We start from the raw sequence: 57,206 nt of genomic DNA, 5'->3' as shown, positions 1-57,206 counted from the left end.
CAATGGCCGCGGCACCGTCAGCGGCAACCGATTTGGCATCGGGCGAGGTACGGACCCAGGACGACATCGGCCGGGCCAGGCCCTCGATATCGGAGGTCAGCGGCGCGTTGTAGCCGATGTGGTAGACGGCATGCTGGCCGACGATGTTGACGATGCCGGAATTGGCCTTCTTGGCGTTGTGCAGATTGGCAAGGCCGTTGGCGAGGCCGGGGCCGAGATGCAGCAGCGTCGAAGCAGGCAGGCCCTTCATGCGGAAATAGCCGTCGGCCGCGCCGGTCACCACGCCTTCGAACAGGCCGAGCACGCAGCGCATGCCGGGGACGCGGTCGAGCGCTGCGACAAAATGCATCTCGGAGGTGCCCGGGTTGGTGAAGCAGACATCCACCCCACCCTTGACCATCGTCCGCACCAGGCTTTCCGCACCGTTCATCAGAGGCTCCCGCAACCGGCCATGTCCAGATATCCGTTCGATCAATCATTGTTCGCGCGTTCCGTCAAAGCAATAGGCGGCATCGCTGCCCTGCCCCGCGCGACGATGCGCCGGTTTGGCTAACGCTTTTCGGCAACCTGGCATGGTTGCCGATTTGATAACGCCGATCGCAGAGGATGATGGCCCTCACGGGCCCGTGGCTTGCGAAATGCCTGCAAATATGGCCAGTGACTTCAGTTGATTCGATTTTTTGCTGGGGGAGACAATGATCCGGTTTTTTGCCGCGCCGATTGCCGCAATGGCGCTGTTGCTGGCGGGCGCGACCGACGCATCCGCGGCGGGGATGATAGACTTCACGGGCACGAGCGCCACCGGCTATCTCGGCCACAGCGCAAGCCCAGTCCCCCGCACCACGGTCATGTACAACGGCAACTACGCCCCCGGTACGATCGTGGTGAACACCAGCGAGCGGCGGCTGTATCTGGTGCTCCAGAACGGCCAGGCGCTGCGCTACGGCATCGGCGTCGGCCGCGACGGCTTCCGCTGGGGCGGGGTGCACAGGATCACCGCCAAGAAGGAATGGCCAGACTGGACGCCGCCCTCGCAGATGCTGGCGCGCCGGCCCGACCTGCCACGCCACATGAAGGGCGGCGTCGACAATCCGCTCGGCGCGCGCGCGATGTATCTGGGCTCGACCCTGTACCGCATCCACGGCTCCAATGAGCCGGAGACGATCGGCCAGGCGGTCTCCTCGGGCTGCTTCCGCATGACCAATGACGACGTCACCGACCTCTATGGCCGCGTCGCGGTCGGCACCACGGTGGTGGTGCTGAAATAACTAGACCAGACGCAAACTCCCGTAAGGCGGGCAAAGTCGGAGGATCGCGCGAACGCGCGGTCCGCCGGCGTGCCCACGGCTTTGAGATGGTGGGCACGGCGCTTTCGCGCCTTTGCCCACTCTACGGCACCGTGTTTGAAAGTGGCAGGAACCCGCTGGGCGCGTGAATTTGCGGACTTGTGCGCGCGACGTGAATACGGCAGCGTCGCATAACGATGAGCGCAATCAATCCGCCCTCGACTGCCCTTCGCTTCGCCCTGCTGGCGCTTGCCGCGCTCACATTGGTGCCTGACACCGCTACCATGGCTGCCGCGGGCGAATTGCCCGCGATCTCCTCGCGCCAGCGCGCCGAGAAAAAGAGTTTTACCGACAGCGAGATCGTCGAGGGCTTCTTAAAGACCGCGTTCGGCGCCGAATATCACCTCGCCGGCCGCGTCGACCGCATCCGCAAATTCGACGGCCCGGTGCGCGTGTACGCCGAGAGCGAGCGCACCGACCGCAAGGCGCAACTCGCAAAGGTCGTTGCCGACATCGGCAAGCGCGTGCAGCATCTCGACATCGCCATGACCGACACCAACGAAGCGGCGAATGTGCGCGTGAAGCTCGTGCGCGACCGCGATCTCTACCGCACCCTCACCGCCTTCTACGGCGCCGAGAAGGCGCGCGAGATCCGCACCTCGCTCGACCCGCAATGCCTGTCCGGCTTCCGCAAGAACGACAATTTCGAGATCGAGCATTCCGACGTCATCCTCACCGTCGACAACGGTGACTTCGTCTTTCTCGACTGCGCCTATGAGGAGCTGCTGCAATCGCTCGGGCCCATCAACGACACCACGAGCGTGCCGTGGACCATGTTCAACGACAACGTCTCGATGGGCTATTTCGACGTCTACGACCAGTACATCCTCAATCTGCTGTACGATCCCCGCATCAAGGCGGGCATGACCGTGGCTGAGGTGAAGGCGGTGCTGCCCGCCGTGCTCGCTGACGTGCGCGCGTGGGTGAAGCGCGTGAATGATTTGAAGGAGTGAGAGGCAGGAGGCGAGGATAAGCACAGGCCGTAGGGTGGGTTAGTTAGCCCTGCAGATGCGCAAAGCGCATCTGCAGGGCGTAACCCACCTCTTTGGCTTCCGCATCGACAGAAGTGGTGGGTTACACCTTGCGGATTGCGCTTCGCGCATCCGCAAGGCTAACCCACCCTACGGACCAACCCTATTGCACCAGATCGGCCACGGTCGTCGCGGCCTTCAGGCCCGTGCCGGTGAGGACTGCCACCGTGGTCTCGTTCGCCTTGATGGCGCCGGTGGCGGAGAGCTTGTCGAGCGCCGCCGCGGCGCTGGCGCTGGTCGGCTCGGCGAACAGGCCCTGGCGGGCGAGACGGCGCAGCGCAGCGACGATCTCCTCCTCGGTGAGCGCAATCGTGCCGCCGCCGCTCTCGCGCAGGGCGCCGATGATCTCGCACAGGCGCAAGGGATTCTTGATCGCGGTGCCTTCGGCGATGGTCTTGCTGACCTCGCGTGCGACGGGCGTGTCGACAACGGCCTTGAAGCTGGCATCGATCGGCGAGCAATTGAGTGGCTGCGCCGCGAACAGCCGCGGCAGCTTTGCGATCTGTCCGGCCTTCTTGAGCTCGCGGAAGCCGAAGGCGCAGCCCAGGAGACTGCTGCCGGCGCCGACGGGAACGATGACGTTGTCGGGCGCGCGGAAACCGAGGTCCTCCCAGATCTCATAGGCGAGCGACTTGGTGCCTTCGAGAAAGAACGGCTGCCAATTGTGGCTGGCATAGAAGGTCTGGCTCGACTGGCGGATGGCCTCTGCTTCCGACTCCTCGCGTGGTCCCTCGACGAGCTGCACCGCAGCGCCATAGGCGCGCACCTGCGCGATCTTGGCCGGCGACGTCGAGGCCGGCGCCAGAATCTTCACGCGCATGCCGCCGGCCGCACCCAGCCCCGCCATCGACGAGCCGCCATTGCCGGAGGAATCCTCCAGCACGGCGTCGACCCCGATCTGGCGCAGGAAGGACAGCATCACGGCGGAGCCGCGGTCCTTGAAGCTGCCGGTGGGGTTGAACCATTCGAGCTTGAACAACGGGCGCAACTCGCCCCAGTCCTGCTGGACCAGCGGCGTGCAGCCCTCGCCGAGCGAGATCGGGTTCTTGATCTCGACCGGCAGCGCCGCCCGGTAGCGCCAGAGCGAGCGCGTGCGGCCCTCGATGTCCTCGCGCGAAATCCCCGCCCCCGGCGTCACCAGCAGCGGCGTGCGCTCGTCCGAGCACCAGCGCGGCTGGTCGAGCGGGTAGAGCTTTTCGTTGCGGGGGTCGATGTAGCTGGCGGGCATGGAAGTCTCCGGGGCAGAGCCGATCCGCTCGATATGTCCGAATAATCAGGTTTTATCCAGTCACCTGTTTGGGGGCGGAGGCGGGCCCGCCCCTTCAAAAATTCGAACAATTACATAGATATAAGTAGCGTCCTGGCGTCGTTCACCTATCAGGGCGACGGCGGAAACGGGCCTTTGGGCCACCCCGCACGATTAACTTGTCTGTCGTGCCTCGCCGCTACAATATGTTGGATTGAGCTTGCGTCGCTGGTGCTCTGCACCGGCAACGCGACTGAGCCAGGCCCGTCCGAGCGGCGGGCCGTTGGCTTTTTGGGAGTTTGGTCATGAGCCGCGCGAACCGTACCGACCACATCCGCCTGACCTCGCATCCGGAGCCGGGCAAGAAGTCCGCCTTTCCGATCCACTGGGGCGCGACTGATGCGCGCGCCCGCGGACCGATCATCGGCACGGTGTCACGCGCAGGCGATCGCAACGTGATCGGCAGCCATGGCGGGTCCTATGCAATGTACCGCGCGCTCGCGGTGTCCGCCGGCGCGCTCGATCCGATCCGGCGGCCCGACCTCACCAACACGTTTCCGGCGGCGACCATCGGGCCGTTCGAGCAGTGGCGTGATCCCACGAAAATCGTCGCGCTCGATCCCTGGGGGCACCTCGTCGCCGAGAATTTCGGCAAAGACATTGCGGAGGGTGTCGACATCCGGCCGAGCATCGCGGTGACGCGGGCGCGGCTCGACTTGCCGGAGATCCGCGAGGCGCTCGCGGCAAAGCGGCTGCGCGCCGACGGCGAGGTCGTGCACGCCAATGGCAGCGTCTCGGTGGTGAAGATCGCGATCGATCCCGTGTGGTACCTGCCGGGCCTGGCGGCGCGCTTCGGCACCGCCGAGACCGAGCTGCGGCGCACGCTGTTCGAGCAGACCGCCGGCATGTTCCCGGAGCTGGTGACCCGGCCGGACATGAAGGTGTTCCTGCCGCCGATCGGCGGCACCACCGTCTACATGTTCGGCGATGTGACAAAACTGCCTGATCATCGCACCAAGATCACCTGCCGCGTGCATGACGAGTGCAACGGCTCCGACGTGTTCGGCTCCGACATCTGCACCTGCCGGCCCTATCTGATCCACGGCATCGAGGAATCCGCGCGCGGCGCGCAGGAGGGTGGGCTCGGGCTCGTCGTCTACAACCGCAAGGAAGGCCGCGCGCTCGGCGAGGTCACCAAATTCCTGGTCTACAACGCGCGCAAGCGCCAGGAGGACGGCGATGCCGCCGCGGCCTATTTCGAGCGCACCGAATGCGTCGCGGGCGTGCAGGACGCGCGCTTCCAGCAGTTGATGCCGGATACGATCCACTGGCTCGGCCTGAAGCGGATCGACCGTTTCCTGTCGATGAGCGACATGAAATACGACGCGCTGACCTCGCAAGGCATCGACATCGTCGAGCGCGTGCCGATCCCGCCGGAGCTGATTCCGGCCGACGCCTATGTCGAGATCGCCGCCAAGAAGGCGGCCGGCTATTACTCGACCGACATCGCGCCCGAGAAGGACGTGGATGGCGTGGTCGGCCGCTCGCTGGAAAAATACTGATCGCGCGATGGCGGAGGCTTTGGAACGACAGGCGCGCGCGCTGCTCACCGCAGCGGCGGTGCGCGCGCGGGCCGGGCAGATGCTCGAGCTCGGCCTTGCCGGCGGCTTGAACCACTTCACTGTAGATCTCGACCGCATGGATGGTGTCGCGGAGGCCGTGCTCGCGGTCACGCGAAAAGCCTATCCGGCGCTCGACATTCCCTTCCATGCACGCTGGCGGCATTTTGTGCTTAGCGGCGTCGACCGCTGGGCGCGGCTGGCCGACGCTGTCTCGTGGCCGGATCATGCGGCACGTGCGCGCGCCGAATTCGACCTCGCCATCGTCAGCGTGCTGCTCGATGCCGGTGCGGGCGCGGCGTGGCGCTATCGCGACGCGGTGACAGGAGACAGCATCGGGCGGTCCGAGGGGCTCGCGATCGCGAGCCTCGACATGTTCGCGAATGGACTTTTTTCGCGCGATGCCGCCTCGCCCTTGAGGGCCGATGCCGACGTGCTCGCGGAGCTCCCCCTCGCCGCGCTTACGGCCGCGTTTCAGGTGAGCACCGCCAATCCGCTGCTCGGTCCCGAAGGGCGAACCGACCTGCTGCAGCGCCTGGGCAGGCGGGTGGCCGAGCGCGCGGACGTCTTTGGTCTGCACGACACGCCGCGGCCGGGCGGGCTGTTCGATCACATCGCGGCGCAGGCTTTAAGCGGCGCTATTCCCGCACCCGACATACTGTCCGCGGTGCTGAACCAGCTCGGGCCGATCTGGCCATCGCGGCTGGAGCTCGCCGGCGTCCCGCTCGGCGATTGCTGGCGCCATCCGGCGCTCAAGGCGGATGATGCGACCGCAGGCCTGGTGCCGCTGCACAAGCTGTCGCAATGGCTGAGCTATTCGCTGATCGAGCCGCTGCAGCGCGCGGGATTCAATGTCATCGACATCGACGGGCTGACCGGACTTGCCGAATACCGCAATGGCGGCCTGTTCGTCGATCACGAGGTGCTGCGCCTGCGCGATCCCGCCGACGCCGAGCGCGCGCATGCGGTGGATTCGCTGCTCGTCGTGGAATGGCGCGCGCTGACGGTTGCGCTGCTCGACCGGTTAGCTGAACTGGTTCGCGCAAAACTCGGCCGCACGCGCGAAACATTGCCGCTCGCCAGCATCCTCGAAGGCGGCACCTGGGCCGCCGGCCGCAGCATTGCCTTTTCACGCCGGCCCGACGGCTCGCCGCCGCTCAAGGTGATCAGCGACGGCACGGTTTTCTGAACCCTCATTGTCGCTCACGCATCCGCTTGATGAATTTCAGGAGCAACCAATCATGGAAGGCGTCACGATCGTCGATCATCCGCTGGTGCAGCACAAGCTGACCTTGGTGCGGGACAAGTCCATCTCGACCAAATCGTTCAGGGAGCTGATCAAGGAGATCGGCATGCTCCTGTGCTACGAGGTGACGCGCGATTTGCCGCTCACTGACACCGTCATCGAGACGCCGCTGGCGACGATGCACTCGGCCAAGATCGCCGGCAAGAAGCTGGTGTTCGTGCCGATGCTGCGCGCCGGCACCACCTTCGTCGACGGCATGATGGATCTGGTGCCGACCGCGCGCGTCGCCCATATCGGCCTCTATCGCGAGCCGCACAGCTTTGCCGCGGTCGAATATTTCTTCAAATCGCCGTCCGATCTCAGCGAGCGCCTCGCCATCGTGGTGACGCCGGTGGTCGCGACCGCCAACACGGCGGTCGCCGCCATCGACCGGCTGAAGGAGCGCGGCGCCAGGGATATCCGCCTCGCTTGCCTGATCGCAGCGCCGGAAGGGCTGGAGCGGCTGCGCGGCTTTCATCCGGACGTGCCGATCTGGACCGCGGCGGTGGACGAGGGCCTCGACGAGAACGGCTTCATCCTGCCGGGCCTTGGCGACGCCGGCGACCGTGCCTACGGGACGAGGTGACGCTGCGGCCCTAGATCTTCCCGCTGCCGCAAACGCCCTTCAGCGCCTTCCATTCCTTGTCCGTCAATAGCGGCGGGCCGCTGGCGGGGCGATCTTCCCTGGTCATCCGTGCGAGCCGGTCCTCGGTCAGGGGGTGGCTGGCGAGGATCGTCGTGAGCGTCGAGCCGCCTTCCTTGCCGGTGATGCGGAACATCAGCTCAAAAGCGGGTTTTGGCGAGCGGCCGAGCTTGTGCATGACCTCGATCGCGAACGTATCGGCGGCGGTCTCGGCCTCGCGCGAATAGGAGGCCTCGACCAGGGTGCGCGAGGCGAAGATCACCGCGCTCGAGCCGGTGACGTCGCCGAACAACAGGCCGATCAGGAACGAGGTGCCGCCGTTGTAGATCAACCCGCGCATATTGTCGTGATGCTTGAGATGGCCGAGCTCGTGGGCGAGGATACCGGCGAGCTCGTCGGGGCTTTCGGCCTTGTCGAGCAGGCCCTTGAGCACGAACACCTTGCCGCCCGGCAATGCGAAGGCATTCGGCACCGAGGTCGGCAGCACACCGGCCGTCATGGAATCATCGTCGAGACCTGCGGCATCGCGCAAGCGGTTGACGAGTTTTGTGAACGCGGCCTTGCCTGCGGGATCTTCGCACGTATTGCGGCCGAAGATGGTTTTCATCTGCACTTCGGCGGCATCGCCGATGCGCCGCTCGACGGGCTTCGGCACCAGCGGCGCGAGACGGTCGGCGGCGAGTGGCACGCCGAACAGCACGACGCAGACGATGGAGACGGCGGCCGCCACCGACCAGCCAACGATTTTGGCAACGCCACGCCGCGAGGTCTGATGCTCATCGAGGCGCAAGCATCGCGCGGTCAGATCCGCTGCGAGGACAGCGTCGCGGATTTCGAGCCGCGCCAGGGACGGCGCGGACGTACAGGCGAGCCGCAGGACGCCACCCGGGCTGTCGGCGCGACGGATGTCGGCATAGGCCCAGCGCACGGGCGCTCCGCCCTCCTCGACGATCTCGAGCACATCACCCAGCATCAGCTTCACCTGACGCCTGCGGCTCGACACGCCGTCGAAGAAGATGGTCGGCTTGACGGACTGCGCAGACGCCTCGGTGGACAACTCACTCACAGCTCAAAATCCCGCGACATCGAGTCCGTCGGCAAAACCTTCGCCGAGCGCGCTGGCAAGCTGGCCGCTGCCACGCACATCCGCGGCGGCCGCAATGTTGTGCACCTTGACGGTCTCCAGCACCTTGGCCCAGAGATCGCGCTGGAGATAGACCCGCATCACGATGTTGATCGCGAGCGCCAGGGCGAAATAGCCAATCACCATCACCACCACCATCGGGATGCTCTTGGCGGCATTGTCGGAGCCGAACACCCGATCGGCCGGAACGCCGCTCAGCGCAACGACGAGCAAGGCGCTGCCGCCGAGATAGGCGGAGAAAGCCATCGACAGCAACGTCCACCAGCCGATCACCTTCCAATACAGCCCGTAGAAAGCATCATGAGGCAGGTTCGAGGACAGGCTGACGCCGCCGATGCGGATGCCGTCGAGCCACCAGCGCCACTCGCGCGCCTTGAACTCGGCATAGAAGAACGGCGCGAGCGGGAAGATCAACAGCGCGATCGGGCTGAGCAGCCACAGCCACCAGCCGCGCTTGAAGAAGGTCCAGCCGTCGCCTTCGAAATCACCGCGGAGGTCGCCGTAATGGGTATGCTGCATCTTGTAGCGTTCGAGCGCGGCCTCGCGCCACGGCAGCGCCAGGCCGAGCGTCAGGAACACCAGCAGGCCCCACGCCATCGCTCGGAACGCATAGGCCCAGCCGGAGCCGTCCATCCAGAACCGCACGCCGCGCCAGACCGTACGCGTCAGCCGATAGCGCCGCGCGCGAAAAATCGCGAACTGGCCGAAGGCGTAGAAGCCGATGAACAGAGGCACCGAGGCAAAGCCCTGCCAGCGCTCGAACTCGATGCCGATCAGGAAGTAGGCGAGATAGATCGGCACCAGGATCGCGAGCGCGAACAGGAAGCCGACCAGCAGCTCCTTGGCCCGGCCGGTATATTCGGCGGCATCGCCATCGACCGCGGTGTTCGCCCATAGATGACGGCGAATGTCGGTAACCAGCCAGAACCGGTAGAAGCCGAAGGTGACGAGCTCCAGCATGGCACCCTTGGTGACCAATTTGCGGAATTCGGAGCGGTTTCCGGTGAAGTCGACCCCTGTGGACGGCAGCGGCGGCGGAAGGGGCTGAGAGCCGATCGGGGTCCATTGCATGTCGTTCACGGCGGCAACCTCGGGATGCTGGTCTATTGCGATCAAACTATAGGTCAGAGATTGGTCGATCCCCAAGATGGCCGGGTTCGATTTACCTCGATTCCAGTCGGTTTCTGGCATGATTTCGCGACAAACGGTGTGCGGGGGATCACGTTGATGGAGGTCTCGCCCCTCTCGCAAAGGTTGGACGTGACAAAACTCTCCCTTGCTCCGGCGCAGACAACCAGCTGTAATTGCAAATCAAATACCGCAGCGCAGAATTCAACGACGCGCGGTTCGTGCCAGGGAGAACGGTCATGCATGGGACCATCGAGAGCGCGGCCAAGCTCGACGCACTTCGCGAGCGCGCGTCGAAATTGCCGCTTGAGCAGTTCGATCCGGGCGATCCGGAACTGTTCAGGACCGATACGTTCTGGCCCTATTTCGATCGCCTCCGCCGCGAAGATCCCGTGCACTATTGCAAGGACTCGATGTTCGGGCCGTACTGGTCGGTGACGCGCTACAACGACATCATGGAGATCGAGACCAACCATTCGGTGTTCTCCTCGGCCTCCGCGCTCGGCGGCATCACCATCCGCGACATCGACCCGGACCTGCGCCGCGAGAGTTTCATCTCGATGGACCCGCCGCGCCATGCCGCGCAGCGCAAGACCGTGGCGCCGATGTTCACGCCGACGCATCTGGACAATCTCGCGCTCAACATCCGCAAGCGCTCGGCCGAGTGCCTGGACAACCTGCCGCGCGGCGAGGTGTTCGACTGGGTCGACCGCGTCTCGATCGAGCTGACCACGCAGATGCTGGCGGTGCTGTTCGACTTCCCGTGGGAGGACCGCCGCAAGCTGACGCGCTGGTCCGACATTGCCACTACGATCCCCGGCCCTGACGGCCTCGTCGCCACCGAGGACGAGCGCCAGGCCGAACTGACCGAATGCGCGGCCTATTTCGCGCGCCTCTGGAAAGAACGCATCGCGCAGCCGCCGAAGAGCGACCTGCTCTCGATGATGGCGCATGGCGCCGCGACGCGCGACATGGATGCCAAGAACTTCCTCGGCAATCTCATCCTCTTGATCGTCGGCGGCAACGACACCACGCGCAACACCATGTCGGGCTCGCTGCTCGCGCTGAGCCAGCATCCGGAGCAATATCGCAAGCTGCGCGAAAACCCCGCTCTGCTCGACAGTTTCGTCCCCGAAGTGATCCGCTGGCAGACGCCGCTGGCGCATATGCGCCGCACCGCGCTCTCCGATTTCGAGTTCCGCGGCAAGCAGATCAAGAAAGGTGACAAGGTCGTGATGTGGTACGTCTCGGGCAACCGCGACGAGGAGGCGATCGAGAGGCCCTACGACTTCATCATCGACCGCGCCCGCCCGCGCACGCATCTGTCCTTCGGCTTCGGCATTCATCGTTGCGTTGGCCTCAGGCTTGCCGAACTCCAGCTCAAGATTATCTGGGAAGAGATCCTTAAGCGGTTCGACCATATCGATGTGGTCGGCGAGCCGAAGCGGGTCTATTCGAGTTTTGTGAAGGGACTTGAAGAGCTGCCTGTGAAGATCGCGGCGTAGATTGGCAGCAAGATGATTTCGCGCTGCGCCCGCAAGCAAGCTGCGCTCCCTCTCCCGCTTGCGGGAGAGGGTCGGGGAGAGGGTATCTCGGCAATGGGACTATCCCCAAGAGGAGAAAACCCTCACCCGGCGCACGGGACGATGCTTCGCATCGCCCGGGACGCGCCGACCTCTCCCGCAAGCGGGAGAGGTTAAGAAAACCAACTGGAGCCACGACGATGAACCTCCAAGCGCCGGTTAAAGTGGACAAGGCCGAACGCATGCGGAAGGCGCGCGAGGAGGCCTATGCGACGCCGTTGTCGCAATTCCACCCCGGCGCGCCCAGGCTGTTCCAGGACGACACGCTGTGGCCGTGGTTCGAGCGGCTGCGCAAGGAAGAGCCGGTGCACTACTGCACCAACGCGCCGATCGAGCCCTATTGGTCGGTGGTGAAATACAACGACATCATGCATGTCGACACCCATCACGGCATCTTTTCCTCGGACTCGACGCTCGGCGGCATCTCGATCCGCGACGTGCCGCCCGGCTACGACTATCCGAGCTTCATCGCGATGGACCAGCCCAAACATTCGTCGCAGCGCAAGACGGTGTCGCCGATGTTCACCCCGACCCATCTGGACGAGCTGGCGAAGCTGATCCGGCAGCGCTCGCAGAGCGTGCTCGACAATCTGCCGCGCAACGAGACCTTCAATTTCGTCGAGCGCGTCTCGATCGAGCTGACGACGCAGATGCTGGCGACCCTATTCGACTTCCCCTGGGAGGAGCGGCGCAAGCTGACGCGCTGGTCCGACGTCTCCACCGCGCTGCCCAAGAGCGGCATCGTCGCCTCCGCCGAAGAGCGCCGCCGCGAGATGGACGAGTGCTACGCCTACATGTCCAAGCTGTGGAACGAGCGCGTCAACTCGGCGCCGCGCAACGATCTGCTGTCGCTGATGGCACACAACGACGCCACACGCCATATGGACCCCGACAATCTCATGGGCAACATCATCCTGCTCATCGTCGGCGGCAACGACACCACGCGCAACACCATGACCGGCTCGGTGCTGGCGCTGAACGAGAACCCCGAGCAGTACGACAAGCTCCGCGCCAACCCGGCGCTGATCGATTCCATGGTGCCCGAGGTGATCCGCTGGCAGACGCCGCTGGCCCATATGCGGCGCACCGCGCTCCAAGATACCGAGATCGGCGGCAAGCAGATCAGGAAGGGCGACCGCGTGGTGATGTGGTACGTCTCCGGCAACCGCGACGAGGAGATGTTCGAGCGGCCGAACGATTTCATCATCGACCGCCCGCGCCCGCGCACGCATCTATCGTTCGGCTTCGGTATCCACCGCTGCGTCGGTATGCGTCTTGCCGAGCTGCAGCTCAAGATCGTCTGGGAGGAGATGCTGAAGCGCTTCGACCGCATCGAGGTGGTCGGCGAGCCCAAGCGGATCTATTCCAGCTTCATCAAGGGCTATGAGACGCTGCCGGTGCGGATTCCGACCTGAGCTCCATCCTCCGTCATTGCGAGGAGCTCTTGCGACGAAGCAATCCAGACTATCACCGCTGAGGGATTCCTGGATTGCTTCGCTGCGCTCGCAATGACGAGCTCTTGGAGATACTTGCGCGTCAGACGCGCAGCCCCCTGGCCCAGCTATAAAATTTCGGCATGACAGCTCGCACCAGATGCGAAGACACGGCGTCGCGCGCCTGTTCTACCACGGCATCTAACTCAATCTGATGTCCCACACGCCGTCCTTGCGGCAGGCGGCGACTTCCTCGCGCAGCAGCGCGGTGACGGCGAGTGAGGCCGTCGAAACCGGACGATCGATCGGAGAAGCGAAAATGAGCTCGCGCGTCATCGGCTTCGAGACGGCCGTGGTTTCCAGCCGCCCGTCGGCGACCTCGCCATGGACCGACGAGGGCGGCAGCAGCGCGAAGCCGAGGCCCTCCTCGACCAGGCTTGTCAGCACGCGAAACGAATCCGCCTCGAGCTGGACGTTGAGCTTGATCTTGCGCTGGGCGGCCGCGTGCTCGATCAGCGCGCGGAGGCCGTGGGAATGAGACGGCAACACCAGCCGTTGCCGCAACAGCCAGCCGATGTCGACGCTCTTCTTGCGTGCGAGGCCGCAGCCGCGCGGGCCGACCGCGACGATGTTGTCGCGTCCCAAGCTCGCCACGTTGAGATGCAGATCGGCGGAACGGCCATAGAGGATGGCGAGATCCATCTCGCCGCGATGCAGCCATTCGACCAGGTGGCCGCTATAGCTCTCGACGATGCGCAGCGAGATGCCGGGAAATTTTTCGACGCAGCGCCGCGCAAAGCGCGCCGACAACACGCAGCTCACGGTTGGAACAAGGCCGAGCACGACCTGACCCGACGGCGGCCCTTTGGCCGACTGGATGTCGTCGCGGATCTGATCGATCTGCCGCACGATGCCGGAGGTGCGCGCCAGCAGCAGCCGGCCGGCTTCGGTCAGCACCATGCCGCGGCCGTTGCGGGTGAAGAGTTCGGTGCGCAGCTCGTGTTCCAAGAGCTTGATCTGGCGGCTCAGCGCCGGCTGCGCCACCCGCAACGTGTCGGATGCCTTGGAGAGGCTGCCGAGCTCCGCCACGCAACTGAAAGTCCTAAGCTGCCGGAAATCCATGCTTGCCAATCCTGGAAGGCTACTTCATACGCTATAACAAATGAGCATAGGGGGCTGGCATTGTTTTCACAACGCCAGAGGATCGGCCGGCGTTATCTTAACTGCCGCTAAGAACTGGAAACGCCATGAGTCAAGAACAGCACATCGAAGATCACGCCGACATCCGCGAAGCCGTCGCCAAGCTGTGCGCGCAGTTTCCCGGCGAATATTGGCGCAAGCTCGATCGCGAGATGGCCTACCCCACAGCCTTCGTCGATGCGCTGACCGAGGCCGGCTATCTCTCGGTGCTGATCCCGGAGGAATATGGCGGCGCGGGCCTGAAGCTGTCGGCGGCCGCGGCGATCCTGGAAGAGATCCAGCGTGCGGGCTGCAATGGCGGCGGCTGCCACGCCCAGATGTACACGATGGGCACCGTGCTGCGGCACGGCAACGCCGAGCAGAAGGCGAAGTACCTGCCGAAGATCGCGAGCGGCGAATTGCGCCTGCAGGCCTTCGGCGTCACCGAGCCGACCAGCGGCACCGACACCTCCTCGCTGAAGACCTTCGCGCGCAAGGACGGCAACGACAGCTACATCGTCAACGGCCAGAAGATCTGGACCAGCCGTGCAGAGCATTCCGACCTGATGGTGCTGCTGGCACGCACCACGCCGAAGGAAAAGGTTAAGAAGCGCACGGATGGTCTTTCCGTGTTCATCGTCGACATGCGGGAGGCGAAGGGTAACGGCCTCGAGATCCGCCCGATCCGCACCATGATGAACCACGCTACCACCGAGGTGTTCTTCACCGACATGAAGGTGCCGGCGGAGAATCTGATCGGCGAGGAAGGCAAGGGCTTTCGCTACATCCTTTCCGGCATGAATGCCGAGCGCATTTTGATCGCCGCCGAATGCGTCGGCGACGCAAAGTGGTTCATCGCGAAAGCGACGAACTATGCGAAGGAGCGCGCCGTATTCGGCCGTCCGATCGGCCAGAATCAAGGCATCCAGTTCCCGATCGCCAAGGCCTATGCCTCGATGCGCGCGGCCGAGCTGATGGTGAAGGAAGCCACGCGCAAATACGAGGCCGGGCTCGATTGCGGCGCCGAGGCCAACATGGCCAAGATGTTGGCGGCGGATGCGTCCTGGGAAGCAGCGAATGCCTGCATCCAGACCCATGGCGGCTTTGGCTTTGCCGAGGAATACGATGTCGAGCGCAAGTTCCGCGAGACCCGGCTCTATCAGGTGGCGCCGATCTCGACCAATCTCGTGCTGTCCTACGTCGCCGAGCATGTGCTCGGCATGCCCCGCTCGTACTGAGGTCACGTCATGGGAGCATTGGACGGGATCAGGGTGATTGCGGTCGAGCAGGCGGTGGCGGCGCCGTTCTGCTCCTCGCGGCTGGCGGATGCCGGCGCGGAGGTGATCAAGATCGAGCGGCCCGAGGGCGATTTCGCCCGCGGCTATGACGCGGCGGCCAAGGGCCAGAGCAGCTATTTCGTCTGGCTCAACCGCGGCAAGCAATCCGCCGTAGTCGATCTCACGACAAAGGAAGGCCGCGCCGAGCTGGAGAAGCTGATCGCAAGCGCCGACGTGCTGATCCAGAACCTCAAGCCGGGGTCGATGGACAAGCTCGGCTTTTCTCGCGAGCGGCTGCTGAAGGACTATCCAAAGCTGATCTCATGCACCATCACCGGCTATGGCGACGAAGGCCCCTACGCGCACCGCAAGGCCTATGACCTCCTGATTCAGGCCGAGAGTGGGCTTGCCTCGATCACCGGCAACCCTGATGGCGCCTCGCGCGTCGGGATGTCGATCGTCGACGTCGCGACCGGCGCGACCGCGCATGCTGCGATCCTGGAAGCACTGATCGCGCGCGGACGCACCGGCAAGGGCGCCGACATCCGCATCTCCATGTTCGACGTGATGGCGGACTGGTGCACCGTGCCGCTGCTGAATTCCGAAGCCGGCAATCCCCCCAAGCGCATGGGCCTGCGCCATCCCTCGATCGCGCCCTACGGCGTGTTCACCTCAAAAGACGGCAAGGACATCCTGATCTCGATCCAGAGCGAGCGCGAGTGGAAGACGCTGTGCGCGAAGGTTTTGGACCAGCCGGACCTGCCCGCCGATCCGCGCGTCGCCAACATGGTCGAGCGCGTGCGCAACCGCGAGTTCACCGACAAGACCGTCGCGGATATCTTCGGCAAGATGACGCGCGACGAGCTCTTGAAGCGGCTGTCGGACGCCGACATCGCCTTCGCCGAGGTCAACACCATGGCCGACCTCACCAATCATCCGCATCTGCGCCGGATCGAGGTCGACACGCCGCAGGGACGCGTCAGCTATCCCGCGCCGGCGCCGATCATCGTCGGCGAGACGCGCAGCTATGGCGCCGTGCCCGCCATCGGCGAAAAGCCAAACTCAAGAAAGTAAGAGAGCGAGGCGTCATGACCGACAAGCTCGATATCGATCACTTGCGGCAATGGATCGGCCGCAGCACAGAGGCCACCGACATCGTCACCGCGCAGCTCGTCATGGGTCTGCGCGCGACGCTGTTCCAGGAGGTCGGCGAACCCAAAAAAGGCGACACCGCGCCGTTCACGGTGCATTGGTGCCTGGCGCAGCCGGTGTTTCCGATGTCGATGCTCGGCCCCGATGGCCATCCCACCCGCGGCGGCTTCCTGCCGCCGGTGCCGCTGCCGCGCCGGATGTGGGCCGGCGGCGAAATCGAATTCCTCGAGCCGCTGCAGGTTGGCGATGAATCGACGCGGACCTCGCGCATTGCCGACGTGCAGGTGAAATCAGGCTCGACCGGCACGCTGTGCTTCGTCTCGGTCGAGCACAGCATCTCTTCCCCACGCGGCGTTGCCATCCGCGAGCGGCAGGACATCGTCTATCGCGAGATGACGAGCACGCAGGCGGCTCCAGCCAAGGCCCCGCCTCCGCCACCGAAAGCGCAGCACCGCGAGACGCATGTGTCCGATCCCGTGCTGCTGTTCCGCTACTCCGCGCTGACCTTCAACGGTCACCGCATCCATTACGATCGCGACTACGTCACTGAGGTCGAGGGCTATCCGGGCCTGATCTTCCACGGCCCGTTGCAGGCGGCGCTGATCATCGAGATGGCGGCGAAGCTCCACGGCGGCAAGGCGCCGAAGACGTTCACCTATCGCGGGCTGCAGCCGCTGTTCGAGGGCACCGAGTTCTCGGTCAATGCCAACGAGCTAGAAGCGGGCATGGAGCTGTGGACCGCGAACGCGGAGGGGCAGCCGACGATGAAGGGGACGGCGGTGTGGTAGCTCCCGCTCTCTCCCCGTCATTGCGAGCGAAGCAATCCAGAAACTTTCTGGAGGCAGTCTGGATTGCTTCGTCGCAAGGGCTCCTCGCAATGACGGGGTGAGGCTGCTACCTTTGCTCAACAACAGGGGACGGAAACCATGGCCAAGAGCGGCAAGACCGGCAGCAAGTCCGTCACCGTCAAGCAGGCGACGCTCGATCTGCTGCGCGCCTTCGGCATCACTAGAGTGTTCGGCAACCCTGGTTCGACCGAGCTGCCGTTCCTTTCCGACTGGCCCGACGACATCGACTACGTGCTGGCGCTGCAGGAGGCCAGCGCGGTCGGCATGGCCGATGGCTATGCGCAGGCGACGCGCAATGCCGGCTTCGTCAATCTGCACTCGGCCGCGGGCGTCGGCAACGCGCTCGGCAACATCTACACCGCGCATCGCAACCAGACGCCGCTTGTGATCACCGCGGGCCAGCAGGCGCGCTCGATCCTGCCGCTGCAGGCGTTCCTCTATGCCGAGCGGGCCTCCGAATTTCCGCGGCCTTATGTCAAATACAGCATCGAGCCGGCACGGCCCGAGGACGTGCCGGCCGCAATCGCGCGCGCCTACTACACCGCGATGCAGCCGCCGTGCGGGCCGACCTTCGTGTCGATCCCGATCGACGACTGGGCCCATGCGACGGCGCCGGTGGAAGCGCGCAAGGTCAGCCGCGAGATCGGCCCGGAGCCTGACGCGATGAAGGCGCTGGCCGCGGCGCTCGCCAGCGCAAAGCACCCTGCCCTCGTCGTCGGCCCCGGCGTCGACCGCGCCGGCGCGGTCGATCTGATGGTGCGCGTCGCCGAGAAGGCCAAGACCAGCGTCTGGGTCAGCCCGTTTTCGGCGCGCTGCTCGTTCCCGGAGCGGCATCCGCAGTTCGCAGGCTTTCTGCACGCTTCGCCGGCGCAACTGTCCGATGCGCTGCGCGCGCACGACCTTGTCGTCGTCATCGGCGCGCCGGTGTTCACCTTCCATGTCGAGGGCCATGCCGCCATCTTCGACGGCGGCGCGACGATCTTTCAGATCACCGATGATCCGGATGCGGCGGCGGTCACGCCCATGGGAACCAGCATCATCGCCACCATGAAGCCGGCGCTCAGCCTGCTGCTCGACCTCCTGCCCGAGAGCAAACGCGTCGTGCCAAAAGGCCGTACGCTGCCGCCGGCGCCGCAAGCCGCTGATCCGCTGCCGGTCGAGTTCCTGCTGCATTCGCTGTCGCAGGCGATGCCGGAAGGTACGTCGGTCGTCGAGGAAGTGCCCTCGCACCGGCCGGCGATGCAGAAGTTTCTGCCGATGCCGGGCCAGGACAGTTTCTACACCATGGCGAGCGGCGGCCTCGGCTACTCGCTGCCCGCGGCCGTCGGTATGGCGCTCGGCAAGCCGAACAGCCGCACCGTCTGCCTGATCGGCGACGGCTCGGCGATGTATTCGATCCAGGCGCTGTGGACCGCCGCGCAGCGCAAGCTGCCGCTCACCGTCGTCGTCATCAACAATTCAGGCTACGGCGCGATGCGCTCGTTCAGCCAGGTGATGCAGGTGCGCAACGTGCCGGGGCTCGAGCTGCCAGGGATCGATTTCGTCCGGCTCGCCGAAGGCACGGGCTGCCATGCGGTGCGGGTGACGAAGGCCGCGGACCTGGGTGAGGCGCTCAAGCGCGGCATGGCGCATGAGGGGACGAGCCTGATCGAGGTCGTCGTGGATTCGGCGGTGCCGGTGCTGTACGGGCAGAAGCATTAGGCCCTCTACGACGCCAAAAATCCCCCGTCCGCGGCGAGCACATGCCCGACGACATAGGACGATGCGTCGGACGACAGCCACACCACGGCTTCCGCCACCTCCTCCGGGCTTCCCATCCGCCGCAGCGGCAGGCCGGCGCTGACGGTTGCGACGTCGCCGACACCGGCGCGCAGCATCATGTCGGTGACGACGCGGCCGGGCGCGATGGCATTGATGCGGATGCCGCGCGGGGCGTTCTCCAGCGCCGCCGAGCGCGTCAGCGAGATCGCGGCTGCTTTCGAGGCCGAATAGAGCGAGAAGCCGGGATTGGGATTGCGCACGCCGCTGACGGAGGCATTGACGACGATGCTGCCGCGCCCCTGCGCCAGCATCGCCGGCAATTGATGGCGCAGACAGAGAAACAGCGCACGGACATTGGTGTCGAACACGCTGTCGTAGATATCGGTGCCCTGCTCTTCCAGCGGCGCGCGGCGCTCCTGGAAGCCGGCATTGTTGAAGGCGACGTCGAGCCGGCCGCAGCGCTCGACGGCCGTACGCACCAGCCGTTCGACCTCGTCCTCACGCGTGATGTCGGTTTTGACCGGGACGGCCTCCACGCCGAGCTCACGGCACGCTGAGGCGGTGGCGTCGATCTCGGCTTCACGCCGGCCGGCGACAAAGATCGCTTCGGCGCCCTCGGACGCCATGCGGAGCGCCGTGGCACGGCCGATGCCGCTGCCCCCGCCGGTGACCAGGCAAATCTTGCCTCTCATCCGCTGACCAGCCGGCAAAGCTCCGCTCATCGCTCACTCCAAAACGCTTGTGCGCGCCGTTGCGCCCGTATAGTTGTATGATACAACTATATGCCGGGAGTCAAGATGACCGAGCTTGCCGTGATCGACGACATCCGCGCCGCCTCGCGCCTGATGGTGCGCGAGCTCGGCTTCATGGATGCGACGGTGGCGGCATCGGACTATCCGCCGTCCGCCGTCCATACGATTTTGGAGATCGGGATCCGCGGCCCGATGACTTCAGGCGAGCTCGGCGACTTCCTGCGTCTGGAAAAATCCAGCGTCAGCCGCCTGGTGCGCAAGCTGATCGATTGCGGCGAGCTACGTGAGACGCCGGACGAACTTGATGCGCGCAGCAAGAGGCTGTCGCTGACGGCGAAGGGCCGGCGCACGCTGCAGGCGCTGCACGCATTCGGCCGCCAGCAGGTGCGCGGCGCGCTGGCGGCGTTGACAGAAGCGGAGCAGCGCATCGTGCGTGAGGGGATGATGCTCTATGCGCGGGCGCTCAGGCAGAGCCGGGTGGAGGATGAGGCGCTGGTGTAGCCCCGATAGCTTTCGTCATTCCGGGGCGATGCGAAGCATCGAACCCGGAATCTCGAGATCCCGGGTTCGATCCTACGGACCGCCCCGGGATGACCTGAAGGTCACTTCCCGAACTCCTCCCGCATCTTCGCCTGGATCTTGGCCATGCCGCCGATCCAGCGGTCGTAATTCTCGGTCTTCTTGCGCATGTAGCCGAGCACCTGCGGATGCGGCAGGATCAGGAACGTTTCCTGCTCGAGGCCGGCGAGCACGTCTTTCGCCACCTGCTCGGGCGTGAGGTCGCCGTCGCCGGATTGCGGGCCCTTCGGGATCGAGCGCAGCATATTGGTGTCGACGCCCTGCGGGCAGAGGATCGAGACCTTGATGTTGTCGGCCTTGTGCGAGATCGCGAGATTCTCGGCAAAGCCGACCGCCGCATGCTTGGTCGTCGAATAGGCCGGGCTGCCGACCTGCGACAGCAGGCCCGCGGCCGAGATCGTGTTGAGGAAATAGCCCCCGCCGCGCGCCTTCATGCGCGGGATGAGATGCCGCGCCGCATAGACATGGGCCATGACGTGGATCGCCCAGCTGCGCTGCCACGGCTCGTCGGAGGCGCCGCCGGCATTGACGGACATCGGATCGAAACCGCCGCCGATGCCGGCATTGGAGCAGAACAGGTCGATGGGGCCGAACTGCCGCTCGGTCTCCTCGATGACGTGCGAAATATCCTTTTCCTGCGCGACGTCGCATTTGAAGGCCGCACCATCCACCATGGCCGCGACCGCCCTTGCATTGGCGGCATCCATATCCGCGACGACGACCTTGGCTGCGCCCGCGTTGTAAAAGGCCTCGCACAGCGCCTTGCCGATGCCGTTTGCGCCGCCCGTGACGACCACGACCTTGCCGGTCACCTGCATGCGACGTCTCCTCTTTTATTATACCGCTTCTTGAAGCCTGCTCAGCTCAACACGAGGTCGAGCACCGCGGTATAATGGCACGCCGCACCGGCCAAGACAAAGCCGTGCCAGATCGCATTCTGGAAGCGCAGCCGCCGCCAGGCGTGGAAGATCACGCCGAAGCTGTAGAGCAGGCCGCCGGCAAGGATGAAGCCCAGCACCAGCGCGGGCAACGCCTTGACCACGGCGTCGTAGAGCATCACGCCGCTCCAGCCCATGGCGAGATAGATGCCGACCGAGACGCGGTCGAAGCGGCCGGGATAGAACAGCTTCAGCACGATGCCGAGGATGGCCACGCACCAGACGCCGGCGAGCAGCACCAGCGCGAGCCCGCTGTCCCTCACCTCCAGGATGAACGGCGTATAGGTCGCCGCGATCAGGAGATAGATCGCGGAATGGTCGAACCGCCGCAGCAGCCATTTGGCCGGCGACACCGGCCAGAGATTATAGGTCGCCGACAGCACCAGCATCGAGAGCAGGCCGGCGACGTAGATCGAGACGCCGACGATGTAGGTGGCGTCGGCATAGACCGCCGTCAGCACCACCAGCACGGTCGCGGCGATGATGCCGGAGAGCACGCCGATCGCGTGGACTATTCCGTCCGCGATGACCTCGGCGCGGTCATAGTTCCAGCCGATCACGTCGGCCGCGGCGTGGACGGAGGTGGATGCAAGTTGTTTCAGTTGGAAGGCGGTCATGGCAATCCGCAGGAATGAGGCAATGCCCTCTTCTATGGGTGTTTCGGGATCGGCGCGTCGTTCAAACGACTGATTTGCCGACAAAGGCGGTAGAAGTATGAAGCTTGATTTTCTTCAGGCAGTTGCCACTTTTGTGACTAATCCATTTTGCGTATTCCCGCCCGAGATCCCCTAACGTTCACATGGCATTCAGTTTCCAGGATATGGTCGAAGAGGCGCGGTTGTCGGCCCAGGCGCTGATCGACTATGGGGAGCACTTCTTCAATCCGACGGTGCGGCTCGGCGTCACCGGCCTGTCGCGGGCCGGCAAGACCGTGTTCATCACCGCGCTGATCAACGGCCTCACCCGCGGCGGCCGGTTTCCGGTGTTCGAAGCCTATGCCTCGGGCCGGATCGCGCGAGCCCATCTGGCGCCGCAGCCCGACGATGCCGTGCCGCGCTTTGCCTATGAAAGCCATCTGCGCGCGCTGATCGAGGAGCGGCGCTGGCCGAATTCGACCGTCGACATCAGCGAGCTCCGCCTGGTCATCGACTATCAGCGCCCGAACGGCGCCGACCGCACGCTGACGCTCGACATCGTCGACTATCCCGGCGAATGGCTGCTCGACCTGCCGCTGCTGCAGAAGAGTTTCGAGCAATGGTCGGCGGAAAGCCTTGCGCTGTCGCGCGAGGCGCCGCGTGCGCATCTTGCGAGCGAATGGCACGCCCATCTCGCAACGCTCAAGCCAGCCGCACGCGAGGACGAGCAGGCGACGCTCACCGCTGCAAGGCTCTTCACCGACTATTTGCGCGCCTGTCGCGACGGGCGCTTTGCGATGAGCCTCTTGCCGCCCGGCCGCTTCCTGATGCCGGGCAATCTCGCAGGCTCCCCAGCGCTGACCTTTGCGCCGCTCGACGTGTCCATCGGCGGGCAGGCGCCGGAGGGTTCGCTGTGGGCGATGATGGTGCGCCGCTTCGAGGCCTACAAGGACGTGGTGGTGCGGCCGTTCTTCCGCGATCATTTTGCCCGGCTCGATCGCCAGATCGTGCTCGCCGATGCGCTTGCCGCGTTCAACTCCGGTCCCGAGGCGCTGCACGATCTCGAAGCAGCCCTTGCCGGCATTCTCGACTGCTTCAACATCGGCCGCAGCACGCTTCTTTCCAGCCTGTTCCGGCCGCGCATCGACCGCATCCTGTTCGCGGCGACCAAGGCGGATCATCTGCATCATTCCAGCCACGACCGGCTCGAGGCCGTGCTGCGCCGCGCGGTCTCGGGCGCCGTTGCGCGCGCGGAAAATACCGGGGCGGCGATCGACGTTGTGGCGCTCGCCGCGGTGCGTGCCACGAGAGAAGCGCAGGTCGCACGCGGCCGCGACAAATTGCCGTCGATCCTGGGCACGCCGGCCGCGGGCGAAAGCGCCGGCGGCGAGTTCTTCGACGGCAACACGGAAGTTGCGGCCTTTCCGGGCGACCTGCCCTTGGATCCCGAGCCCCTGTTCAACGGCGCGGATGCGTTCCGCGGCCTCGCGACCGAGGCTGCCGAGACGAGCGATTTCCGCTTCCTGCGCTTCCGCCCGCCCACACTCGACCGCGAAGGCAGCGAGCCGCCGTCGCTGCCGCACATCCGCCTCGACCGTGCCTTGCAGTTCCTGATCGGAGACAAGCTGTCATGACCGAGCGATCGAAGCCACGGCGGCCGGCGACGTTTCGGCTCGACGATCCCGGCGTCGTCGTCACCGAAGCCGACGAGATCAGCCGGAACAGTCGCGCCACGATCCAGATCACGCCGGAGCACGACCCGTTGGCGCTGCCGGTGCCGGTTCAAACCGCGCTTCCCGCGCGCCGCGGCTTTCCCTGGGGCGCGCTGTTCTGGTCGGGCGTTGCCGGGTTGACGCTGCTGGGCACCGGGCTCGGCGTCGTCCATCTGATCGAGGATTTGTTCGCGCGCAGCGAAAGCCTCGGCTACGTCGGTCTCACCTTCGCGCTCGTGACCGCGCTTGCGCTCGCGGTGGTAATCGGCCGCGAGGCGTTCGGCCTCGTACGCCTCGCCGCGATCGAGCAACTGCACCAGCGCGCCGCCGCCGTGCTTGCCAGCGACGACCGCAAGGAGAGCCGCGTCATCGTGCAGGACCTGCTCAAGATCGCGCACCAGAACCCGCAGCTCGCGCGCGCCCGCGCCACGCTGGAGAGCCACACCGGCGAGATCATCGACGGCGCCGATATGATCCGGCTCGCCGAGCGCGAGCTGATGTCGCCGCTGGATGCGGAGGCGCGGCGGCTGGTGTCGTCAGCCGCGCAAAAGGTGTCGATCGTGACCGCGGTGAGCCCACGCGCCGCGATCGACGTGCTGTTCGTGTTCGTCGCCGCGCTGCGCCTGATCCGCCAACTCGCGCGGCTCTATGGCGGCCGCCCCGGCGCGCTCGGCATGATCCGCCTGCTTCGGCACGTCATCGCCCATCTCGCCATCACCGGCGGCATGGCCGCGAGCGACAGCCTGGTGCAACAGATGCTCGGCCACGGCATCGCGGCAAAACTGTCTCAGCGCCTCGGCGAAGGCGTGCTGAATGGTTTGCTGACGGCGCGGCTGGGACTGGCGGCGATCGACGTCACGAGGCCGCTGCCGTTCGCAGCACTGCCACCGCCGAAGCTATCGGATTTGGCGACGGACCTGTTGCGGAAGAAGGAAGAAGAGGACGGATGAGAGCTCTCTCCGCAAGCCGGAATCGTAGGGTGGGCAAAGGCGCCCTTGCGCCGTGCCCACCATCTCGATCGCAAAAAATGCGTGGGCACGCTTCCGCCTTCGCTCTTCGAGCTACGGCGGACGAGTCGCTTTGCCACCCTACGATACTGCCCGTGTGGCGAGATCACTCCACCCCACTGGCGCTACGCGCACTAGCTTTTCGAATTCCCCCGCCAGCACCTTCCACAGGAACAGCGGCGAATCCTTCGGCGGCGACAGCTCCGGGGTCCAGCCGGTGAGCTTCTCCAGTGCATAGGTATCCATCACGAGGCCGCGCCAGCGGCGTTCGACCCGGCCGAGCGGCTGGCGCTTGGCCGGGATGCTCTCCCACAGCGACGAACGATCGTCCGGCTCGCGGCCGACATAGATGCCGGCGCGGCCCCTGATCTTGTCTATGCCGGGATCGGCAAAATCCTGGAAGCGGCCGCGCTCGTTGAGCTCGATGACGGGCACGCGGCCGCGGAACAGCCAGCGCATCATGGCATAGGTGCGGTAATCCGTGGTGGCGATCCAGGTCGCGCCGGTCTCATCCAGCGCGGCCTGCGCACGTGCGGCGACCTGCTCATAGCCGGCTTCCGCGCCGATCGGATCGATCTTGCCGAGAAGATTCCAGGGCGCGGCGACATAATAGAGGAACACGATCACGACGAAGGCGATGCCCGAGACGATCGCTGTTCTCACCCAGAACAGCGACGAGTCGAGCATCCGGGCCGACCAGCTCTCCTTTGCCATCGTCGCAAGGTTCACGGCCGCCGCAGCGAAGCCGACCGGCCACATGAACATCGGCCAGGTGTCGCCGACCCGGAGCGTGGTCGACTTGAAGAGAAAATACAGAAACGGCACCAGCACCGCGGTCGACAACAGGATCGCGACCGGCTCGCGCGTGCGGTAGCCGCGCCATGCCGTCAGCACCAACCCGGTCAACACCACCGGCAGCATGACGAAGCCGACGAGGCCGAATTGCAGGCCGATGTAATCGCCGATCGTGCGCAGCGAGATGCCGTAATTGGCGGTGGCGCGCACGCCCTGGAAGCGGAACGAGGCCCAATCGTGCTGCACATTCCAGATCAGCACCGGCGAGAACACTGCGATCGCAACCAGCGCGGCGAGATAAGGATAGGGGCTGCGCAACCAACGCCAGCGCCAATCCGGCACCAGCAGAAAGGCGGCAACCGCGGGCGCGAACATGATCGCGGTGAATTTCGACAGCATCGAGAGGCCAGCGAACAGACCGGCCGCAAGCCACCAGCGACCGTCGCCGCTCTGCGCCAGCCGCACCAAGGACCACATCATCGCCACCGCGAACGGGATCATGGCGACATCGGGCGCGACCTTGGCCATCAGCAGGCCGTAATAGAGCGCGGCCTCCGGCATCAGCACCGCGAACACGATCGCGCGCACATCATGGCTGAGGCGGCGGACGATGTCGGCAAGCAGCAGCTGCGTCATCAACATCGCGACGATGCCGCCGAAGCGGACGCCGAGCGGGGTGTCGCCGAAGATCGCAGTGCCAAAACGGATCAGCCAGGCGATGCCGGGGGGATGATCGAGAAAGCTGAGCGCGCCCTCCTTCGACCAGGTCCAGTAATAGGCCTCGTCGGTGCGCAGCTCGATCGCGGAGGCGTAGACGATCCGGAGCACGGTCATCGCGGCGATGACGAGCACGGCAACACGGATGAGACGGCGTTCGGAGCCGTCTGGCTTTACGGAGATATCGGGAGCGATCGTCACGGCCGCGCTTTTCGCCAACCTGGGAGGGGGAGTCAATGCGGGGGATGGCCGAGCCATGATCCCAACCCCAACGCGGGGTGCCGTAGGGTGGGCAAAGCGACTCGTCCGCCGTAGCTCGAAGAGCGAAGGCGGAAGCGTGCCCACGATCAGGATATGATCGGAAAAAACCGTGGGCACGACACGCAAGTGCGCGCCTTTGCCCACCCTACGATTTCGTCACCTTGACCGGCATGTGACCTCACAACCTGTCCACATCGGGAATTTACCGCTACGCTGGCCGTTCTCCTTCCTGAACTGATACAACAGAATCATGGCCACCGCTCCCATACAGATATCCGCCATCCGCGCCACCAGCGCGCGGCAGGTGCGGCTCGTCTGCGGCGTGATCCTGTTCGCCTATGTGATCAGCCATTTCCTCAACCATGCGCTCGGCAATGTCTCGGTCGAGGCCATGGAGGCCGGGGTCACCTATCATACCGCCTTCTGGCAGTTCCTCCCCGTCGCGATGCTGTTCTACACGGCGGCGCTCACGCATATGGGGCTCGGCATCTACGCGCTGTATCAGCGCCGACAGTTCCGCTGGCGGACGATCGAACCGCTTCAGCTCGTGCTGGGCTTGAGCATCCCCGCGCTGGTCATGGGGCATGTGATCGGGGTGCGGCTCGGCCAGACGCTGTACGGACACGAGAAGCTCTATCCGCAGGAGCTCTATCTCTTCTTCGTCGCCGCGCCCAGCCGGCTCTGGCTGATGACGATCCTGCTGCTGATCGCCTGGGTGCACGGCTGCATCGGCATCTATTTTTGGCTGCGCCTCAAACCGTTCTTCGCGCGCGCCGCACCTTATCTGCTCGCCGCTGCCGTGCTGATCCCGACGCTGTCGCTGCTCGGCATCTATCAGGGCGGCCGCAGCGTCGAGATCGAGAGCGACGATCGTGACTGGCGTGCGCAAAATCTCAGCCGCCGCCAGGTCGGCACGGTCGCGGAAGGCAACACGCTCGACCGCATCACCGGCGGCCTCACCGTCGGCTATTTCGGTCTGCTCGCGCTGGCGCTGGCGGCGCGCGGCGTGCGGGCCTGGCGCGAGCGGCGCGGCGGCATGATCGCGCTGTCCTACGGCAACGGCAAGACGGTGCGGGTGCCCAAGGGCCTCTCCGTGTTGGAAGCAAGCCTGAGGCACAATGTGCCGCACGCCAGCGTCTGCGGCGGCCGCGCCCGCTGCTCGACTTGCCGCATCCGCATCATCGGCGACCATGACGCGCTGCCCACACCGTCGCAGCGCGAGGCCTTCGTGCTCACCCGCGTCGGCACCGCCGACCCCTCGATCCGGCTGGCCTGCCAGCTGCGACCGACGTCCGACCTCTCCTTCTTCCAACTCTTCACGCCGCACACGCATGCCACGGACGGGCAGGCCTCGACCCCAGCCAGAATCGGCCAGGAGCGCTATCTCGTCAGCCTGTTCGTGGACATGCGCGGCTCGACCCAGCTCGCGGAAAAGCGGCTGCCGTTCGACACCGTCTTCATCGTCAACCGCTTCCTCGGCGCGGTGTCGCAGGCGGTGATCGAGAACGGCGGCCAGCCGAACCAGTTCGTCGGCGACGGCATGCTGGCGCTGTTCGGATTGACGGCCGATCCGCAACAAGCCTGCCGGCAGGCGCTGAAGGCCGCCGCCGGCATCGCCACGCATATCGACGAGCTCAACGAGCTCCTGAGCCACGATCTGCGCCAGCCGATCCGCTTCGGCATCGGTATCCACGGCGGCGAGGTCATCATCGGCGACATCGGCTATCGCGACCACATCGTCTTCACCGCGCTCGGCGATGCCGTGAATGTCGCCGCCCGGCTCCAGGACATGACCAAGTCGCTGGCCTGCGAGGCCGTCGTCTCGGAAGAGGTCCGCCGCACCGCCGGCCTTGTCGACGACGCCCTGCCGCAGCAGGAGGTCGCGATCCGCGGCCGCGACGAGCCGCTTGCCGTGCGGTTGGTCGCGGATGCGAGGGAGCTGACAGCGCTGGTTGATCGAAGCGCGCGCGTTGCGGCGTAGGCTGCGAGCCACGCAAGCGGTGCGCTCCCTCGCCCGCTGCGGGAGAGGGTGTCTCCGCAACGGGACAATCCCCCAGAGGGGAAAGCCCTCACCCGCGCGCGCGACGATGCTTCGCATCGCCCGGGGCGCGACCTCTCCCGCAAGCGGGAGAGGTGCACCGTCGTCGCGGCTACAGGTCGGTTCAATCTCACCACAGCCGTAACACCGGCCTGCTGCAACGCAGCGGCATGGGCCTGCTGCGAAAGCACGAATTGACTTCGCCGAGATCGTTGCGACAGATGAGCGCGGGTCCGTGGTGATGACCACAGACCGACGAAAAGCTCCGGGAGGGACAGATGTTCGATCGACGCGACCTGCTCAAGGGAGCGGGCCTGACCGCCATGGCGGCCACACTGCATTCCACCAAAGCGTTGGCACTCGACACCGTCACGCTCCCATTCGCCAATGGCGAACGGCCACTGGTGAAATATCCGCAGAAGCGGCCGATGATCGGCCTGACCAGCCGGCCGCCGCAGCTCGAGACGCCGTTTGCGATCTTCAACGACGGCCCGATCACGCCGAACAACGCGTTCTTCGTGCGCAATCACCTCTCCGACCTGCCCTACAATCTCGACCCCGACAAGTTCGCGCTGGAGGTTAAGGGCAAGGTCGACAAGCCGCTGAAATTGTCGCTGAAAGACATCAGGAAGATGAAGGCGACGGAGCTCATCGCCGTCAACCAGTGCTCCGGCAACAGCCGCGGCTTCTTCGAGCCGCGCGTCGCCGGCGGCCAGCTCGCCAACGGCGCCATGGGCAATGCGCGCTGGCGCGGCGTGCCGCTGAAGGCGGTGCTGGAGATGGCCGGCGTGCAGAGCGGCGCCAGGCAGGTCACCTTCAACGGCATGGACGGGCCGGTCAGCGACAAGACACCTGACTTCGTCAAGGCGCTCGATATCGATCATGCCAGTGACGGTGAGGTCATGCTGGCCTACGGCATGAACGGCGAGGATCTGCCGTTCCTCAACGGCTTTCCGCTGCGCCTGATCGTGCCCGGCTATTTCGGCACCTACTGGGTCAAGCACCTCAACGAGATCACCGTCATCGACAATGTCTATGACGGCTTCTGGATGAAGTCGGCCTATCGCATCCCCGATACGCCCAACAACGCGGTCGAGCCCGGCACGGCGCCGAAGGCGACCATCCCGATCAACCGCTTCACCATCCGCTCCTTCATCACCAGCGTGCCTGATGGCGCCAAGCTGAAGGCGGGCGCGACCACCCTGCGCGGCATCGCCTTCGACGGCGGCAAGGGCATCAGGGAGGTCCAGGTCTCCACCGACGGCGGCAAGACCTGGGTGAGCGCCAAGCTCGGCAAGGATCTCGGCAAGTACTCGTTCCGCGAATGGAAGCTGCCGGTGAAGCTCTCGGCTGGCAGCCATGAGCTCAAGGTGCGCGCCACCGGCAATGGCGGCGAGACGCAGCCGGACACGCCGCGCTGGAACCCGGCCGGCTATTTGCGCAACGTCGTCGAAACCGTCCGCGTGACTGTGGCCTGAAGGAGAATGATCATGCAGCGCACCGTCCTCCTCGCCGTCTCACTCGCCCTTGCCGCCGCGATGGGTTCGGCGCTTGCCGCGCCGGTCAATTACAAGACGCCGGACGAGGTCGCCGCCTTCAAGCCCGGGCCCAATCTCGACGTCGTGCAGGGCAATTGCAGCGCCTGCCACTCGGCCGATTACGTCGCGACGCAGCCGCCGATGAAGGACAAGAAGGGCTTCTGGCAGGCCGAGGTGACCAAGATGATCAAGGTCTATGGCGCGCCGATCGACGATGCCGATGTCGGCAAGATCGTCGATTATCTCGCCGCGACGTATTGACGGATGGCGCGCGGCGTGCGGACGATTGACCGCGAAACGGGCAAAACCGGCAAAAGCGCCGCGAAGTTGAGCGGAATTCGGCGAAATGCCGATGTGGTTTGAGCTACCAAGCCGGCCACATTCCGCGTATCCTGTTAGGACCGAACCGGCCGGTTGGCGGGGACTGGCGGTTCGAGATCTCGGAGGAAGACCCGCGGAGAAGTCGTGATGGCTAAAGGTACGGTCAAGTGGTTCAACCCGACGAAGGGTTATGGATTTATCCAGCCTGCGTCGGGCGGCAAGGATGTGTTCGTGCATATCTCGGCAGTGCAGAAGGCCGGTTTGTCCTCCCTGAATGAGGGGCAGACGGTGGAATACGAAGAGATCGCAAACCGGGGCAAAACCTCCGCAGAGAACCTCAAAGTCTAAGCCCGCCAGCCATTGCTGCCTCCCGGATCTGTCCGGGAGCCCGGGCCAAAAAAATTTAGAAGACGGTGAGTGCATTCGACGACAGGCGTTGCGATTGCACACGGAGAGCTATTTTTCGCGCGAAGACCGCTCGTTCAACGCCACAGCAATGACAATCGCGACAGCACTTCGTTAGTCCACCGGCAACGGTGCGTCGCGCTTGATCTCCTCCATCACCGCATAGGTCCGCGTCTCGCGCACGCCCGGCATCGACAGCAGGGTCTCGCCGAGGAAGCGTCGATAGGCGGTCATGTCCGCCAGCCGCGCTTTCACAAGATAGTCGAAGCCGCCGGCAACCATGTGACACTCCAAGACTTCGGGCGCGAGTTTCACCGCGCGTGCAAACCGCTCGAAATTGTCGGGCGTCGTCTTGTCGAGCAGCACCTCGACGAACACCAGGAGCCCGAGGCCGAGCCGGTGCGGATTGAGCCGCGCGCCATAGCCCTCGACAAAGCCCTCCCGTTGCAGCCGCTTCAGCCGCTCGCCGATCGAGGTCGGCGACAGTCCGATGCGCTCGGCGAGGTCGACATTGGCGATTCGTCCGTCCTCCTGCAGAATGGAGAGGATTTTCCGGTCGGTTCGATCTAATTCCATATCGTGCAAGGCCAATTAGCCGATGATCTTCATTTTCTAAGGCAAATTGGCTAAATTGTCTATCGAACCACGGTCACACGGGCACTATCCTGGATTTCAGCCACAGGACACGCCATGCCGAACACCCCGCCTCCTTTCACCGCCCCCTACGCACCTGACGATGCCGAGATCGCCACGCGGTTGTTGCCGGGATCGCATCTGGCCCCGCCGCAGGAGGCGCGGATCGACCGCACCGCGACGCGGCTGATCGAGGCGATCCGCAAGCGCGACGACCGGCTTGGCGGGGTCGAGGACATGCTGCGGGAGTTCGCGCTCTCGACCAAGGAGGGACTCGCGCTGATGGTGCTGGCCGAGGCGCTGCTGCGCGTGCCCGATGCGCGCACTGCCGACCAGTTCATCGAGGACAAGCTCGGCGAGGGTGACTTCATCCACCACGAGACCAAGTCCACCGCCTTCCTGGTCAACGCCTCGGCCTGGGCGCTCGGCCTGTCGGCGCGGGTGATCCAGCCCGGCGAGACGCCCGACGGCACCATCGGCCGTCTGGTGAAGCGGCTCGGCGCGCCGGCAGTGCGCACCGCCACGCGCCAGGCGATGCGGCTGATGGGCAATCATTTCGTGCTGGGCGAGACCATCGAGCAGGCGCTGGAGCGGGGCCGGCCGCGCTCCGGCCAGAAGCCGCGCTATTCCTTCGACATGCTCGGCGAAGGCGCGCGCACGGCGGCGGACGCCAGGCGCTATTTCGAGGCCTATGCCAGCGCCATCGAAACCATCGGCAAGGCGGCCGGCCCCCATCCCCTGCCCGACCGGCCCGGCATCTCAGTCAAACTCTCGGCACTGCATCCGCGCTTCGAGGCCATCAGCCGCGAGCGGGTGATGGCCGAGCTGGTGCCGCAACTGCTGGACCTCGCGCAGCGCGCCAAGGCCCATGACCTCAACTTCACCGTCGATGCCGAGGAAGCCGACCGGCTGGAGCTGTCGCTCGACGTGATCGCGGCAACGCTCGCCGATCCCTCGCTTGCCGGGTGGGACGGATTTGGCCTCGCGATCCAGGCCTATCAGAAACGCGCCAGCGCGGTGATCGATTATGTTGACGAACTCGCCCGCGCGCATGACCGCAAGCTGATGGTGCGCCTCGTCAAGGGCGCCTATTGGGACACCGAGATCAAACGCGCGCAGGAACGCGGGCTCGACGGCTATCCCGTGTTCACGCGCAAGGCGATGACGGATCTCAACTTCGTCGCTTGCGCTTCGAAGCTGCTTGGCTTGCGGCCTCGCATCTTCCCGCAATTCGCCACCCACAACGCGCTGACGGTCGCGACCGTGCTGGAGCTTGCCGGGAATAGCGGCGGCTTCGAATTCCAGCGCCTGCACGGCATGGGCGAAGCGCTGTACGAGCAGCTTGCCAAGGACCATTCTGAGATCGCCTACCGCACCTATGCGCCGGTCGGCAGCCATCGCGATCTATTGGCTTATCTGGTGCGGCGTCTGCTGGAGAACGGCGCCAATTCCTCCTTCGTGGCGCAGGCGGCCGATTACCGCGTGCCGATGTCGGCCCTGCTGCAGCGTCCCGCCGATGCCATCGTCCGGCCGCAAGCGGCGGCCCATCCCAAAATTCCGCTGCCCGGCGAGCTCTTTGCACCGGAGCGGCGCAATTCGCGCGGCGTCGAATTCGGCGCGCGGGCTGCGCTCGACCGATTGCTGGCTGACGTGAACGCCGAGACGGCTGATCTCAAGCCGGTCGCCGATGCCACTCCGGATCAGGCCAACGCCGCGGTGACTGCTGCGCGCGCGGGCTTTGCGGCCTGGAGCCGGACGCCGGCAGCCCTGCGCGCGGCGGCACTGGAGCAGGCCGCGTATCTCCTGGAGAGCCGCAGCGCCCGTTTCATCGCGCTGCTGCAAGCCGAGGGCGGCAAGACGCTGGACGATGCGCTGTCGGAGCTGCGGGAGGCCGCCGACTTCTGCCGCTATTATGCCGCAGAGGGCCGCAAACTGTTCGGAAGCGACGCCGCCCTGCCGGGTCCGACTGGCGAGAGCAATGCGCTGGCGATGCGCGGCCGCGGCGTCTTCGTCGCGATCTCGCCGTGGAATTTTCCGCTGGCGATTTTCCTCGGCCAGGTCACGGCGGCGCTGATGGCCGGCAACAGCGTGGTGGCAAAACCCGCCGAACAGACACCCCGCATCGCGCGCGAAGCCGTGGCCCTGCTGCACGAGGCCGGCATCCCCAGAAGCGCGCTGCATCTCGTCACCGGCGACGGAAAGATCGGTGCAGCCCTGACGGCACATCCCGATATTGCCGGTGTCGTCTTCACCGGCTCGACCGAGGTGGCGCGCCAGATCAACCGGACGCTCGCCGCCAAGGACGGGCCGATCGTGCCGCTGATCGCGGAGACCGGCGGCATCAATGCCATGATCGCGGACGCCACCGCGCTGCCGGAGCAGGTCGCCGACGACGTCGTCACTTCCGCGTTCCGCTCCGCCGGCCAGCGCTGCTCGGCGCTGCGGCTCTTGTTCGTGCAGGAGGACGTCGCCGACCGCATGATCGAGATGATCGCGGGCGCGGCGCGCGAGTTGAAGATCGGCGATCCCTGTGACGTCGCAACTCATGTCGGCCCGGTGATCGACGCGGAGGCCAAGCAACGCCTCGACGCGCATATCGCGCGGATGACGCGCGAGGCGAAACTGCACTTTGCAGGCGCCGTGCCGGAAGGCTGCTTCGTTGCGCCGCATATTTTCGAGCTCAAGGACGCCGGACAGCTCACCGAGGAAGTGTTCGGCCCGATCCTCCATGTGGTGCGCTATCGCGCCGAGACGCTTGAGCGCGTGCTGCAGGCGATCGCGCGCACCGGCTACGGCCTCACACTCGGAATCCACTCCCGCATCGACGACACGATCGAAGCCATCATCGACCGCGTCCAGGTCGGCAACATCTACGTCAACCGCAACATGATCGGCGCCGTCGTCGGCGTGCAGCCGTTCGGCGGCAACGGCCTGTCCGGAACCGGCCCCAAGGCCGGTGGCCCGCACTACCTCGCGCGCTTCGCCACCGAGCAGACGGTGACCATCAACACGGCGGCCGCGGGTGGCAATGCGGCGTTGCTTGCGGGAGAGGAGTAAGGCCCTGCGCCACGCGCCGTTGCATCCCCGCAAAACATCGGTCTAATGCTCCCATCACGTGGCCCGCGCCAATTCCAGCGCGCGGGAAACGACAAGAGCGAGGGAGCGACGCTGCGATGGACAAGGGCATCTTTGCCGGGCTGAAGGTTCTGGACTGCGCGAGCTTCATCGCAGCGCCCGCGGCCGCGACCGTGCTGTCGGATTTCGGCGCCGATGTCATCAAGATCGAACCGCCCGGCACTGGCGACCCCTATCGCAATTTGCCGAACCTGCCGGGCTATCCCTCAGGCGAGCACAATTTCGCCTGGCTGCTGGAAGCCCGCAACAAGAAGAGCATCGCGCTCGATCTCTCCAAGCCGGAGGCGCAGGCCGTGCTCTACAAGCTGGTCGCAGAGGCCGACGTCTTCATCACCAACATGCCGCCGCCGGTGCGCGCCAAGCTCGGCATCACCTATGATCATCTCGCCCATCTCAACGACCGGCTGATCTACGCCTCCTTCACCGGCTATGGCGAGAAAGGCGAAGAGGCCAACAAGCCCGGCTTCGACAGCAACGCTTATTGGGCGCGCTCCGGCCTGATGGATCTGGTCCGTGCCGACACCGACACGACCCCGGCCCGCTCGGTCGCCGGCATGGGCGACCATCCCTGCGCCATGGCGTTCTACGGCGCCATCGTCACCGCGCTGTACCAGCGCGAGAAGACCGGCAAGGGCTCGCATGTCGCCTCCAATTTGATGGCGAACGGGGTGTGGGCGGCGAGCGTGCTGGCGCAGGCAAAACTCTGCGGCGCCAAGTTCGGCGAGCGGCGGTCGCGCGAGCGCGCGCTCAACGCGGTCGCCAACCACTACCAGTGCAAGGACGGCCGCTGGCTGATCCTGTCGCTGCTGAGCGAGGAGAAGCAGTTTCCAACGCTGGCCAAATGCCTCGGGCGCGAGGACCTGATCAACGATCCCCGCTTCGCCACCAAGGCCGACCGCCACGCCCGCTCGGTGGAGCTGATCAATATCTTTGACGACACTTTTGCGACGAAGGATCTCGCCGAATGGCGAAAAATCCTCGACGGCAATGGCCTCGTGTTCGGCGTTGTCGCCGTTCTCGACGACATCCCGAACGACAAGCAGATGCTCGACAACGAGGTGCTGGTGCCGTTCGAGAACGACACCATGCTCACCATCAACAGCCCGATCTGGATCGACGGCACCAAGAAGGTCCAGCCGCGCAAACCGCCCGCCGTCGGCGAGCACAGTGACGAGATTTTGCGTGGCGCGGGATACGACGATGCCGCGATCAGGCAGCTGCGGGGTTCGGGGGCGGTGGGGTAAAGGCGGCGGCGCTACAGCCGTCATTGCGAGCGCAAGACAACAATCTCGAGGTCCCCATGCCCCTCTACCGCCTGCACTACTTCCCCGAATCCGGCAACAGCTACAAGCTGGCGCTGATGCTGACGCTTTGCGGCGAGACGTTCGAGCCTGTTTGGACCGACTTCGCCGGCGGGGTCACGCGCACGGCAGAATGGCGCAAGGCCGTCAATCCGATGGGCGAGATTCCCGTGCTGGAAATCGACGGCGTGAAGATGACGCAGACTGCGCCGCTTCTGCTCAAGCTTGCCGAGCAATACGGCCGCTTCGGCGGAGAGACAGAGGAGGAGAAGTTCGAGCTGCTGCGCTGGCTGTTCTGGGACAACCACAAGCTCACCGGCTACATGGCGACCTACCGCTTCATGCGCGCCTTCACCGAGAAGAACGATCCGCAGGTGCTGAAACATTTTCGCCGCCGGCTCGAGGATTTTTTGGGCATTCTCGACGGCCATCTCCAGCACAACGAATTCGCGATCGGTGCGAAGCCGACGGTCGCGGACATCTCGATGATGGCCTATCTGCATTATCCGACCGACGAGCACGGTTTTGATTTCGCCGCAAGCCATCCCGCCATCCACGCCTGGCTCGGGCGCATGGCCGCGCTGCCCGGCTGGAAACCGGCCTACGAGCTGCTGCCGGGCAAGCGGATGACGAACTACGCGAAGTGAAGGCTTCGGCTACCGCACCGCCAGCCAGCCGAGCGTGAACAGGATGCCGCCGACGATGACGGCCATCGTGACCGCCCAGATGCTGACGCGGACACTGCCGGTGACCTGCTTGACTTCTTCATTGCGTGCGATCTCGCGATTGCGCGCTTTGTTGGCGTTGCCCGTATCCGTCATAGGCCATCCAATTCGCTTGAGACTTTTCTTGCGCGTGATCTCTTCGGAAAACCGCTGCACACTTTTACGGATCACGCGCTAACGCGTCTTGATGAAGCACATGCCGATGCGGCGCGAGGCCGCGGCGGCCTGACAGGTGAGACCGTTGGCACAGCTCCATGACGTAAAACTCTTGTCCGGCGTTCCCGATCCGGCATCCTGGAGGGAACAATGCGCGCCCCAGCCGTCCTGATATTCGCTCCCGGCGAGCTCCCGGCTGCCGCGGGTTTGCGGCCGGCTAGCAAATCCGCGTGAGAAATCAGGGCGTTTGCCCGCGGCAAACGCGGTCAGGATGTCGCGGCGGCGCAACTGGTCGCCGAAGAAATGCGGCGAGGCCGGCACGATAGACGCGTTGGGCGGCCTGTCCACGAGCCAGTCGACGCCGGGGAAATGGAAGCCGCCGACGCCGCGGGTCTGGTGGCAACCTGAGCAGGTGACGTCGTTGAGACGGCGCTGGAACCCTGCGATCGAACGGATATTCTGCATCTCCCCGCGCGCGGCCGCCTGCTTCAACGCGCCGACCACATCGTTGTCGGTGAAGACCGGATCATCGCGACCCTCGCCTTTTCCTTCGCCTTGCACCATGCCGAACTCCGGCTGCAGCGCCGAGGCATCGAGGCCGGCAGGCGTGGGCACCACCGCAGCCTTGGCCAGAAACTTTTCCGGGATCAGCACCGTGCCGCGATCGAACTCGCGAAAATTCTCGGGTGCGAGCAGCCAGGCCTTGAAGTCGCGCCGAAGCGCATCGTCAGCGAGGATGCGGTCGCGGTCGATCTGGTTCTCCAGCACCGCTTCCACGAACTGTTTCGTGGCGGCGTCGTACTTGAACACCTTGAGCAGATAGTCGGAGCGGAAATCGTGCAGCGGCGATTTCGGCGCGATGGAGATCTGGATGTTGGTCTCGATGCGATCGAGCATGGCGTCGTCTCGACCGCGGATCAGCTCTTGCCAATTGCCGTTGTCGAGCCAGCGCCGCGCGACCTCGGCGCAGCTGATCGGCTTGCCGTCCGCAGCCGTCTGGCGCGCGTCTCTCGCCTTCATCACCAGATTGAACGTCATCGGCAGGCGCGTCGCGGTCTTGCCGCCGTCGAAACGCGCGAGCCGGTAGATCAAGCGAATCTCGCCGCAGGACTCGTCCGCGACATAGGCGCGATCCATCCGGTTGACGATGCCGGCAAGCACGAAACGCGTGTTGGCAGATGTCAGCACAGTCCGGTCGAACAGCTGCACGTCAAAGCCTTCGCCGACGCCGATGGTCTCGGTCGGATACTCCGCCTTCCGCTGGGCGATATAGCGCTCGAACTCCGCGTCGATCGCCGGGAGAATTTCCTTGAGCTGCGACAGCTCCGAAAACAGCAGGTCGGTCGTCAGCGGATGGCCCGCCTCCCGTTCCGGCGCCAACAGGTGCGGGATCGTGAGAGCGTCGCCCTCATCGAGCTTGCGCAGCAGTTCGGGATCGGTGATGGCCGTGCCGCGCATCAACTGCGCCATCTCCCCCGCCGACAGCGAGGCGGCGCCGCCAAACAACACGGCGGCAGCAACGAGAATTCGCAGCGCGCGGCTCATGCCCTAGGTAACACCGCGCTGGGACGCCTATTCAAGCAAAAAGGCGCCTCACATGGTGGTGAAGCGCCTCTTCCAAAGTCGGATATCGAACGCTCAGCGTGCGACAATCAGCCCCTTGCTGGTGACGACCACCCAGCGGCCGTCCTGGCGGCGGATCGCATCGACACGGCCGACGCCAGGGATGGGATCGCCGGGATAGACCTCGTAGAGGCCGTCGCGGCCCTCGATCAGCGCACCGCCATTGGCGGTGCTGCGCAGCCGCCAGCCTTCGATCGTCGGCAAACGGCCGACCTCGGTCTTGGGCGCGGCGGGCACCGGGGCCGGCGCGGCGGCGGTCGCAACCTGGGTCGGCGCGACCGAGCCGGTGGTCTCCTTGGCGGGCGCCGCTGCAGCCTGCGCTGGCGCGGCGGGCGGCGTGGCGCGAAGCTTGTCGACGGTCTCGGACAATTTTGCGATCCTCGCCAGCGGCTCGGCCTGCGCCTTCTCGAGCTTGTCGAGGCGATCATTGGCGCGATTGAACTGGCTGACGCCGGTTTTCGAGCTGTGCTCGACATTGGCCTTCAGCGCGACGAGGTCGGCATCGATCCGCGCAACCGAAGCATCCAGCGCGCTGGTGTCGGCGACCTGGACCGGCGCCTGGGCCGGGCCTGCAAAATGCATCATGCCGGCGGTCGCAAGCGCGCCGCTGATCGCGCCGACGCAAGCAGCAATCGCCACCACAGCGGCCATCGCTGACAAGCGGCGCTTGCCGCCGGCCTCGCGCGGCTCGTCCGCCTTCACATGCGGAGCGAAATCCTCGCGGTCCCAGCTGCGCTCAGAGGGCGCCATGACGATGAGCTTGCCGGGCTTCGGCTCGGGCTTGGTCTCGGCTTTCGCTTCGAGCTTCGGCACATCGATCCGCGAGGCCTCGATCTTCGGCGGCTCGACCTTGACCGGATCCGGCTTGACTGGATCAGGTTTGGGCGGCGCCTCATGGTCGGGCGCGATCGAGGGGGCGTCGATCCCGGCAGCAGCCTCGACAGCCGGCGCGGTCGCTGCGGCTTCGACGGCACCATGGTCCTGGGCAGCCTGCTCGGGCATTGGTTCGCTCACGGCTCAAATACTCCAGTCTGGGTTGACCTTTTGGTAACTTTCATTGCTTGCGAAATCCTTACCTGCGGACCCGCTTACCGAAATTTTAGGAAATTATCCGGGGCCGAATTGAGCCGGGAAGATGGAACCGGTATGGCGGGCGTGAAACAATTTGTAATCGGGCGAAGATGAACGGCGGCGGAATAGGCGGGCTGTCGCGCTCTCACAACGTCATTGCGAGCGCAGCGACTTGTCCGCCGAAGCTTTAGCGAAGGCGGAAGCAATCCAGAATCCCTCCGCGGAGGAAGTCTGGATTGCTTCGTCGCAAGAGCTCCTCGCAATGACGGGGCGGACAGCGCCCGCCCCTCAAATCACAGTCCCTCATATCACGACCGGCGCATCCGGCAGCTCGTTCGCGTGCGGGCCTTGCGGTGGGAAATGCCGCGCCAGCTCGCGCGACACTGCCTCGACGCCGGCGATGACGCCCCGCTCGAACTGGCCGGACGCGAACTCGGCCTCCATCGCGCGGCAGATGCTCTCCCAGCCTTCGGCACTGACCTTCGCGTCGATACCACGGTCGGCGATGATCTCGACGTCGCGGTCGGCAAGCAGGAGATAGATCAGGACGCCGTTGTTATGGGCGGTGTCCCAGATGCGCAAATGCGAAAACACGTCGAGAGCGCGCGCGCGGGCCGGCTGGTTACGAAACAGCGGCCCGCCGTCGAGTGCGCCCTCGACCACGAAGCGGATCTGGCCGGAATGGCTGGCTTCGCCTCGCTTGATCGCTTGCTCGATGCGGCCCAGCACGGCCGGCGGAAAGATCTGCTTTGCCCGCCAATGATGCTGCACGAGATGCCTGGCAATGCGCTTGATGCTCATGACCGCTACCAGCTCCCCGAGGCGCCGCCGCCGCCGAAACTGCCGCCGCCGCCGCTGAAGCTGCCGCTGTCGCTGGAGGACGACCCGCTGCTCCAGCCGCCGGAGGAGCCGCTCGACCATGAGCCGCCGCGCGAGCGGCCCGTGCCCGGCGTGATCGCCGAAAACAGATCGGCGACAAATCCGATGATGAAGCCGAGCACGCCGACGGCCGCGGCAAGCGCAGCAGAGCCGAGAATGAACCAGGTGATCGTCGCGATAATGCCCCCGGTCACCAACGATCCGAGCAGCCGCCCCAGCATGGCCCGGAAGAAGCCGCCGACGCCGATCGAGGCAAACAGCGACACGGCAAGCACCGGCGCGAGGTCCTCCAGATTGTGAGAGAAGTTGACGCTGCGCGAGGGTGACGGCAGCGGCTCGCCGTCGATCACGCGGATCATGCGGTCGACACCCGCAGCGATGCCCGCGGCAAAATCGCCGCTCCTGAATTTCGGAGTGATGTCCTCGTCGATGATACGCCGCGAGGTGACGTCGGTGAGCGCGCCTTCGAGGCCGTAGCCGACCTCGATGCGCAAATGCCGGTCGTTCTTGGCGACGACGAGGATCGCGCCGTCGTCGACCTTCTTGCGCCCGATTTTCCAGGCCTCCGCGACGCGGATCGAGAACTGCTCGATCGTCTCCGGCTGCGTGGTCGGCACGATCAGGACGGCGATCTGGCTGCCCTTGCGGTTCTCGAAGTCACGCAGTTTTTGCGTGAGCGAGACGATGTCGCTGCTGGAGAGCGTGCCGGTCTGATCGACCACGCGGCCGGTGAGTTGGGGCACGGCGACGTCGGCCGAGGCTGGAAGCGCGACGGCGAGGAGGAGCGCAAAGATGGCCGCAAGCCACACACTCAGTGTCATCGCCCGGCTTGACCGGGCGATCCAGTATTCCAGAGACGGCAGCGAGATACGGAGAAGCCACGGCGTACTGGATTCCCCGCTTTCGCGGGGAATGACAGCGAAGTGTGTGGTGTGCATCGGAGCCAGAACGCGCGCTTACTTCGACGGCGCGGGGGCCGGGTTGAAATCCACCTTCGGCGCCGTCGAGATCGCTTTCTCGTTCTCGACCGAGAAGTTCGGCTTCTCCTTGTAGCCGAACATCATCGCCGTGAGGTTGCTCGGGAAGGAGCGGATGGTGACGTTATAGTCCTGCACCGCCTTGATGTAGCGGTTGCGCGCCACCGTGATGCGGTTCTCGGTGCCCTCGAGCTGCGACATCAAATCCTTGAACAGCGCGTCCGACTTGAGCTGCGGATAGTTCTCGGTGACGACGAGAAGCCGCGACAGCGCGCTCGAAAGCTCGCCCTGGGCGGCCTGGAATTTCTGGAAGGCGGCCGGGTCGTTCAGCACCTCGGGCGTTGCCTGGATGCTGCCGACCTTGGCGCGCGCATTGGTGACGCCGAGCAGCACGTCCTTCTCCTGCTGCGCAAATCCCTTCACCGAGTTGACGAGGTTGGGCACGAGATCGGCGCGGCGCTGATACTGGTTCACGACCTCGGACCAGTTGGCCTTGATCTGCTCGTCCTCGCTCTGGATCGCGTTGTAGCCGCAATTGGTGAGGCTCAGCGAGGCCAGGGCCACCAGCACGGTCAGGATCTTGCGCATTAAATTTCTCCCGGTGGAATCTGGCGCAAACTACCAGATGGGACAAGCAAGACGCCAGACGTCTTGCATCGCTCTCGGGGCGCGAAAAGCAGCCGGCTGACGCAAGCCTCTTGCCTCCCACGGGCCGACATAGTCAACTCAGGCAAAACAACAATGGAAACGCCAGGGGAACGTCATGACCTCGTTCGAGACCATCCTCGTGGAGCGGCCCGAGCCTGACATCACCCGGGTCGTGATGAATCGGCCTGAGGCGCGCAACGCGCAGAACCTGCAGATGACCTACGATCTCAACGCCGCCTTCGATGCGGCGGTGCAGGACGATTCGGTCAAGGTCATCATTCTCGCCGGCAACGGGCCGCATTTCTCGTCCGGCCATGATCTGCGTCCCGGCGGCAAGAACGCCGCCGGCGTCGATTTTCAACCGATTGGAAATTGGGGCGGTTTTGCTGAGCCAAATGCTCATGGCCGCTTCGCGCGCGAGCAGGAGATTTATCTCCAGATCACGCGGCGCTGGCGCAATCTCGCCAAGCCCACGATCGCCGAGGTGCACGGCAAGTGCATCGCCGGCGGGCTGATGCTGGCCTGGGCCTGCGATCTCATCATCGCCAGCGACGACGCGCAGTTCTGCGATCCCGTCGTCACCATGGGCGTCTGCGGGGTCGAATGGTTCGTGCACCCCTGGGAGCTTGGCCCGCGCAAGGCCAAGGAATTCCTGTTCACGGCCGACAGCTGGAGCGCGCAGGAGGCGCACCAGCTCGGCATGGTCAATCAAATCGTGCCGCGCGCAGAACTGTCATCGCGTGTGCTGGAGCTGGCGCGCAGGATCGCGACAAAGCCATCCTTCGCGCTGAAGCTGACCAAGGAAGCCGTGAACCACTCGGTCGACGTGATGGGGCAGCCCGCCGCGATCGACCAGGCCTTTGCGCTGCATCAGCTCTGCCACGCCCACAATCTTCAGGAGTTCGGCATGATCGTCGATCCCTCCGGCCTGCATCCCTCCGTGCGCAAGCCGCCGCCGGCGGCGGAGTAGAGAACATGGATCTCAATCTCAGTGACGAGCAAAGGCTGCTGCGCGAGAGCGCGGAGCGCTTCGTGGCCGGAAGCTACGATGCCGATCACCGCCGTAGGATGGCGAACGATCCGCTCGGCTTCAGCCCTGCGGTGTGGAAGCAGTTCGCCGAGCTCGGCTGGCTGGCGCTGCCGCTGCCCGAAGAGTTCGGCGGGCTCGGCGGCGGCGCGGTCGAGATCGGCATCCTGATGGAAGCTTTTGGCCGCGGGCTGGTGTCGGAGCCCTATGTCGCGACCGTGGTGCTGGGAGCCGCGCTGATCGACAGATGCGGCACCAATGAGCAGAAGCAGGCGAGCCTGCCCAAGGTCGCGGACGGATCACTGAAACTCGCGTTTGCGCATTCCGAGCGCGCTGCTCGATTCGATCTTGCCAAGATCACGACCAGCGCGAACAAGACGGCGCAGGGCTGGCGCCTCGCCGGCAGCAAGATCGCCGTGCTCGACGGACATGCCGCCGACGAGATCATCGTCTCCGCGCATATCCACGATCATCGGGGGCCGTCGGGGCGGATCGGCCTGTTCCTTGTGCAGGCGACGACACCAGGTCTCGGCATCAGCGATTATCCGCGTCTTGGCGGCGGACGTGCCTGCAATATCGAGCTGTGCGACACGCATCTGCCGGAAGACGCCCTGCTCGGCGACGGCAGCGATGTCCTGCCCACGATCGAATGGGCCGTCGACCGCGCCATGGCCGCGCTGGGCGCCGAAGCCGTCGGCATCATGCAGACGCTGCTGGAGACGACGCTGGAATATACCAAGATCCGCAAGCAGTTCGGCCGACCGCTCTCCGCCAACCAGGTGATCCGCCACCGCCTCGCCGACATGGCGATGCAGGTCGATGAATCCCGCTCGATGGCGCTACGGGCCGCGCTGAAGGCCGATACCCCGCCGGTCGAGCGGGCGCGGGCCGCCTCGGGCGCGAAGGCGAAGATCGGCAAATGCGCGCGCTTCGTCGGCGAGCAGTCGATCCAGCTCCATGGCGGCATGGGTGTCACCGAGGAGCTCGAGGTCGGCGCCTATTTCAAGCGCCTCGTCGCCTTCGACACGCTGTTCGGCGGCAGCGCGCATCACTATGCCCGCCACGCCGGGCTTGGCCGCACCACCGCATCTGCCTGACACTGGGAGAGCCTCATGGACCTCACGTTCAATGCCGAGGAGCGCGCTTTCCAGAGCGAGGTGCGCAGCTTCATCGCGAAGAATCTCACCGAGGAGATGAAGCGCGCGACCGCGCTGACGCCGTCGGTGTTCTCCGACCCTGACATCGGCATGGCCTGGCAGCGCGCGCTGCACCGGCAGGGCTGGGGCGCACCGGGCTGGCCGGTCGAATATGGGGGACCGGACTGGGCGCCGGCGCAGCGCTGGATCTTCGAGACGGAGTCCGCACGCGCGGGCGTGCCCAATGTCAACGTGATGGGTGTGAAGATGGTCGGGCCGGTCATCATCGGCTTCGGCAGCCCCGAGCAGAAGAATTTCTACCTGCCGCGAATTCTCTCCGGCGAGGATTATTGGTGCCAGGGCTATTCCGAGCCGGGCTCCGGCTCCGATCTGTCCTCGCTGAAGACGCGCGCGGTGCGCGACGGCGACGACTACATCATCAACGGCACCAAGATCTGGACCACGCATGCCCACCATGCCAACCGCATGTTCGCGCTGGTGCGCACCAGCGACGGGCCGCGGCAGCAGGACGGCATCAGCTTCATCCTGATCGACATGAAGACGCCGGGCATCACCACGCGTCCCATTCTCACCATCGGCGGTGACCACGAGGTCAACCAGGTGTTCTTCGACGATGTGCACGTGCCCGTCGCCAACCGCGTCGGCGACGAAGACAAGGGCTGGACCTACGGCAAATACCTGCTCGAATTCGAGCGCGGCTCCGGCATCGCCTCGGCCAAGCTGCGCGAGGGACTGAAGGTGATCGCGGACCTCGCCGAGTCCGACCTGACGGGACGCGCGATCGACAGTCCCGATATCGCGACGCGCATCTCGGAGGTCGAGGTCGACATCGACGCGCTGGAGATGACCGAGCTGCGCGTGCTCTCGGCGCTGCAGACCGGGCAAAATCCGGGCGCTGTATCGTCGATCCTGAAGCTGCGCAACAGCGAAATCCGCCAGGCCGTTACGCGCCTAGGCGTCGACGTGATCGGCCACGACGCCCTCGCGGTCGAGCCGATGCGCCCGCTCTACAAGCTCAACCACGAGCCGGCGACGCCTGAGGAGATGCTGACGGTGGTGCCGGAATATCTCAACGGCCGCGCCTACACGATCTTCGGCGGCACGTCGGAAATCCAGCGCGACATCATTGCGAAGATGATGCTGGGGATTTGATCCTTGTAGCCCGGATGGAGCGCAGCGCAATCCGGGACGGTGTTTCCGCGAGGCAACGGCCCCGGATTTCGCTACGCTCCATCCGGGCTACGGTCGTCCCGGCGTGAGCCGGGACGACGAGAGACGTCAGGCCGCCTTCGCGTCCCTGATCGCCTGCCAGATCTTCTGCGGCGTCAGCGGCGTATTCAGCTGGGTGATGCCGAGCTCGGCGAGCGCGTCCATCACGCCGTTGGTGACGCAAGGCGGGCCGCCGATGGCGCCGGATTCGCCGCAGCCCTTGGCGCCGAGCGGATTGGTGCGGCAGGGTGCGGAATCATCCAGCGTCACCACGATCGGCGGAACGTCGTCGGCGCGCGGGATGCAGTAATCCTGGTAGCTCGCGGTGAGCAGCTGGCCGTCGGCGTCGTAGGACACGCCTTCATACAGCGCCTGGCCGATGCCCTGCGCGACGCCGCCATGGATCTGGCCGGTGACCAGCATCGGGTTCACGGCGACGCCGACGTCGTCGACCGTGGTGTAGCGCACGACCTTGGAGACACCGGTTTCAGGATCGATCTCGACCTCGCAGATATGCGTGCCGTTCGGCCAGCTCGGACCGTCGACCTCGCCTTCGGAATCGACGCTGAGCCTGGCGCCGCTTTCCTTCTCGGCGATGTCGAACAGGCTGATGCGGCGATCGGTGCCGACCACGGTGAGCATGCCGCCCTGATATTCGATGTCCTCGACCGAAGTCTCCAGCACGTTCGCCGCCTTCTCGCGCGCCTTCTGGATCAGATCGTTGGACGAGACCGCGACGGCGGTGCCGCCGACGAACAGCGAGCGCGAGCCGACGCTGCCAAAACCCATGGCCAGATCAGTGTCGCCCTGGACCACGTCGATCTTGTCCATGGCGATACCGAGTGTGTCGGAGATCATCTGGGTGTAGGTGGTCTGCAAGCCCTGCCCCATCGCCATGGTGCCGGAATGCAGCACGACGCGCCCTTGCGAGGTCGCGTGCAGGCTGACCTTTTCGGTATGCGCGCGGCCGCCGGTCCATTCGATGTAGGAGGTGAGACCGCGGCCGTAGAGCAGGCCCTTCTTCTTCGCCGCCTTCTTGCGCGCGGCAAAGCCGTCCCAGTCGGCCAGCTTCACGGCGCGATCGAGCATGTGCGCGAACACACCGGAATCATAAACCTGCCCCGCCGCGTTGGTGTAGGGCAGCTGCGCCGGCTTGATGTAGTTGGCTTTGCGGATCGCGCGCGGATCCATACCGATCTTTCGCGCGGCAGCGTCGAACAGACGCTCGACGATGAAGACGGCTTCGGGACGGCCCGCGCCGCGATAGGCGCCGACCGGTGCGGTGTGGGTCATCACTGACTGCACCTCGAAGTGCACCAGCGGCAGATCGTAGACGCCGGTCTGCACGAACGGCCCGAGCACCAGCGGGATGATGTTGGCCGCGCCCGAGGAATAGGCGCCGGTGCAACCGATCGACTTGACGCGATAGGCCAGCACCTTGCCCTTCTCGTCCAGCGCGAAGGAGGCGGTCGAGGTGAGATCACGGCCGTGGGTGCCGCCGACGAACTCGTCGGTGCGGTCGCCGCGCCAGCGGATTTTTTTGTTCAGCTTGGTTGCCGCGTAGGCGACGATACCGTCTTCCGGATAGAGGTTGGTCTTCTGGCCAAAGCCGCCGCCGATGTCGCCGACCAGCACGCGGACGCTGTCCTTGGGACGCTTCAGCACGGCTTCCGCCAGCACGTCGCGGGTCGAGGCCGGGGTCTGCGATTGCACATGCAGCAGCAGACGGCCGGTCTTCTTGTCGATCTCGGCGATGGTCGAGCGCGGCTCCATCGCGGACGGCACGAGGCGCTGGCTGACGAGATCGAGCTCGACGGTGTGCGCCGCCCTGGCAAAAGCCTCATCCACCTTGGCGGCGTCGCCATAGCTCATGGCGCCAACGATGTTGTCGGGCGCCTCGGGCCACACCACGGGCGCGCCGGGCTTGATGGCCTCGATCGGATCGACCACCGCGGGCTGCACGTCGTATTCAATCACGATCGCCTCGGCCGCGGTCTGCGCCTCCACGCGCGATGACGCCACCACGGCAGCCACGGCCTCGCCGGCATAGCGCACGACCTCATGGGCCAGCAGCCGGCGCGGCGGCACCGTCATCGGCTTGCCGTCGGGGCGCTTGAAGATGTTCAGCGTCGGGATGCTGCCGATGTCGTCCTTGACGAGGTCGGCGCCGGTGTAGATCGCGGTGACGCCCGGCATTCCAGCCGCGGCGCTGGTGTCGATCGAGACGATTTTGGCGTGGGCGTGCGGCGAACGCAGCACGTGCAACCACAGCGCGCCGTCCTGCGGCTTGTCGTCGATGAACTGTCCCTTCCCGGTGAGCAGCCGCTGATCTTCCAAACGCTTGACGGGCTGCCCCGCTCCGAAACGCAAATTGCCGGGAAGAATGTTCATTCCGCTCTATCCTCGAAATCCGGAAAACGACCGCGGGGGTTTTAGCCGATTTTACGGGCCAAACAACCGAGCCGCGGCACATCTGCAATGCGCATCAAGGCCCTTGCTGGCGCAGATCACGGGATGTCAGGAGCGCTCGATGTCGGCGATGCCTACATTCACGTCGCGGCTGTCAGAGCCGCCCCGCTTGACGGTGAGGCGAACGGTCTTCCCCGCCCCGACCTGTTCGAGTGCATCGGTGAGGTCGGAGAGGCGCCGCACCGGCTTGCCTTCGATCGCGGTGATGATGTCTCCGACCGCTCCCGTCGATAGATTGACACCGCGAATCCCCGCCCGCTCGGCAGGGCTGCCGGGAGCCGTCCGCACCACGATCACGCCCTCGACGCCAAGCCGGGTCGCGACATCCTCGCTGGCGGCCACGATGCCGATGCCGGGCGTCGGCACCCGGCCGTTGCGGATCAGCTCGGGCACAATCCGGTTCACGACATCGACCGGCACCGCAAAGCCGATGCCGGCGTTCGAACCGGACGGCGATATGATCGCCGTCGTGACGCCGATCAGCCGGCCGGCGGAATCCAATAGCGGTCCGCCCGAATTGCCCGGGTTGATTGCAGCATCCGTCTGGATAACGTTGGCAATCTCCCGGCCACCATGGGTCGGAAGCCTGCGCTTGAGCGCGCTGATGATGCCGCTCGTCATCGATTGATCCAGCCCGAAGGGATTGCCGATCGCAAACGCAGATTGCCCGACCTTCAAATCGCCCGAACTGCCGAGGGCCACCGGCGGCGGAAGCTCGTGCACGCTGCGGATCCGCAGCACCGCAAGATCGTAATTGGGGGCGGTGCCGACAAGGTCGACCTCAGCGACCTCTCCCGACGCAAAGCGCACAGCGATCTCGCCGCCATTGGCCACGACGTGATTGTTGGTCACGAGGTGCCCCTCGTGATCCCAGACGAACCCTGTGCCGGAGGCGCCGCCGCCGCCCTGGCTTTCCTCACCCATGAGCGGATTGGCCGCCGATCTCGCCGCCACCTGGACGACCGAGGGCGACACACGTTCGAAGATGTCGATGGTGGCCTTTTCGCCATCGGACAGCGGGCCGCGCTGCTCGACCGCGCGTGCGGCGGGGGCCGCCCACGGGACATGCAGGAGCGGGACATGCAGGATCTTCGCGGCAGTGACGGCGAGCAGCACGGCGGCAAAGGCTGCCGCACCGATTGCGTAGCGACGATTCATGGGTGATCACCGCGATGCGTGCTGAAAATAGTGTTCGGAATGCACATGCATGTGATTGCGGACCTCGCTCACGCAGCAACGTCGCAGGCGGCTGGAAGTTTCCTGATCGAGGCAGATAGGGCCCGGTTTGGCTTTCCGCAGGGACTTCAGGGACATATTGCCGCGTGACACTCGGCTACGCGACGTCCCGCAGCGCGGCTTCCACCACCTTGCGCGCCTCCCCTGTCAGCGGGGCCTGCGGCGGGACGGGATCGCCGACCTCATAACCCTGGATCGAAAGCCCCGCCTTGATGCAGGCGGCGAGGTTAAACCGGGCGAAGGCCTCATTGATGCGCCACAGCCGGCGCTGGAGCAGCATGGCCTCGTCCCAGCGGCCGGCCTTGCAGAGGTCGTAGAGCTTCACGCTCTGGCGCGGGATGATGCAGGCAGGGCCCGCCATCCAGCCGAGGCCGCCGATCAGCATCACTGCGGCGGGGATATGGGCGGAGGCCGAGAACACGCGCAAGGAATCACCGCAGCGGTTCATGATCGAGAGCAGCCGGCCGGTGTTGGTCGAGGCGTCCTTGATGTAGCCGATGCGCGGATGCTCGGCGAGGCGCGCGATGGTGTCGAGGGTGAGATCGAAGCGCTGGAATTGCGGATTGGTGTAGATGACGACGGGAATGTCGACGGCATCCGCAATGGCGCGGAAGTAGGATTCGACCTGGGCGTCGGTGAGCGGGAAATAGGCCTCCAGGATCGCCAGGACGCCGTCGGCGCCGCGCTTCTGATACGCTTTCGCTTGCGCCACGGCATCCGCCGTCGAGGTCGAGGCGACACCCGCGACGACAGGCACGCGGCCCTTCGCGGCCTCGATGGTGGTCTGCACCACCGCCATCCGTTGCGCGGCATTGAGATAGGCGAATTCGCCAGTCGAGCCCAGCGGCGTCAGCCCATGCACGCCGGCGCCGATCAGATCGTCGCAGAGCTTGCCGAGAACTTCGGTGCGCACGCTGCCATCGGCATCGACGGGCGAGACGAGATAGGGAAAGACGCCGTGGAATTCGGACATGTCGGTGAGGACCCTGGAGCGCTGGCTTGCGCCTGACCGGTCTTAGCAACGCTCGCGCCGGCGATCAAACCCTGAGCAGCCGCACGCGTGTGCCCCAGGGATCGGCAGCCTCCAGGCCGCCCGCAAGCGTTGTGACCTGGACGCCGCCCTTGCGCAGGCGCTGCTCCTGCGCGGCGAGAATGTCCTGCTTTTCCGTCACCAGGGAGAACCAGGCAAGGCCGGTCATCTGATCGTCGCGCGGGCCTGCGCCCTGGCTCTGCCAGACGTTCATGCCGAGATGATGATGATAGCGGCCCGACGACAGAAACGCGGCGCCGCTGCGGCTGCGGGTCGGATCGAGACCAATGTTACCATGATAGAAGTTTGCGGCCTGCGCGAGATCGCCGACCCGCAAATGCATGTGGCCGATGCGCATTCCGTCCGGCGCCTTGGCATAGTCGGGCACGCGCGTGTTGGTCAGCGACAGCAAATCGGGGATGTTGAGCTCGTCGCTCGCCATCTTCACACTGCCCTCGCTCCACTGCCATTGCGAGGGTTCGCGATCGGCATAGACCTCGATGCCGTTGCCTTCGGGGTCATCGAGATAGACGGACTCGCTGACGAGATGATCGGCAAAACCCGACAGCTTCACGCGGTGCGAGGCGGCGTGAACCAGCCAGCGCGCAAGGTCCTTGCGGGTCGGCATCAGGAAGGCGGTGTGGTAGAGGCCGGCGGCGTTGCGCGGCTCGATTGCCGCATCGGGGCGGGCCTCCAGCACCAGCAGCGTGATGCCTGATGTGCCGAGCTTCGCGACGGCGGCCGAGCGCTCCATCACGGTGAGACCGATCACGTCGCGGTAGTAATCCGCCACCTTGTCGAGGTTCTTCACCCGCAGCGTCACCATGCCGACCCGCATCGGCGTGCGGCTGGCATAGGTCGGGCCGCCGCCCTGCGGGTTGCCCTCGGCACGCGCTGCGGCGGCAGCCGCCACGGCAAGCGAGGTGGCGCCGGCGAGTTGCAGCAGGGTGCGGCGGGTGAGATCGATAGTCATGAGTGCTCGTGGTGCTTGGGGCTATGGGACGCAATTTCGGAATTGCTACACGTTCCCGTGAGGCGCTCCCAATCACATATTCGTCGGCCATGGTCACCGGAGGCCCTATCCCTGTCCTGGCCACCCGGCCAGTTTCGCAATTGCCCGCGGCATCCCAGATTGAGGACAACTTACAGGAGCTTACCATGACAGACCTTACCGCCCTGTCCTCACTATCATCCGCGTTCGCGGACGTGGTGGCGCGCACCGTGCCGTCAATTGTCTCCGTGCATTCGCATCGCTCCCGCTCGACCGGCTTTGTCTGGAAGAGCGGCCTGATCGTCACCGCCGACGAGGCGCTGGCCGATGAGGGCGAGGTCGAGATCGGCCTGCCCGACGGCAGCCGGGCTGCCGCCACGATCGTGGGCCGCGACCACACCACCGACATCGCCCTGTTGCGCGCCGACATCGCGACAGCCCCCGTCAAGCTCGCCACAACCGTCCCGTCGCTCGGCGCATTGGCGATCGTGGTGGCCACCAACCGCGAGACGCCGAGCGCCGCGCTGGGGATGGTATCCGCGTCCGGCAACGGCTGGCGCTCCTTGCGCGGCGGCGAAATCGATGCGCGGATCGAGCTCGACCTCCGCCTCCGTCCCAGCCAAGAGGGCGGGCTCGCGCTCGATGCGTCGGGGGAGGCCTTCGGCATGGCCGTGCTCGGCCCGCGGCGCGTGCTGGTGATCCCGGCGGCGACCATCGAGCGCGTCGCGGCCCAGCTCGAGACCCGCGGCCGCATCGCGCGCGGCTATCTCGGTCTCGGGCTGCAGCCGGTCCGGCTCGACGACGGCATCGGCGCGATGGTGATGAACGTCGACAAGGTCGGCCCTTCGGCCGCGGCCGGCATCCGCCAGGGCGATGTGATCGTCGCGGTCAACGACCAGAGACTGTCCGGCGTGCGCGCGCTGTCGCGCTCCCTGGGCCCGTCGAGCGTCGGCACCGTGGTCGATGTCGCCGCGCGCCGCGGCGGCGAGCCGGTCAGCTTCAAGGTCACGGTCGGCGAGAGGCCGGAGGCGTGAGCACGGACAACACGCCGGAGATCGTGCTCGCTCTGGAGATCGACGATCCCGCCCTCGCCGATCGCCTGGCGGCCCTGCTCGGCAATGTCGCCGGGCTTCGCCTTGCCGGGCCCGGCGAGCAGGCCGCCGCGACGATCGTCGCGCGCGATCCACGTGTCATGCCCGAGGACATCGCGCTGACGCAGCGCGAGCTCGACGTGCTGGCATTGATGGCCGAGGGCGCCTCCAACAAGATGATCGCGCGCCGGCTCGGCATCTCCGTGCACACCGTCAAATTCCATGTCGGCTCGCTGCTCGACAAGCTCGATGCCACCGGTCGCACCGATGCGGTGGCCCATGCGGCGCGTCGCGGCGTGATCGAGCTATGATGCCGCGGGGAAGCTGAGCTCGACCGTCAGCCCCGGCGCATTGTCACGCAGCGCGATCTCCGCGCCGTGAAGGCGCGCAACCGCGGCGACGAGGCTGAGGCCAAGCCCATTGCCCGGCGTGTAGCGGCTCTGTTCGAGCCGATAGAAGCGCTTGAAGACGTGATCGCGCTCTTCAGTGGGAATGCCCGGACCATCGTCGGAGATGGCGATCACAGCGCCACCGTCCGCGCTGCGGCAAGTCACGGTCACCTGCCCGCCCGGCCGGCCGTGCTTGATCGCGTTGTCGACGAGATTGGCGATGGCATCGAACAGCAGGTCGCGATCGCCCGTGATCGGCACCTTTCGGTCTCCGGCGAGGCTGAGCCTTGTCGCAACCTGCTCGGCGGCGGCGTCGTAGAGCTCGACGACCTCGCCGGCGATCTCGGCCAGATCAAGCGCGCGGAACGCCCCGGTGCGGGCGCGGGTCTCGATCTCGGAGATCCGGGTGATGGAGGCGAACATGTGAAGCACGGCGTCGAGATCGGCGATGGTGTCGCCGATCAGCGCGGCATCGGCTTCGCTGTTGCGCGGCGTGTGATAGGCCTTTTCCAGCCGGCCGCGCATCCGCGTCAGCGGCGTGCGCAGATCGTGGGCGACGTTGTCGCTGACCTGCTTGACCTCGCCCATCAGCGTCTCGATGCGGTCGAGCATCTGGTTGAGGTTTTCGGCGACGCGGTCCCACTCGTCATTGCTGCCGCGCAAGGGGATGCGCTGATCGAGGCCGGACAGCATGATGGCGCGGCTGGTGGCATTGATCTGTTCGATCCGCCCCACCGTGCGCCGCGTCACCAGCACGGCCGCAAGGCCCGCGAGCACCAGCAGCAGCGCGGCGACGGCGGCCATCGCGAGCTCGATCATCCCGGTGAAGCCGTCATGGTCGACGGCGTGGCCGAGCCGGCTCTCCACATAGGCGAGGGTGCCGAAATAGACGTAGGCCATGATTGCCGCGACGATCAGCCCGAACGCGGCGATCGCGATCAGCGCCAGGCGGAAGGTCGAGGAGCGGAGCGTCTTAGCCAGGAGCACGGAGGCAATATCCGATGCCGCGGATGGTGTGGATCAGCGGATAGGCCTGAGCATCGTCGACCTTGCGGCGAACGCGCCCGACATAGACGTCGATGATGTTGGTGGAGGGATCGAAATGCAGGTCCCAGACGTGCTGAAGCAGCATCGCGCGGGAGACGACGCGGCCCTCGTTGCGGACGAGATATTCGAGCAGCTGGAATTCGCGCGGCAGCAGCGGAATCTTGCGCCCGCGGCGGCTGGCGTTGCGCGCGATCAGGTCGATGGCGAGATCGCCGACCCGCAGCAGCGTCTCCTTGGCGATGGTCTCGCTGCGGCGACCGAGCGCCTCGAGCCGCGCCAGCAATTCGGTGAACGAGAACGGCTTGACGAGATAGTCGTCGCCGCCGGCGCGCAAGCCGCGCACACGGTCATCGACCTCGCCGAGCGCGGAAATGATCAGGAACGGCGCGGCAACGCCGTCGTCGCGCAATTGTCGCATCACGCTGATGCCGTCGACGTCGGGCAGCATCCGGTCGATCGTGATCACGGCATAATCGCGCGCGGCGCCGTGGCGCAAGGCTTCGCGGCCGTTGGCCGCGAGATCGACCTCGTATCCCGAGATCGTCAATTCCTCGACGAGCTGGCCTGCGGTTTCCGGATCGTCCTCGACGACCAGGATGCGACGGTGACCTCCGGTCATGACAAACTCCGCGCGACGATCGCCACCAGACTATCCCGTTCCGGGGCTGGACGGAACCGCCCGGTGGCGACCGCGACAATGGTGCGGTACGCTCAACGACTACCAATAGTCTCCGCACACATTGACCCACCGCCATCCATAAGGCGTCCAGCTCCTGCGCCAGCAGCCGTCATAATAGCCGGCGTAGACGAAGGGCGCGCCGAAGACGGCGAAACGGCGGAAGTGATGGTGATGATGGAAAGCATGGCGACCGTGCCAGCCGGCGCCGGCGAAACGCGGCCCGATCGCCGCTTGCGCGAAGCGTGCCCCGCCGAACGCCGGACCGCCGACGTGGCCGAAGCGCGCGCCACCCATGCCGCCGGCACGCATGCCGCCAAAGCCGCCTGCGTGCATGCCGCCACCGAAATGCCCGCCGCCGCCGAAGCCGCCATGTCCACCACGCGCGAGCACCGGTGACGCGGTTGCCATCACCGCTGCGATCGTCGCCGCCGTGAGGCCTTTGAGAAGCCTGCTGTTCATCGAACGTCCTCCTTGCAGTACGGCGGTCTTAACGCCGCACGAGGACGATCAGATGAGGAGAACGGGCGTGCGCCTTCAACTTACAAACACGCCAGATTCTGACGCGGATGTTAGGGAGCTAGCTCTCTCCCCGTCATTGCGAGCGCAGCGAAGCAATCCAGAGTCTTTCCGCGGAGGGATTCTGGATTGCTTCGCTGCGCTCGCAATGACGACGTGGATAGAACGCGATCCGACCTCCGCCCGCAGAAGTGCGGGGAGAAGTTAAGCGGTCACGCCCGCTTGCCGTTGTTCTTTTCCGCTGCGCGGCGTAGCGCTTCGGCGAGGGCGCCGCCGCCCGAAGACTCCTGCTTGCGCGGGGCTGACGACGTCATTCGGGACGTGTTGCGCGTGTTGTCGCGCTGCATACCGGGGGCGTCCTTCTTGGCGCCGACCTCGTCGTCGAGGCGCAGCGTCAGCGAGATGCGCTTGCGCGCGACCTCGAAGTCCAGCACCTTGACCTTGACGATGTCGCCGGGCTTCACCACTTCGCGCGGATCCTTGATGTAGGTCTTGGACATCGCCGAGATGTGCACGAGCCCATCCTGGTGCACGCCGATGTCGACGAAGGCGCCGAACGCGGCGACGTTGGTCACGGTGCCCTCGAGGATCATGCCCTTCTTGAGATGTTTGATCTCCTCGACGCCCTCCTTGAACACGGCGGCCTTGAACGCCGGACGCGGGTCGCGGCCCGGCTTTTCCAATTCACGCAGGATGTCCGTGACGGTCGGCAGGCCGAAGGTCTCGTCGACGAAGTCCTTCGGCTTCAAGGTGCGCACGATGTCGCTGCTGCCGATCAGCGCCTTGATGTCGCTCTTGGTGGCCGCGAGAATCCGGCGCACCACCGGATAGGCTTCCGGATGCACGCCCGAGGCATCGAGCGGGTCCTCGCCGCCGAGGATGCGCAGGAAGCCCGCGCACTGCTCGAATGCCTTCGGCCCGAGCCGCGGCACGTCCTTGAGCGCCTTGCGCGACTTGAACGGGCCGTTGGCGTCGCGATGCGCCACGATGCTCTGCGCCAGGCCTGAGCCGACGCCCGACACGCGCGCGAGCAGCGGCGCCGAGGCGGTGTTGACGTCGACGCCGACGGCATTCACGCAATCCTCGACGACGGCGTCGAGCGACTTGGCGAGCTTGGCCTGGCCGAGGTCGTGCTGGTACTGGCCGACGCCGATTGCCTTGGGCTCGATCTTGACGAGCTCGGCGAGCGGATCCTGGAGACGACGGGCGATCGAGACCGCGCCGCGCAGGGTGACGTCGAGACCGGGCAGTTCCTCCGAGGCGAAAGCCGAGGCCGAATAGACCGACGCACCGGCCTCCGACACCACGATCTTGGACATCTTCAGCTCAGCGAGACCCTTGACGAGATCGCCTGCGAGCTTGTCGGTCTCGCGCGAGGCGGTGCCGTTGCCGATCGCGATCAGCTCGACCTTGTGCTTCATCGCGAGCCGGCCGAGCGTTGCCAGCGACTCGTTCCATTGCCGCTGCGGCTCGTGCGGATAGATCACCGCGGTATCGACGACCTTGCCGGTCGCATCGGTGACGGCGACCTTGACGCCGGTGCGGTAGCCGGGATCGAGCCCCATGGTGACGCGGGTGCCGGCCGGCGCGGCCAGCAAGAGGTCGCGCAAATTGGAGGCGAACACGCGCACGGCCTCGGTCTCTGCCGCATTCCACAGCCGCATGCGCAGATCGATGTTGAGATGCACCTGGATCTTGGTGCGCCACGCCCAGCGCACGGTGTCGATCAGCCAGCGGTCGCCGGCGCGCTTGAGGTCGGCGATGCCGAACCGCTTCATGATCTTCAATTCATAGGCGCTTGGCACGCCCGGCGGCGGCGCCTCGGCCTCGGCCTGGATTTGCAGGTCGAGGATCTCCTCCTTCTCGCCGCGGAACATCGCGAGGATGCGGTGCGACGGCAATTTGGTCAGCGGCTCGGAGAACTCGAAATAGTCGGCGAATTTCTCGCCCTCGGTCTTCTTGCCGTCGCGCACCTTGGAGGCCATGCGCGCATTGGTCCACATCTCCTCGCGAAGCGCGCCGATCAGATCGGCGTCCTCGTCAAAGCGCTCGACCAGGATGGCGCGGGCGCCGTCCAGTGCGGCAGCGGCATCGGCAACGCCCTTTTCGGCATTGATGAAGCCTTCGGCCACGACCTTCGGATCGTTGCCGGGCTCCGCCATCAGCTGATTGGCGAGCGGCTCGAGGCCGGCTTCCTTGGCGATCTCCGCCTTGGTGCGGCGCTTCGGCTTGAACGGCAGATAGATGTCTTCGAGGCGGGCCTTGCTGTCGGCGGCAAGGATCGAGGCTTCGAGCGCGGCATCGAGCTTGCCCTGCTCCCGAACTGATTCGAGGATGGCCTTGCGGCGGTCTTCGAGTTCGCGCAGATAGACCAGGCGCTCCTCCAGGGTGCGCAATTGCGCGTCGTCGAGCGCACCGGTCGCTTCCTTGCGGTAGCGGGCGATGAAGGGAACCGTGGCGCCGCCGTCGAGCAGCGTCACTGCCGCCTCGACCTGCTCGGCCCGAACCCCTAGCTCCTGCGCAATTTTCTGGTTGATATTTGCCACGCGAGAATCCCTCTATCCAAGCACGCAATACGGCGGCGAACCACCGACCACGGGACGCCGCTTATGGACCAACCGGGGTTGATTCATCAAGGTACTGCGGCGGACCGTCGACAGGGGATTTTTTGTCGAACCGATGCGATCTCGCCACATTCGTGGGGATGCCGGCAGGTTTTGTGTCGGGGTCGGCCAAGGTATCAGCTCCGTCATCCTTGTATGGGGAATGAGTTGTCAAGAGGGCGTCGTTTGTTGGAGGCGGTCTTGGGCGCCGAGGCGAGGAGCGGTCAAGGTTGGCCGTAGG

General features: G+C 65.5%; 50 protein-coding genes (1 of these 50 running past the window's edge). 26 read left to right on the top strand and 24 right to left on the bottom strand.

All coding sequences use genetic code 11. The features are described 5' to 3' along the window. Positions 1-430, bottom strand: partial view of an acetolactate synthase large subunit gene (locus IVA79_RS08045; RefSeq protein ID WP_247551640.1) — the beginning only. The gene continues 1,118 nt to the left of window position 1, outside the view; 430 of the gene's 1,548 nt are visible here — the first part of the coding sequence; it begins with the start codon at positions 428-430; its stop codon lies off the left edge, out of view. Between the two features lie 265 nt (positions 431-695). Here IVA79_RS08045 and IVA79_RS08040 point away from each other — a divergent pair, with 265 nt between their 5' ends. Beyond that, positions 696-1,268 (top strand): L,D-transpeptidase, encoded by a 573-nt coding sequence (locus IVA79_RS08040; RefSeq protein WP_247551638.1) that lies wholly within the window; start codon positions 696-698, stop codon positions 1,266-1,268. A 215-nt stretch (positions 1,269-1,483) separates the two neighbouring features. Next, the gene (locus IVA79_RS08035; RefSeq protein WP_247551636.1) at positions 1,484-2,299 is read left to right on the top strand and encodes a DUF2927 domain-containing protein; all 816 of its coding nucleotides are present in this window, start codon (positions 1,484-1,486) and stop codon (positions 2,297-2,299) included. Between the two features lie 181 nt (positions 2,300-2,480). Here IVA79_RS08035 and IVA79_RS08030 read toward each other — a convergent pair whose 3' ends face one another. Further along, on the bottom strand, positions 2,481-3,605 hold the full coding sequence (locus IVA79_RS08030; RefSeq protein WP_247551634.1) for a threonine synthase: 1,125 nt from the start codon (positions 3,603-3,605) through the stop codon (positions 2,481-2,483). A gap of 323 nt (positions 3,606-3,928) precedes the next feature. On the opposite strand from IVA79_RS08030, the gene IVA79_RS08025 reads away from it, so the two are divergent. The 3 genes from IVA79_RS08025 to upp are packed head-to-tail and all read left to right on the top strand — an operon-like array spanning position 3,929 to position 7,113. Then, a complete protein-coding gene (locus IVA79_RS08025; protein WP_247551631.1) occupies positions 3,929-5,185 on the top strand; it encodes a GTP cyclohydrolase II in 1,257 nt (418 codons plus the stop codon). Between the two features lie 7 nt (positions 5,186-5,192). Next, entirely contained in the window at positions 5,193-6,431 is a 1,239-nt protein-coding gene (locus IVA79_RS08020) for a URC4/urg3 family protein (RefSeq protein WP_247551629.1), read from the top strand. 52 nt (positions 6,432-6,483) lie between these two features. Beyond that, complete coding sequence (upp, locus tag IVA79_RS08015) at positions 6,484-7,113, top strand: uracil phosphoribosyltransferase (protein ID WP_247551627.1); 630 nt, start codon at positions 6,484-6,486, stop codon at positions 7,111-7,113. 10 nt (positions 7,114-7,123) lie between these two features. Here upp and IVA79_RS08010 read toward each other — a convergent pair whose 3' ends face one another. Next, positions 7,124-8,236, bottom strand: coding sequence for a M48 family metallopeptidase (locus IVA79_RS08010; protein WP_247551625.1), 1,113 nt, complete (start codon positions 8,234-8,236; stop codon positions 7,124-7,126). A 3-nt stretch (positions 8,237-8,239) separates the two neighbouring features. Further along, the gene (locus IVA79_RS08005) at positions 8,240-9,385 is read right to left on the bottom strand and encodes a YjgN family protein (protein WP_247551777.1); all 1,146 of its coding nucleotides are present in this window, start codon (positions 9,383-9,385) and stop codon (positions 8,240-8,242) included. A gap of 296 nt (positions 9,386-9,681) precedes the next feature. Here IVA79_RS08005 and IVA79_RS08000 point away from each other — a divergent pair, with 296 nt between their 5' ends. Both IVA79_RS08000 and IVA79_RS07995 read left to right on the top strand, forming a co-directional pair. Continuing rightward, positions 9,682-10,947: a cytochrome P450 gene (locus IVA79_RS08000; RefSeq protein ID WP_247551623.1), complete on the top strand. Its 1,266-nt coding sequence runs from the start codon at positions 9,682-9,684 to the stop codon at positions 10,945-10,947. A gap of 218 nt (positions 10,948-11,165) precedes the next feature. Beyond that, positions 11,166-12,440, top strand: coding sequence for a cytochrome P450 (locus IVA79_RS07995; RefSeq protein WP_247551621.1), 1,275 nt, complete (start codon positions 11,166-11,168; stop codon positions 12,438-12,440). Positions 12,441-12,659: 219 nt separating this feature from the next. Here the strand turns inward: IVA79_RS07995 and IVA79_RS07990 are convergent, their stop codons facing one another. Further along, complete coding sequence (locus IVA79_RS07990) at positions 12,660-13,580, bottom strand: LysR substrate-binding domain-containing protein (RefSeq protein WP_247551619.1); 921 nt, start codon at positions 13,578-13,580, stop codon at positions 12,660-12,662. A gap of 125 nt (positions 13,581-13,705) precedes the next feature. On the opposite strand from IVA79_RS07990, the gene IVA79_RS07985 reads away from it, so the two are divergent. The 4 genes from IVA79_RS07985 to mdlC all read left to right on the top strand — a co-directional run bounded on the left by IVA79_RS07985 (position 13,706) and on the right by mdlC (position 18,615). Then, positions 13,706-14,875 (top strand): acyl-CoA dehydrogenase family protein, encoded by a 1,170-nt coding sequence (locus IVA79_RS07985; RefSeq protein ID WP_247551617.1) that lies wholly within the window; start codon positions 13,706-13,708, stop codon positions 14,873-14,875. Positions 14,876-14,884: 9 nt separating this feature from the next. Further along, positions 14,885-15,988, top strand: coding sequence for a CaiB/BaiF CoA-transferase family protein (locus tag IVA79_RS07980; protein ID WP_247551615.1), 1,104 nt, complete (start codon positions 14,885-14,887; stop codon positions 15,986-15,988). Positions 15,989-16,002: 14 nt separating this feature from the next. Beyond that, entirely contained in the window at positions 16,003-16,854 is an 852-nt protein-coding gene (locus tag IVA79_RS07975; protein WP_247551613.1) for a MaoC family dehydratase N-terminal domain-containing protein, read from the top strand. 138 nt (positions 16,855-16,992) lie between these two features. Further along, a complete protein-coding gene (mdlC, locus tag IVA79_RS07970) occupies positions 16,993-18,615 on the top strand; it encodes a benzoylformate decarboxylase (RefSeq protein WP_247551610.1) in 1,623 nt (540 codons plus the stop codon). A 5-nt stretch (positions 18,616-18,620) separates the two neighbouring features. On the opposite strand, the gene IVA79_RS07965 is transcribed toward mdlC, so the two are convergent. Then, the gene (locus IVA79_RS07965) at positions 18,621-19,397 is read right to left on the bottom strand and encodes a glucose 1-dehydrogenase (RefSeq protein ID WP_247551609.1); all 777 of its coding nucleotides are present in this window, start codon (positions 19,395-19,397) and stop codon (positions 18,621-18,623) included. Between the two features lie 75 nt (positions 19,398-19,472). Between IVA79_RS07965 and IVA79_RS07960 the strand changes: the two genes are divergently transcribed. Continuing rightward, entirely contained in the window at positions 19,473-19,928 is a 456-nt protein-coding gene (locus tag IVA79_RS07960) for a MarR family transcriptional regulator (RefSeq protein ID WP_247551607.1), read from the top strand. 101 nt (positions 19,929-20,029) lie between these two features. Here the strand turns inward: IVA79_RS07960 and IVA79_RS07955 are convergent, their stop codons facing one another. Together IVA79_RS07955 and IVA79_RS07950 are read right to left on the bottom strand one after the other, a co-directional pair. Then, positions 20,030-20,824 (bottom strand): SDR family oxidoreductase, encoded by a 795-nt coding sequence (locus IVA79_RS07955; protein ID WP_247551605.1) that lies wholly within the window; start codon positions 20,822-20,824, stop codon positions 20,030-20,032. Between the two features lie 41 nt (positions 20,825-20,865). After that, positions 20,866-21,561: a hemolysin III family protein gene (locus tag IVA79_RS07950; protein WP_247551603.1), complete on the bottom strand. Its 696-nt coding sequence runs from the start codon at positions 21,559-21,561 to the stop codon at positions 20,866-20,868. A 182-nt stretch (positions 21,562-21,743) separates the two neighbouring features. On the opposite strand from IVA79_RS07950, the gene IVA79_RS07945 reads away from it, so the two are divergent. Together IVA79_RS07945 and IVA79_RS07940 are read left to right on the top strand one after the other, a co-directional pair. Then, complete coding sequence (locus tag IVA79_RS07945; RefSeq protein WP_247551601.1) at positions 21,744-23,213, top strand: YcjX family protein; 1,470 nt, start codon at positions 21,744-21,746, stop codon at positions 23,211-23,213. Then, complete coding sequence (locus IVA79_RS07940; protein ID WP_247551599.1) at positions 23,210-24,241, top strand: TIGR01620 family protein; 1,032 nt, start codon at positions 23,210-23,212, stop codon at positions 24,239-24,241. The genes IVA79_RS07945 and IVA79_RS07940 overlap by 4 nt, the downstream gene beginning before the upstream one ends. Positions 24,242-24,379: 138 nt before the next feature. On the opposite strand, the gene IVA79_RS07935 is transcribed toward IVA79_RS07940, so the two are convergent. Continuing rightward, positions 24,380-25,927 (bottom strand): glycosyltransferase family 39 protein, encoded by a 1,548-nt coding sequence (locus tag IVA79_RS07935; protein WP_247551775.1) that lies wholly within the window; start codon positions 25,925-25,927, stop codon positions 24,380-24,382. 394 nt (positions 25,928-26,321) lie between these two features. Here IVA79_RS07935 and IVA79_RS07930 point away from each other — a divergent pair, with 394 nt between their 5' ends. From IVA79_RS07930 to IVA79_RS07915, 4 genes are all read left to right on the top strand, one after another. Then, complete coding sequence (locus IVA79_RS07930; RefSeq protein WP_247551597.1) at positions 26,322-28,052, top strand: adenylate/guanylate cyclase domain-containing protein; 1,731 nt, start codon at positions 26,322-26,324, stop codon at positions 28,050-28,052. Positions 28,053-28,387: 335 nt separating this feature from the next. Further along, on the top strand, positions 28,388-29,587 hold the full coding sequence (locus IVA79_RS07925; RefSeq protein WP_247551594.1) for a molybdopterin-dependent oxidoreductase: 1,200 nt from the start codon (positions 28,388-28,390) through the stop codon (positions 29,585-29,587). 12 nt (positions 29,588-29,599) lie between these two features. Then, entirely contained in the window at positions 29,600-29,908 is a 309-nt protein-coding gene (locus IVA79_RS07920) for a cytochrome c (protein ID WP_247551592.1), read from the top strand. A gap of 207 nt (positions 29,909-30,115) precedes the next feature. After that, entirely contained in the window at positions 30,116-30,316 is a 201-nt protein-coding gene (locus tag IVA79_RS07915; RefSeq protein WP_008134691.1) for a cold-shock protein, read from the top strand. Between the two features lie 171 nt (positions 30,317-30,487). On the opposite strand, the gene IVA79_RS07910 is transcribed toward IVA79_RS07915, so the two are convergent. Next, positions 30,488-30,949: an Lrp/AsnC ligand binding domain-containing protein gene (locus IVA79_RS07910; RefSeq protein WP_247551590.1), complete on the bottom strand. Its 462-nt coding sequence runs from the start codon at positions 30,947-30,949 to the stop codon at positions 30,488-30,490. Positions 30,950-31,063: 114 nt separating this feature from the next. Here IVA79_RS07910 and putA point away from each other — a divergent pair, with 114 nt between their 5' ends. The 3 genes from putA to IVA79_RS07895 all read left to right on the top strand — a co-directional run bounded on the left by putA (position 31,064) and on the right by IVA79_RS07895 (position 36,089). Beyond that, positions 31,064-34,063, top strand: coding sequence for a bifunctional proline dehydrogenase/L-glutamate gamma-semialdehyde dehydrogenase PutA (putA, locus tag IVA79_RS07905; protein WP_247551588.1), 3,000 nt, complete (start codon positions 31,064-31,066; stop codon positions 34,061-34,063). 116 nt (positions 34,064-34,179) lie between these two features. Beyond that, a complete protein-coding gene (locus IVA79_RS07900) occupies positions 34,180-35,385 on the top strand; it encodes a CoA transferase (protein ID WP_247551586.1) in 1,206 nt (401 codons plus the stop codon). 56 nt (positions 35,386-35,441) lie between these two features. After that, a complete protein-coding gene (locus tag IVA79_RS07895; protein WP_247551584.1) occupies positions 35,442-36,089 on the top strand; it encodes a glutathione S-transferase family protein in 648 nt (215 codons plus the stop codon). Positions 36,090-36,098: 9 nt separating this feature from the next. Here the strand turns inward: IVA79_RS07895 and IVA79_RS07890 are convergent, their stop codons facing one another. The 6 genes from IVA79_RS07890 to IVA79_RS07865 form a co-directional block, all read right to left on the bottom strand. Beyond that, positions 36,099-36,263: a hypothetical protein gene (locus tag IVA79_RS07890; protein ID WP_247551582.1), complete on the bottom strand. Its 165-nt coding sequence runs from the start codon at positions 36,261-36,263 to the stop codon at positions 36,099-36,101. 78 nt (positions 36,264-36,341) lie between these two features. Next, a complete protein-coding gene (locus tag IVA79_RS07885; RefSeq protein ID WP_247551580.1) occupies positions 36,342-37,868 on the bottom strand; it encodes a hypothetical protein in 1,527 nt (508 codons plus the stop codon). A 93-nt stretch (positions 37,869-37,961) separates the two neighbouring features. Beyond that, a complete protein-coding gene (locus IVA79_RS07880; RefSeq protein WP_247551773.1) occupies positions 37,962-38,948 on the bottom strand; it encodes a hypothetical protein in 987 nt (328 codons plus the stop codon). Between the two features lie 372 nt (positions 38,949-39,320). Then, on the bottom strand, positions 39,321-39,818 hold the full coding sequence (locus tag IVA79_RS07875; protein WP_247551578.1) for a TPM domain-containing protein: 498 nt from the start codon (positions 39,816-39,818) through the stop codon (positions 39,321-39,323). Between the two features lie 5 nt (positions 39,819-39,823). After that, a complete protein-coding gene (locus IVA79_RS07870) occupies positions 39,824-40,717 on the bottom strand; it encodes a YgcG family protein (RefSeq protein WP_247551576.1) in 894 nt (297 codons plus the stop codon). A gap of 135 nt (positions 40,718-40,852) precedes the next feature. Further along, positions 40,853-41,461, bottom strand: a complete 609-nt coding sequence (locus tag IVA79_RS07865; RefSeq protein ID WP_247551574.1) for a LemA family protein — start codon at positions 41,459-41,461, stop codon at positions 40,853-40,855. A gap of 175 nt (positions 41,462-41,636) precedes the next feature. On the opposite strand from IVA79_RS07865, the gene IVA79_RS07860 reads away from it, so the two are divergent. The 3 genes from IVA79_RS07860 to IVA79_RS07850 are packed head-to-tail and all read left to right on the top strand — an operon-like array spanning position 41,637 to position 44,857. Beyond that, a complete protein-coding gene (locus tag IVA79_RS07860) occupies positions 41,637-42,491 on the top strand; it encodes an enoyl-CoA hydratase (RefSeq protein WP_247551572.1) in 855 nt (284 codons plus the stop codon). Between the two features lie 5 nt (positions 42,492-42,496). Next, positions 42,497-43,645 carry an acyl-CoA dehydrogenase gene (locus IVA79_RS07855; RefSeq protein ID WP_247551570.1) on the top strand — a complete coding sequence of 383 codons (1,149 nt, stop codon included), beginning with the start codon at positions 42,497-42,499 and terminating at the stop codon, positions 43,643-43,645. Between the two features lie 15 nt (positions 43,646-43,660). Continuing rightward, on the top strand, positions 43,661-44,857 hold the full coding sequence (locus IVA79_RS07850; protein ID WP_247551568.1) for an acyl-CoA dehydrogenase family protein: 1,197 nt from the start codon (positions 43,661-43,663) through the stop codon (positions 44,855-44,857). A gap of 126 nt (positions 44,858-44,983) precedes the next feature. Here the strand turns inward: IVA79_RS07850 and IVA79_RS07845 are convergent, their stop codons facing one another. From IVA79_RS07845 to IVA79_RS07830, 4 genes are all read right to left on the bottom strand, one after another. Beyond that, positions 44,984-47,305 carry a xanthine dehydrogenase family protein molybdopterin-binding subunit gene (locus tag IVA79_RS07845; RefSeq protein ID WP_247551566.1) on the bottom strand — a complete coding sequence of 774 codons (2,322 nt, stop codon included), beginning with the start codon at positions 47,303-47,305 and terminating at the stop codon, positions 44,984-44,986. A 126-nt stretch (positions 47,306-47,431) separates the two neighbouring features. Then, positions 47,432-48,541, bottom strand: coding sequence for a trypsin-like peptidase domain-containing protein (locus IVA79_RS07840; protein WP_247551564.1), 1,110 nt, complete (start codon positions 48,539-48,541; stop codon positions 47,432-47,434). Between the two features lie 175 nt (positions 48,542-48,716). Beyond that, entirely contained in the window at positions 48,717-49,592 is an 876-nt protein-coding gene (locus tag IVA79_RS07835; protein WP_247551562.1) for a dihydrodipicolinate synthase family protein, read from the bottom strand. Positions 49,593-49,656: 64 nt separating this feature from the next. Further along, positions 49,657-50,622, bottom strand: a complete 966-nt coding sequence (locus IVA79_RS07830; protein ID WP_247551560.1) for a VOC family protein — start codon at positions 50,620-50,622, stop codon at positions 49,657-49,659. Positions 50,623-50,807: 185 nt separating this feature from the next. Here IVA79_RS07830 and IVA79_RS07825 point away from each other — a divergent pair, with 185 nt between their 5' ends. Next, positions 50,808-51,674, top strand: coding sequence for a S1C family serine protease (locus IVA79_RS07825; RefSeq protein ID WP_247551558.1), 867 nt, complete (start codon positions 50,808-50,810; stop codon positions 51,672-51,674). After that, positions 51,671-52,042, top strand: a complete 372-nt coding sequence (locus tag IVA79_RS07820; RefSeq protein ID WP_247551553.1) for a helix-turn-helix transcriptional regulator — start codon at positions 51,671-51,673, stop codon at positions 52,040-52,042. Before IVA79_RS07825 ends, IVA79_RS07820 begins: the two co-directional genes overlap by 4 nt. Here the strand turns inward: IVA79_RS07820 and IVA79_RS07815 are convergent. From IVA79_RS07815 to IVA79_RS07800, 4 genes are all read right to left on the bottom strand, one after another. Next, positions 52,037-53,107, bottom strand: a complete 1,071-nt coding sequence (locus IVA79_RS07815; protein ID WP_247551551.1) for a HAMP domain-containing sensor histidine kinase — start codon at positions 53,105-53,107, stop codon at positions 52,037-52,039. The genes IVA79_RS07820 and IVA79_RS07815 overlap by 6 nt on opposite strands. Then, positions 53,094-53,786: a response regulator transcription factor gene (locus tag IVA79_RS07810; protein ID WP_247551549.1), complete on the bottom strand. Its 693-nt coding sequence runs from the start codon at positions 53,784-53,786 to the stop codon at positions 53,094-53,096. The genes IVA79_RS07815 and IVA79_RS07810 overlap by 14 nt, the downstream gene beginning before the upstream one ends. A gap of 99 nt (positions 53,787-53,885) precedes the next feature. Then, positions 53,886-54,305: a hypothetical protein gene (locus IVA79_RS07805; RefSeq protein ID WP_247551547.1), complete on the bottom strand. Its 420-nt coding sequence runs from the start codon at positions 54,303-54,305 to the stop codon at positions 53,886-53,888. A 269-nt stretch (positions 54,306-54,574) separates the two neighbouring features. After that, positions 54,575-56,908, bottom strand: a complete 2,334-nt coding sequence (locus tag IVA79_RS07800; protein WP_247551545.1) for a Tex family protein — start codon at positions 56,906-56,908, stop codon at positions 54,575-54,577. Between the last annotated feature and the right edge of the window lie 298 nt (positions 56,909-57,206).

The organism is Bradyrhizobium sp. 138, assembly GCF_023074075.1.
GTDB lineage: Bacteria > Pseudomonadota > Alphaproteobacteria > Rhizobiales > Xanthobacteraceae > Bradyrhizobium.
Note: the sequence above shows the minus strand (reverse complement) of the source record. Positions and strands in the feature narration are given on the sequence as shown.

Bases quoted from the DNA above. Each gene is read 5' to 3' on its own strand.
- IVA79_RS08040 (WP_247551638.1), top strand. From the start codon at position 696: ATGATCCGGTTTTTTGCCGCGCCGATTGCCGCAATGGCGCTGTTGCTG.
- IVA79_RS08035 (WP_247551636.1), top strand. From the start codon at position 1,484: ATGAGCGCAATCAATCCGCCCTCGACTGCCCTTCGCTTCGCCCTGCTG.
- IVA79_RS08030 (WP_247551634.1), bottom strand. From the start codon at position 3,605: ATGCCCGCCAGCTACATCGACCCCCGCAACGAAAAGCTCTACCCGCTC.
- IVA79_RS08025 (WP_247551631.1), top strand. From the start codon at position 3,929: ATGAGCCGCGCGAACCGTACCGACCACATCCGCCTGACCTCGCATCCG.
- IVA79_RS08020 (WP_247551629.1), top strand. From the start codon at position 5,193: ATGGCGGAGGCTTTGGAACGACAGGCGCGCGCGCTGCTCACCGCAGCG.
- upp (WP_247551627.1), top strand. From the start codon at position 6,484: ATGGAAGGCGTCACGATCGTCGATCATCCGCTGGTGCAGCACAAGCTG.
- IVA79_RS08005 (WP_247551777.1), bottom strand. From the start codon at position 9,385: ATGCAATGGACCCCGATCGGCTCTCAGCCCCTTCCGCCGCCGCTGCCG.
- IVA79_RS08000 (WP_247551623.1), top strand. From the start codon at position 9,682: ATGCATGGGACCATCGAGAGCGCGGCCAAGCTCGACGCACTTCGCGAG.
- IVA79_RS07995 (WP_247551621.1), top strand. From the start codon at position 11,166: ATGAACCTCCAAGCGCCGGTTAAAGTGGACAAGGCCGAACGCATGCGG.
- IVA79_RS07990 (WP_247551619.1), bottom strand. From the start codon at position 13,580: ATGGATTTCCGGCAGCTTAGGACTTTCAGTTGCGTGGCGGAGCTCGGC.
- IVA79_RS07985 (WP_247551617.1), top strand. From the start codon at position 13,706: ATGAGTCAAGAACAGCACATCGAAGATCACGCCGACATCCGCGAAGCC.
- IVA79_RS07980 (WP_247551615.1), top strand. From the start codon at position 14,885: ATGGGAGCATTGGACGGGATCAGGGTGATTGCGGTCGAGCAGGCGGTG.
- IVA79_RS07975 (WP_247551613.1), top strand. From the start codon at position 16,003: ATGACCGACAAGCTCGATATCGATCACTTGCGGCAATGGATCGGCCGC.
- mdlC (WP_247551610.1), top strand. From the start codon at position 16,993: ATGGCCAAGAGCGGCAAGACCGGCAGCAAGTCCGTCACCGTCAAGCAG.
- IVA79_RS07965 (WP_247551609.1), bottom strand. From the start codon at position 19,397: ATGAGCGGAGCTTTGCCGGCTGGTCAGCGGATGAGAGGCAAGATTTGC.
- IVA79_RS07960 (WP_247551607.1), top strand. From the start codon at position 19,473: ATGACCGAGCTTGCCGTGATCGACGACATCCGCGCCGCCTCGCGCCTG.
- IVA79_RS07955 (WP_247551605.1), bottom strand. From the start codon at position 20,824: ATGCAGGTGACCGGCAAGGTCGTGGTCGTCACGGGCGGCGCAAACGGC.
- IVA79_RS07950 (WP_247551603.1), bottom strand. From the start codon at position 21,561: ATGACCGCCTTCCAACTGAAACAACTTGCATCCACCTCCGTCCACGCC.
- IVA79_RS07945 (WP_247551601.1), top strand. From the start codon at position 21,744: ATGGCATTCAGTTTCCAGGATATGGTCGAAGAGGCGCGGTTGTCGGCC.
- IVA79_RS07940 (WP_247551599.1), top strand. From the start codon at position 23,210: ATGACCGAGCGATCGAAGCCACGGCGGCCGGCGACGTTTCGGCTCGAC.
- IVA79_RS07935 (WP_247551775.1), bottom strand. From the start codon at position 25,927: ATGACCGTGCTCCGGATCGTCTACGCCTCCGCGATCGAGCTGCGCACC.
- IVA79_RS07930 (WP_247551597.1), top strand. From the start codon at position 26,322: ATGGCCACCGCTCCCATACAGATATCCGCCATCCGCGCCACCAGCGCG.
- IVA79_RS07925 (WP_247551594.1), top strand. From the start codon at position 28,388: ATGTTCGATCGACGCGACCTGCTCAAGGGAGCGGGCCTGACCGCCATG.
- IVA79_RS07920 (WP_247551592.1), top strand. From the start codon at position 29,600: ATGCAGCGCACCGTCCTCCTCGCCGTCTCACTCGCCCTTGCCGCCGCG.
- IVA79_RS07915 (WP_008134691.1), top strand. From the start codon at position 30,116: ATGGCTAAAGGTACGGTCAAGTGGTTCAACCCGACGAAGGGTTATGGA.
- IVA79_RS07910 (WP_247551590.1), bottom strand. From the start codon at position 30,949: ATGGAATTAGATCGAACCGACCGGAAAATCCTCTCCATTCTGCAGGAG.
- putA (WP_247551588.1), top strand. From the start codon at position 31,064: ATGCCGAACACCCCGCCTCCTTTCACCGCCCCCTACGCACCTGACGAT.
- IVA79_RS07900 (WP_247551586.1), top strand. From the start codon at position 34,180: ATGGACAAGGGCATCTTTGCCGGGCTGAAGGTTCTGGACTGCGCGAGC.
- IVA79_RS07895 (WP_247551584.1), top strand. From the start codon at position 35,442: ATGCCCCTCTACCGCCTGCACTACTTCCCCGAATCCGGCAACAGCTAC.
- IVA79_RS07890 (WP_247551582.1), bottom strand. From the start codon at position 36,263: ATGACGGATACGGGCAACGCCAACAAAGCGCGCAATCGCGAGATCGCA.
- IVA79_RS07885 (WP_247551580.1), bottom strand. From the start codon at position 37,868: ATGAGCCGCGCGCTGCGAATTCTCGTTGCTGCCGCCGTGTTGTTTGGC.
- IVA79_RS07880 (WP_247551773.1), bottom strand. From the start codon at position 38,948: ATGCCCGAGCAGGCTGCCCAGGACCATGGTGCCGTCGAAGCCGCAGCG.
- IVA79_RS07875 (WP_247551578.1), bottom strand. From the start codon at position 39,818: ATGAGCATCAAGCGCATTGCCAGGCATCTCGTGCAGCATCATTGGCGG.
- IVA79_RS07870 (WP_247551576.1), bottom strand. From the start codon at position 40,717: ATGACACTGAGTGTGTGGCTTGCGGCCATCTTTGCGCTCCTCCTCGCC.
- IVA79_RS07865 (WP_247551574.1), bottom strand. From the start codon at position 41,461: ATGCGCAAGATCCTGACCGTGCTGGTGGCCCTGGCCTCGCTGAGCCTC.
- IVA79_RS07860 (WP_247551572.1), top strand. From the start codon at position 41,637: ATGACCTCGTTCGAGACCATCCTCGTGGAGCGGCCCGAGCCTGACATC.
- IVA79_RS07855 (WP_247551570.1), top strand. From the start codon at position 42,497: ATGGATCTCAATCTCAGTGACGAGCAAAGGCTGCTGCGCGAGAGCGCG.
- IVA79_RS07850 (WP_247551568.1), top strand. From the start codon at position 43,661: ATGGACCTCACGTTCAATGCCGAGGAGCGCGCTTTCCAGAGCGAGGTG.
- IVA79_RS07845 (WP_247551566.1), bottom strand. From the start codon at position 47,305: ATGAACATTCTTCCCGGCAATTTGCGTTTCGGAGCGGGGCAGCCCGTC.
- IVA79_RS07840 (WP_247551564.1), bottom strand. From the start codon at position 48,541: ATGAATCGTCGCTACGCAATCGGTGCGGCAGCCTTTGCCGCCGTGCTG.
- IVA79_RS07835 (WP_247551562.1), bottom strand. From the start codon at position 49,592: ATGTCCGAATTCCACGGCGTCTTTCCCTATCTCGTCTCGCCCGTCGAT.
- IVA79_RS07830 (WP_247551560.1), bottom strand. From the start codon at position 50,622: ATGACTATCGATCTCACCCGCCGCACCCTGCTGCAACTCGCCGGCGCC.
- IVA79_RS07825 (WP_247551558.1), top strand. From the start codon at position 50,808: ATGACAGACCTTACCGCCCTGTCCTCACTATCATCCGCGTTCGCGGAC.
- IVA79_RS07810 (WP_247551549.1), bottom strand. From the start codon at position 53,786: ATGACCGGAGGTCACCGTCGCATCCTGGTCGTCGAGGACGATCCGGAA.
- IVA79_RS07805 (WP_247551547.1), bottom strand. From the start codon at position 54,305: ATGAACAGCAGGCTTCTCAAAGGCCTCACGGCGGCGACGATCGCAGCG.